This window comes from Bacillus sp. N12A5, assembly GCF_026790125.1.
Classification (GTDB): domain Bacteria; phylum Bacillota; class Bacilli; order Bacillales; family Bacillaceae; genus Bacillus.
This window is the reverse complement of the sequence record NZ_JALAMR010000020.1, coordinates 1-52,534: the sequence shown is the minus strand read 5'-3', so window position 1 is coordinate 52,534 and position 52,534 is coordinate 1. Positions and strand designations below refer to the sequence as shown.

Below are 52,534 nucleotides of genomic sequence, written 5' to 3'. Positions count from 1 at the left end.
GGAAGCGGAGAATACAAAGCGCCGGCAACGGATATGGAAGAGCTGCTTGCCGGCATCTGGCAGGACGTGCTCGGCATTTCAGAGGTCGGTGTCAGCGACAATTTCTTCTCGCTTGGCGGAGATTCGATCAAAGGAATCCAAATGGCGAGCCGCTTGAACCAGCACGGCTGGAAGCTGGAGATGAAAGATCTCTTCCAGCACCCGACGATCGAAGAACTGACCCAATACGTGGAGCGTGCCGAAGGCAAGCAGGCAGACCAAGGCCCGGTGGAGGGCGAAGTCATCCTAACGCCGATTCAGCGCTGGTTCTTTGAAAAGAACTTCGCGAATAAGCACCATTGGAACCAATCAGTGATGCTTCACGCCAAGAAGGGCTTTGATCCTGAACGGGTGGAGAGAACGTTGCAGGCGCTGATCGAGCATCATGACGCACTCCGCATGGTTTACCGTGAGGAAAACGGGGACATCATTCAGGCGTATAAACCGATCGGTGAGAGCAAGGTCAGCTTCGAAATCGTGGATCTGTACGGCTCCGATGAAGACATGCTGAAAAGCCAGATCAGGATTCTCGCGAACAGGCTGCAGAGCAGTCTCGATCTGCAAAACGGGCCGCTTCTGAAGGCGGAGCAATACCGTACGGAAGCTGGGGATCACCTGCTCATCGCAGTACACCATCTCGTGGTCGACGGTGTATCTTGGCGGATTTTGCTTGAAGATTTTGCTTCAGGCTACATGCAGGCTGAGAAAGAAGAGAACGTGGTCTTCCCGCAAAAAACAAACTCCTTTAAGGACTGGGCGGAAGAACTTGAGAAATTCAGCCAATCAGCACATCTATTACAGCAGGCTGAATACTGGGCGCAAATTGATGCCGAACAGGTTTCTCCTGTGCCGAAGGATTATGAAACAGTGCAGCGGATGGTCAAACATACATCATCTGTCCTCTATGAATTAACGGAAGAAGACACCAAACATCTCTTAACGGATGTCCATCAGCCATACGGAACTGAAATGAACGATATTCTTCTCTGCGCACTCGGTTTGACAATGAAGGAATGGACAGACGGTGCCAAAATCGGCATAAACCTTGAGGGACACGGACGGGAGGACATCATCCCGAATGTCAATATCTCCAGAACGGTCGGCTGGTTTACAGCGCAATATCCTGTTGTGCTTGACATGTCTGAAGCAGATGCCTCAGCCGTGATCAAGTCAGTCAAAGAAAACCTGCGCCGCATTCCGGACAAAGGTGTTGGCTACGGCATTCTCCGTTATTTCACAGAAAAAACGGAAACAAAGGGCTTCACGCCAGAGATCAGCTTCAACTATTTGGGCCAATTCGACAGTGAGGTAAAAACCGAATTCTTTGAGCCATCCGCTTTCGATATGGGGCGCCAAGTAAGCGAGGAATCAGAAGCACTGTACGCTTTAAGCTTTAGCGGCATGATCAGAAACGGCCGATTTGTGCTTTCCTGCTCCTACAATGAGAAGGAGTTTGAAAGAGCTACGATCGAGGAGCAAATGGAACGGTTTAAAGAAAACCTCCTGATGCTGATCCGCCATTGCACGGAAAAAGAGGACAAGGAGTTTACCCCAAGCGACTTTAGTGCCGAAGACCTTGGAATGGACGAGATGGGCGATATCTTTGACATGCTTGAGGAGAATTTAAAATAAAACGCAAGGGAATTACAGAAGGCGGGAGCGACATATGAGTCAATTTAGCAAGGACCAGGTTCAAGATATGTATTACCTATCGCCGATGCAGGAAGGGATGCTGTTTCATACCATCCTGAATCCCGGCCAGAGCTTTTACCTTGAACAAATCACGATGAAAGTAAAAGGCAGCTTGAATATCAAATGCCTTGAAGAGAGCATGAATGTGATTATGGACCGGTACGATGTATTTCGTACCGTGTTCATTCACGAAAAAGTAAAAAGACCTGTCCAAGTCGTATTGAAAAAACGGCAGTTTCATATAGAAGAAATTGATCTGACACATGTAACGGGCAGCGAGCAAACAGCCAAAATCAATGAATATAAAGAACAGGATAAGATCAAGGGCTTTGATTTAACGCGGGATATTCCCATGCGGGCAGCCATTTTCAAAAAAGCCGAAGAAAGCTTTGAATGGGTGTGGAGCTACCATCACATTATTTTGGACGGATGGTGCTTTGGCATCGTCGTGCAGGATCTGTTTACGGTATACAATGCCCTGCGTGAACAAAAGCCGTACAGCCTGCCGCCTGTCAAACCGTATAAAGACTACATCAAGTGGCTTGAAAAGCAGGATAAACAAGCATCACTGCGTTACTGGCGCGAGTACCTGGAGGATGTTGAAGCACAGACGACGTTTGCAGAGCAAAGAAAGAAACAGAAGGACGGCTACGAGCCGAAAGAGCTGCTATTCTCACTGCCTGAGGCGGAAACAAAGGCCTTTACCGAGCTCGCAAAATCGCAGCATACCACTTTAAGTACGGCGCTGCAGGCAGCCTGGAGCGTATTGATCAGCCGCTATCAGCAGTCTGGCGATTTGACCTTCGGAACAGTCGTTTCCGGTCGCCCCGCGGAAATCAGAGGCGTTGAACATATGGTTGGGCTGTTTATCAACGTTGTTCCGCGACGTGTGAAACTGTCTGAGGATATGACATTTAACGGTTTGCTTAAGCAGCTTCAAGAGCAATCGCTTCAGTCTGAGCCGCATCAATATGTGCCGCTTTATGACATCCAAAGCCAGGCCGATCAGCCAAAACTGATTGACCACATCATTGTCTTTGAGAATTATCCGCTTCAGGATGCGAAAAATGAAGAAAACAGTGAAAACGGCTTTGATATGGAGGACGTACATGTTTTTGAGAAGTCAAATTATGATCTCAACCTGATGGCTTCCCCGGGGGATGAGCTGCTGATTAAGCTTGCCTATAATGAGAATGTGTTTGATGAGGCGTTTATTCTGCGTTTGAAATCTCAGCTTCTCACAGCAATTCAGCAGCTCATTGAGACGCCGGATCAGCCTGTAAACACAATCAACCTCATTGACGACAAGGAGAGAGCGTTTCTGCTTGCCGGCTTAAACCCGCCGGCTCAAACTCATGAGGCAAAGCCTCTGACGCATTGGTTCAAGGAAGCGTTGGACGTTAATCCTGATGCGCCGGCGCTTACGTATTCCGGCCAGACGCTTTCCTATCGCGAATTAGATGAGGAAGCGAACCGTCTTGCACGCCGTTTGCAAAAGCAAGGTGCGGGCAAAGGCTCCGTAGTAGCGTTGTACACGAAGCGCTCGCTTGAACTGGTGATCGGCATTATCGGTGTGTTAAAAGCGGGAGCGGCCTATCTGCCGGTTGATCCGAAGCTGCCGGAGGACCGAATCTCGTACATGCTGAGTGACAGCGGGGCGGTTTGTCTGCTGACACATCAGGAGATGAAAGAAAAAGCGGCTCAGCTGCCGTATACAGGCACAACGCTCTTCATCGATGACCAAATAAGGTTTGAAGAACAGGCAAGCGATCCTGTGACAGCAATTGATCCCGATGACCCGGCATATATCATGTATACGTCCGGCACAACTGGTAAGCCGAAGGCTAATATTACCACTCATGCCAATATTCAAGGATTGGTCAAGCATGTAGATTACATGGCATTTTCTGAAAAAGATACGTTCTTATCTGTTTCGAATTACGCCTTTGACGCATTTACCTTTGATCTCTACGCTTCCATGCTGAATGCGGCACGGCTCATTATCGCGGATGAACATACGCTGCTTGATACAGAGCGGCTCACAGATCTGATCCGGCAAGAGAACGTCAATGTCATGTTTGCGACAACTGCACTATTTAATCTTCTGACTGATGCGGGAGAGGATTGGATGAAGGGGCTTCGCTGCGTGTTATTCGGCGGAGAGCGCGCGTCAGTGCCTCACGTCAGAAAAGCGCTGCGTGTCATGGGACCGGGCAAGCTGATTAACTGCTACGGACCGACTGAGGGAACGGTGTTTGCGACAGCTCACGTCGTACATGATATTCCGGATTCCATCTCCTCATTGCCGATTGGAAAGCCGATCAGCAACGCCAGCGTTTATATTCTCAACGAGCAAAACCAGCTTCAGCCATTTGGAGCGATCGGTGAACTGTGCATCAGCGGAATGGGCGTGTCAAAAGGATATGTAAACCGCCACGACCTGACGAAGAAAAAGTTTATCACCAACCCGTTCAAACCGGGAGAAACACTTTACCGCACAGGGGATTTGGCACGCTGGCTGCCGGACGGAACGCTTGAATACGCTGGCCGTATTGACGACCAGGTCAAAATACGCGGGCACCGGATTGAGCTTGAAGAAATCGAAAAGCAGCTGCAGGAATACCCGGGCGTGAATGATGCGGTCGTTGTGGCAGACCGCCATGAGTCTGGCGATGCATCAATCAATGCCTACCTCGTGAACCGGACGCAGCTATCAGTTAAAGACGTGAAGGCGCACCTGAAAAAACAGCTTCCTGCTTATATGGTGCCGCAAACCTTTACGTTCTTGGAGGAGCTTCCTTTAACGACAAATGGAAAAGTCAATAAACGGCTGCTGCCAAAACCTGATCAGGATCAGCTGGCGGAGGAATGGATCGGGCCACGCGACGAGACGGAAGAAACGATCGCAAAAATCTGGTCTGAGATTCTCGGCAGACAGCAGGTCGGCATTCATGACGATTTCTTTGCGCTTGGCGGGCACTCCTTAAAGGCAATGACCGCCGCTTCTCGCATCAAGAAAGAGCTTGCGATTGATCTCCCGGTAAAACTTTTGTTTGAAGCACCGACGATCGCCGGCATTTCAGCGTATCTGAAAAACGGGGGCTCATATGGATTGCAGGATGTAACGATAATGAATCCCGATCAGGAGCAGATCATTTTTGCATTCCCGCCAGTCTTAGGCTATGGCATCATGTACCAAAACCTGGCCAGCCGCCTATCGTCATACAAGCTGTGCGCCTTTGATTTCATTGAGGAGGAAAGCCGGCTTGACCGCTATGCGGATTTGATCCAGGAGCTTCAGCCGGAAGGGCCTTTGACACTGTTCGGGTATTCGGCGGGTTGCAGTCTGGCGTTTGAAGCAGCCAAAAAGCTTGAGGAACAAGGACGTACTGTTCAGCGGATCATCATGGTGGATTCCTATAAAAAACAAGGTGTCAGTGATCTCGACGGACGCACGGTTGAGAATGATGTCGAAGCGTTGATGAATGTCAATCGGGACAATGAAGCGCTCAACAGCGAAGCCGTCAAACAAGGCCTCAAGCAAAAAACACACGCCTTTTACTCTTACTATGTCAACCTGATCAGCACAGGACAGGTGAAAGCTGATATTGATCTGCTGACATCTGGCGCTGATTTTGACATGCCGGAATGGCTTGCGACGTGGGAAGAGGCAACAACAGGTGCTTACCGTGTGAAAAGAGGCTTCGGAACACACGCTGAAATGCTGCAGGGCGAAACACTAGATAGGAATGCAGGGATTTTACTCGAATTTCTTAATACACAAACCGAAACGGTTTCTTAAATGAAGTGTGAAAGGAGGAGACAGCCAATGAGCCAACTCTTCAAATCCTTTGATGCGTCGGAAAAAACGCAGCTCATCTGTTTTCCATTTGCCGGCGGCTACTCAGCATCGTTTCGCCCTCTCCATGCTTTTTTGCAGGGAGAGTGTGAGATGCTCGCTGCCGAGCCTCCAGGACACGGCACGAACCAAACGTCAGCCATTGAGGATCTCGAAGAGCTGACCGATTTGTACAAACAAGATTTGAACCTTCGTCCTGATCGGCCGTTTGTGCTGTTCGGACACAGTATGGGCGGCATGATCACCTTCAGGCTGGCGCAAAAGCTGGAGCGTGAAGGCATATTTCCGCAGGCGGTTATCATTTCTGCGATACAGCCGCCGCATATTCAGCGGAAGAAAGTATCCCATCTGCCTGATGATCAGTTTCTTGATCATATTATTCAATTAGGCGGGATGCCCGCTGAGCTCGTTGAAAATAAGGAGGTCATGTCCTTTTTCCTGCCTTCCTTCCGATCAGATTACCGGGCTCTTGAACAATTTGAGCTTCACGATATGGCCTCGATCCAATCGCCTGTTCATGTCTTTAACGGGCTTGATGATGAGAAATGTATACGGGATGCGGAAGGCTGGAAGAAGTGGGCGCAAGACATTACATTCCATGAATTTGCTGGTGGGCACATGTTTCTGCTGTCACATACGGAAGAAGTGGCAGAACGGATTTTTGCGATATTGAACCAGCATCCAATCATTCAGTCGTGATCAAAAGCGGACAGCGCCTGCTGTTCCGCTTTTTTTGTGGAGTGGCAATTTTCACATGATATAATAGTCGAAATACTCAAAAAAGGAAGGTCGAAACATGCGCACGTCCTCTAAGATGAAATGGTTTGTATTGCTGTTTACGTTTGTTTTCGCCATCGGAATGAACTCATTCAGAAATTCCTTTCAATTTTTTATGCTGCCAATGGCGGATACCTTTCATGCCGACAGGTCATTGATCTCTGTTTCTGTCAGCGTTTTTATGGTCACAACTGGCATTGTTCAGTTTTTTGTCGGGTTTTTTATCGACCGGTTCAGCGTGAGAAAGATTATGGCGCTTGGCGCTGTTTGTATCAGCGCAAGCTTTTTGGTGCTTCCGTATTCGCCGAGCGTTCATGTGTTTTCCGCCATTTACGGTGTGCTCGGCGGAATCGGCTATTCCTGCGCGGTCGGCGTGACGACCCAGTATTTCATCAGCCGCTGGTTTGACACCCACAAAGGTCTGGCGCTCGCTATTTTGACCAATGCCAACTCTGCGGGCCTGCTGCTGCTTTCGCCCATTTGGGCCGCGGCTCCGTATCATGCCGGCTGGCAAAACACCTATACGATATTAGGCATCGTCATGGCGGCTGTTCTGCTGCCGCTTCTCGCCTTCGGGATGAAGCACCCTCCGCATGCACAAGCGCACCCTGTGAAAAAATCTTATGACTGGCGGGGATTTTGGAACGTGATGAAGCAGTCCCGGCTTATTCATATCCTGTACTTCGGCGTGTTTACATGCGGATTTTCAATGGGGATCATTGATGCTCATCTCGTTCCGATGCTCAATGATGCGCATGTCTCTCACGTCAATGGAATGATGGCCGCGTTCGGGGCGTTTATCATCATGGGCGGATTATTGGCGGGCTGGCTGTCAGATTTCTTCGGCAGCAGAAGCGTGATGCTATCCATCTTATTTTTCATTCGGCTGCTTAGCCTGATTTGCCTGCTCATTCCCATTCTCGGAATCCATCATAACGAACTTTGGTACTTCGGTTTTATCCTCCTGTTCGGGCTCAGTTATACAGGCGTGATCCCGCTGACCGCCGCGTCTATTTCAGAAAGCTATCAAACAGGATTGATCGGTTCGCTTCTAGGCATCAATTTTTTTATCCATCAAATTGCCGGTGCGCTCAGTGTGTACGCGGGCGGTTTGTTTTTTGACATGACTCATGGTTATTTGCTGATTATTGTTGTGTGCATCGTGTTTGTGGGTTTATCGGCTGTAATAGAGCTGGTGCCGTTTTTAGATAAACAGAAGGCAAAAGAAACCCACCATTCCATATAAAAGGATCAGCACTGTCAATGCTGATCCTTTTTAAATTTGAGTTTTTTTGTTCCGGTATTTCTAAGGATAATCTCCTTGAATCTGTTCATTTCCTCTTTGGAATGAAAAAAACGTTTTGGGATCGCAATATATTGGCCACTTGATGTATTGACCCTGAAGATATTTTTATATTCGAAAACAGCTGTGATTTCATTCCAATTGAAAATGAGGTCATATTTTTTAGAACATATACGAATTCCTTCTTGGTTCAGAGTATATGTTCTTTTAGATTTCATCCGTTCGTTCTTCTTGTATGCTCTGGAAAACTTCACATATAGAAGAAGGAGGAGCAGCAGTGTAAACAGAACTGACATCACGATAATCAAAATACTGTTCATAAACAAGTTAAGCGCGTCACTGCCATAAACGATACGGGGCCATCCGTTAATGAAGTTAACTGCAGCAAATATGGCGCAAAACAACAGAAAGTAAAAGCATGATATTTTTGCGATTTGATAAAAAAAGATTTCTCTTACATCCTTAAAAGCGATTTCTCCTGGAAGATTGATACTTTCACTAGCATATTGAACCATACAGTACATTCACACCTCAAACCAAGTATTTCCTATCAGTCTAGCACGGTTTCTCATTTTTTTACAGAGGTGCGATGGCGGCTTGTTTTTTTCTCCAGGTTGATATTGCTCCCCAGCACGCCAATAATTATACAAACGGCGCCGGCGAGATGATACCACGCTAGGCTTTCGTTGAGAATCATGACTCCCGCAATCATCGTCACGATGGTGGACACATGATTAAAAGCGCTCATTTTAAACGCCTCAATCCGTGACAGCGTATAGTTAGACAAAAACGAAGTGACGAGTGAAGATAGCACACCCAAATACACAATCGCGAGAACAAAGCCGGGCTCCCGGAATGTCTGAAAATAAGTGCCGACAGTCCCAGCCGCTCCGTGGCGCACAAGGGCGATCGCGTTAAAAACGACAAAACCGATCGCTGACATAATGTAGGTGAGCTCGGTCAGCTTGAAGCGCTGCGTCATTTTTCTGGCAGCGGTATTGTACATCGCGGAGGACAAAGCGGACAGCAGGATCAGCAAAGAGCCTTTTAAGCTGGCTGATTCCACGTCAACGCCTTTCATCACAAAAATAAACATGACGCCGGCAACGGATAAAACGGTGAACCCCTTCTGCGCCCACGTCGAGCGTTCCTTTAAAACATAAGCGGCAAAGATCATCGTGAAAATCGGAATGGCTGCCTGAATAATTCCCGCTTCAGAAGAGGTCGAGTACACAAGGCCAAATGCCTGAAAGCTGAAAAACAACGCCGGATACAGCAGGGCGAGCGGCAAAATGGCAATGACGTCCTTTACACGGATTGATAGTTTTACCCCGCCGAATAAGACCGGTACAGTGGCCACAGCAAACGCAATGGTGAACCGATGCGCCAGAATATCAAACGGTTCGGCTGTTTGCAGTGCGATTTTTACGAATAGAAAGGATAAACCGATAATGAATGAATATAAGATAGCCGCCATATAAGCGGAGGCTTGCTGATGTTTAACCATAATGGGAGGTGCTCCTTTACCTGAATTGCAGCGCCGGTCGCTCTATTATATTGTATGGCTGTGACCAGAACGGTACAATGAGAAAAACGATGAACTGTACCGGTACAAAACAGGGGGTGTACGCATGGAGAAGTATATGAGTCTTTTGACGAGAATAGAGGAGATGATCCAAAGCAGCGCCTATCAAGAAGGAGACAGGCTTCCGTCCATCCGCCAGATGTCCGCCCGCTATCACGTCAGCAAAAGCACAGTCATCCGCGCATTGCAGGAGCTGGAAAAGCGCCACCTTATCTATTCTGTTCCGAAAAGCGGCTATTATATAGTGAAAAAAACGGGGAAATCAAAAAGCGGGCAGCCTGGCCCCATCGACTTTGCCACATCTGCGCCGGACCCCGATGTATTTCCGTATCTAGATTTTCAGCACTGCCTCAACAAAGCGATTGATACATACAAAAACGATTTATTTATATATGGAACGCCAAAGGGGCTTCCATCGCTGATCCGCGTACTCCGAAAGCTGCTGGCCAATCAGCAGGTATTTGCGGATGAAGGGCATATTTTTATTACATCGGGTGTCCAGCAGGCGTTATCCCTGCTTTGTGCCATGCCATTCCCAAATGGGAAAGAAAAGATCGCCATTGAACAGCCGGGCTATCATTTGATGGTTGAACAGCTTGAGACGCTGGGGATACCCGCCGTCGGAGTGAGACGAACGGAAGAGGGGCTCGATTTGGCCGCGGTTGAGCGGCTGTTTCGGACAGAACCGATCAAATTTTTCTATACGATGCCGCGTTTCCATAACCCGCTTGGCTGCTCCTTGTCAGAGCGTGATAAACAAGAGCTTGTGAGACTGGCACAAACGTATGATGTCTATCTCGTTGAGGATGATTATCTCGGTGATCTGGAGGAAAATAAAAAGGCAGATCCGCTGTACGCATATGATCTGTCCTCGCATGTCATCTATCTGAAAAGCTTTTCAAAAATGATGTTTCCCGGCCTTCGCGTGGGGGCCGCTGTTTTGCCGGATGCGCTGACTGACACGTTTCACTCGTACAAAAAGCTGAACGACATCGACTGCTCGATGATTTCTCAAGCTGCGTTAGAAATTTATCTGAAAAGCGGTATGTATAGCAGGCATAAGGAGAAAATCCGCGCTTCCTATAAGGAACGGTCACTGAAGCTTCATCAAGCCATCCACACACATAGTCAGCTGGGAAGGGGGCGCTTCACGTTTTCCAGTGAACAAGCACCCTGCATGCACACCCACCTGGTGCTTCCTCAGGATCTGCCAGCCTCATGGGTGATTCAAAGGCTGAAAAAACAAGGGGTACTCCTTGAGGCGATAGACCGTCATTATTTATCAGATTATCCGAAAGATAATCTATTAAAAATCAATATTTCCAATGTGAAGACGGAAGATATTGAGCGCGGCGTCAAGCTGCTGATGAGCCATTTATAAAAGCGCTTCGCACGAAACCATTATGATATCCTCGGGGAAATCAGGGTGCGCGGCGCATACAGCCATTTTGTAGCTGGGATCCACGTCATAGGTTTTGATATAGCAAGGTGTATGGCTGTCCGGAAGCTCAATGGATACTTGTCCGTCCTGATGCAGACGCACCGAAAAAGAATCAAGCGGAAGCGATAAGCCTTTGCCTTCCTGTTTGATAAAGCTTTCTTTCATTGACCATAGATGATAAAAATAGTCTGTCTGTTCGTCCTTGTCCTTTGCTATAAGGTCGCTGTACTCTGTTTTTGAAAAGAAACGTTTGGCGATCTCAAGGCTGATCGGTTTCGTTTTTTCGATATCTATGCCGATCGGCTGTGAATCAAACGCGCAAATGACCCAGCGGCCAGAGTGAGAAATATTGAAATGGGCGTCGGGAAGATCGGGGATGCAGGGCTTTCCGTATTCCTGTGCGCTGAAGCGGATATCAGCTTTGTCCAGCTGATACTGCTTGCTGATGACTGAGCGAACGAGCACATCTCCCAGCAGGGTGCGGTGAGCATCTTCTTTATGATAAAACCTCCGGCATTTCTCCCGTTTTTCAGGCGATATGAAAGACATGAACCGTTCAGTCTCTTCCTGCGTAAGCGGGCGGTCCATATAAATTCCGTAAATCTTCATTCTAGATCCTCCGTCTGCAAAAGTTTGTCAAAACCATCCTATCATACTTCAATTAGACTCATATAGAGGAGAAAATAAAAAAACAAAGCCAGGGGCTTTGTTTTTAATGTAAGGGCGGAGTTGCTTTCACAGCGGCGGTCCGCCTTGCTACAGCATAGTTCAGCAGCTGGATTGACTGCGGCAATGAAAAACGCAAAATGAGTCCGGTAAAGATGGCGGTCAAAATGGTGCCAAAACCAATCGGGCCGCCCATGCCCCATGCCGCAAACAAAATGGTTATTTCCATGCCGTTCCGCACCCATTGCACATTCCAGCCGGTTTTTTCTGTAATCAGCATCATCAGTGAATCACGCGGCCCCGCGCCAAGGCCTGCTGATACATAAACACCGACGCCGTAACCGATCAGCACTACGCCGAGAGAGAAGACGATGACGGAGCCCGTATAGGTCGAGGGGGCGGGCAGAATGAAATTGAAAAAATCTATAAATACACCTATGAGCACCATATTCAGTATGGCGCCAATTTTCGGCCAAGCCCTCGTGAACAATGACGTTAATCCGACGATGAGCGCTCCAATAATGATGGACCACTGGCCGACGGTGAGCCCGAAGTGCTGAAACAGGCTGTAATGAAATGCATCCCACGGACTAATGCCGAGTGCTTTTGCTTCTATCGTCAGGGATACACCAAAAGCCAAAATGATCAAACCGGCAAAATAAAATGTCCAGCGCAGAACAAGTTCTTGCTTCACGTGAGGTCCCTTCTTTCGTAAAAATCAGTCGATTGTCATTGTAGCATATCTGACAGAAGGGCGGAATAGGCGAAAGGGGCTCAACAAAAAAACAGGGCGCCTGCGAACGCCCTGTTTTTCTGATTATAGCGGGTTTAAAATCCGGTTCAAGAACCGCTGTGTCCGTTCTTCTTTTGGTGCGGAAAAAATTTGCTCCGGCGGTCCCTGTTCCACGATGACACCGCCGTCTATGAAGACGACTTCGTCCGCCACATCCTGTGCGAATTTGATTTCATGCGTCACGACGACCATGGTCCAGCCTTCATTGGCCAAATCCTTGATTACCTTCAGCACCTCTCCGACAAGCTCGGGATCAAGCGCTGAGGTCGGTTCGTCAAACAGCATGAGCTCTGGCTGAATCGCCAGGGCGCGGGCAATGCCGACGCGCTGCTGCTGGCCGCCGGAAAGCTGGAACGGATATAAATCCATTTTGTCCTTCAATCCGACTTTATCAAGAAGCTGGATCGCTTCTTTTCTGACTTCCTCTTTGTTCCGTTTTTGCACCTGAACAGGGCCCTCCATCACGTTTTCGAGGGCTGTGCGGTGCGGAAACAGGTGATACGCCTGAAATACCATCCCGGATTTTCGGCGAAGCTTTAGGATATCCGCCTGTTTCACCTTTTTGGAAAAATCGATGGAGAAATCATCAAATGCAAGCTCTCCGCGATTCGGGATCTCCAGTGCATTCAGGCAGCGGAGCAGCGTCGTTTTCCCTGAACCTGAAGGCCCAAGTATGGCGATGACTTTTCCTTTTTCAATCTTCATATCTATCTTTTTTAAAATTTCATTTTCACCGAATGATTTGTTTAATCCTTTAACGGTAAGCATACCCGGAACCTCCTTATTTGGCCACGTAGCGGTCAAGACGCCGTTCGATGACATGCTGGACGAGTGAAAGCAGGAAGCAGATTATCCAATAAATAAAGGCTGCTTCAATATAGATCACTAAAATCTGATCAAGATTCCGCGCGCCGATTTCCTGGGCTTTTCTGAATAGCTCAGCGACCAGAATTTGAGAGGCGAGGGATGTATCTTTTATCAGGCTGATAAAGGTATTGGATAATGGCGGGATCGACACACGAAATGCCTGCGGCAAAATCACGCGGAACAGCGTTTTCTGATGTGTCATGCCGATTGTGTAGCCGGCTTCCCATTGCCCTTTCGGCACGGATAAAATAGATGCCCGTATGATTTCAGATGCATAGGCGCCGACGTTTAATGAAAAGGCGATAACTGCGCTTGGAAATGGATCTAATGTAACATTAAATGTCGGGAACAGATAGAAAATGATGAACAATTGAACGAGAAGAGGAGTGCCGCGTATCGCGGATACATATACGCTGAACACCCATCTCAAAGGTCTCACTTTCGACATTCTGGCAAGCGCCGTAATCAGCGCCAGGATCATTCCAAATATAAAGGAAAGAATGGTAAGGGGAATCGTATAGTAGATTCCCCCTGAAAGTATCGGCCAGAATGACTGCTGCACCAGATCCCACGGGATCGCCGTGCCAAGCGTCAATGCCGGCAGATTATTTAGAAACATCTTCGCCGAACCATTTTTTAGAAATTTTAGAAAGAGTCCCGTCCTCTTTCATTTCTTTTAATGCTTTGTTGACTTGGTCAACGACCTCGCCGCTTCCTTTGCGGAACGTGAAATATGTTGATTGCGGATCGCCTGTTTCAAACGCGATTTTTACATTTTTGTTGCCTGATGTTTTTAAGTAGTTCAACACGGCAAGCTTATCGTTGTACGTCATATCGACGCGGCCCTGCTGGATCAATTGAAGGGATTGTGCCAAGCCTTCAACGCCTTCCACTTTCGCACCCGCATCTGTAGCTAATTTGTTGTAATTGCTTGTCAGTGATTGAGCTGACGTTTTTCCTTTTACATCTGCTTCAGACTTAATATCGTTGTTGTCTTTTTTCGTCACGACAACCGCTCTTGATGTTGTGTATTTATCTGAGAAATCGTATTTGTCTTCGCGATCTGTTTTTCCGACTTGGTTGGCAATGACGTCAAACCGTTTAGAATTCAGGCCGGCAAACATGCTGTCCCATTGTGTTTCTTTAAAATCGACTTTCAGCCCAAGGCGTTTTGCGACTTCTGTGATGACTTCCACATCATAGCCAGTCAGCTTATCAGTGTCTTTGTCGTGGTAAGTGAACGGTTCGTATGTACCTTCCGTACCGACTGTCAGGACACCTTTTTTCTTAATTGAAGCCCAAAGATCGCCGTCTTTTGCGTTATCTTTTGACTGATTGCCATTTCCTGCTCCGCAAGCTGCAAGAGCTGCAATGCTTACGACCATGAATAAAGCCAATAATGCTTTTTTCATCTTATTCCCCACTTTTCTGGTTGATTTTATTGAAATAAAAAAATAGCTTACAAATCTAAAGGATAACTTTTTTTTAGTATGAGTCAAGTAATTGGTTTTCATAAGGCCATTCTTTTAAAATAAATTCAAAAATTGCTGTACCGGTTTTGGCAAATAACTGTCCGTTCTCCACATGACAGCCGGTGTCATGATGAAGGGATTGTTTTCAATATGGACGGTGTGAACGTGGTTTCTCATATGAATGGGAATCATCGTGACGGGCAGAATGGACGCGCCGAATCCGGATGAGACGAGACTGAGCAAAGTTGCGGAATCGTGGCATTCGCAAACAATGCGCGGCTCAAGATTCAAACGATGAAATTCATTCATCACCTGATTATAGACGCCCTTTCCGTTGACAGGCCGCAGCAGAATCAGCGGAAATGAAGGAATGTCCTCCATTTTAATGGTGTCTCCGCACGGATATCCGGATTCTTCTGAAAGCACGAGCACACATGGAATATCATCAAGCTGTTTGAATTGGACGGTGTCGCTTTTGATTAGCGTTGTCGTGACCGCGGCATCGATTTGACGGCTTTCCAGCAGCTCTAACAGCGTCGCGGGCTCATTTTCCCAAATATTAAAGGTGAGGTGCGGGTATCTCTCTTTGATTTGTGTTACTTTTTCGAGCATCAAAGCGGCGCAATAAATCGTTGAACCTACGGCCAGCGTGCCGGCTACCTCCTCCTTCAGCTCTTGTACCTCAATGACGGCATCCTCAAACCTGTGCAGAATCTCCTTGGCTCTTTTCAAAAAAACAGTTCCTTCATATGTAAGGGTCATTTGCTTTTTTTTATTTCGGTCAAACAAAACGACACCAAGCTCGTCCTCCAGCTGTTTGAGCTGCCTGCTTAAAGGCGGCTGCGCCATGTGAAGCTTTTTGGCAGCGGACGTGATCTTCTGTTCTTGGGCGATGGTAATGAAATATCGAAGCTGTCGAATATCCAAAAGAAAGGCCTCCTTTATATACCTTTTAGGTATTAAATATAGATTTAACAGATATTTTTCATATGGATATATCAGGAGTATGATGGAAATGAAAGCAGAATTCAAGCGTAAAGGAGGGGACAAAGTGAAACTCGTTGTCGGAATGACAGGGGCAACAGGGGCCATTTTTGGGGTCAGGATGCTGGAGTGGCTGAAGGCCGCCGAAGTGGAAACCCATCTCGTTGTGTCTCCTTGGGCGAACGTCACGATCAAACACGAAACAGGCTATACCTTAAAAGAAGTAGAACAACTGGCCACATACACATATTCGCATAAGGACCAGGCGGCAGCCATTTCAAGCGGTTCGTTTGATACCGATGGAATGATTGTGGCGCCGTGCAGCATGAAATCTCTCGCGAGCATTCGCACCGGGATGGCGGATAATCTGCTGACACGTGCGGCGGATGTCATGCTCAAGGAAAGAAAAAAACTCGTCCTCTTAACGAGAGAGACGCCTTTGAACCAGATTCATCTCGAAAATATGCTAGCGCTTACGAAGATGGGCACCATCATTCTTCCACCGATGCCGGCATTTTATAATCAGCCGCGCAGCTTAGAGGAAATGGTTGACCATATTGTATTCAGAACGTTGGACCAATTCGGCATTCGCCTTCCTGAAGCGAAACGCTGGAATGGGATTGAGAAATAAAAAGGAGGAGCTTGATTATGGCTTATCAAGATTTCAGAGAATTTCTCGCTGCCCTTGAAAAAGAAGGACAGCTGCTAACAGTGAATGAAGAGGTAAAGCCCGAGCCGGATTTAGGAGCCGCAGCGCGCGCAGCCAGCAATCTTGGCGATAAAAGCCCCGCGCTCTTATTTAACAACATTTACGGCTATACCAACGCACAAATTGCGTTGAATGTGATCGGCTCTTGGCCGAACCATGCGATGATGCTGGGCATGCCAAAAGACACGCCGGTTAAAGAACAGTTCTTTGAATTTGCGAAGCGTTATGACCAGTTTCCAATGCCAGTGAAACGTGAGGAAACAGCACCGTTTCATGAAAATGAAATCACAGAAGACATCAACTTGTTCGATATACTGCCTCTTTTCAGAATTAACCAAGGAGATGGCGGCTACTATTTAGACAAAGCGTGCGTCATTTCACGTGATCTTGAAGATCCTGACAACTTCGGCAAACAAAACGTCGGCATTTACAGAATGCAGGTGAAAGGAAAAGACCGCCTCGGCATTCAGCCTGTGCCGCAACACGATATTGCGATCCATCTGCGTCAAGCTGAAGAACGCGGCATCAATCTTCCGGTCACGATTGCGCTTGGCTGTGAGCCGGTCATTACAACGGCGGCATCGACTCCGCTTCTATACGATCAATCAGAATACGAAATGGCAGGCGCCATTCAAGGCGAACCATATCGCATCGTCAAATCAAAGCTGTCCGATCTTGATGTTCCGTGGGGCGCTGAGGTGGTGCTTGAAGGTGAGATCATCGCCGGAGAGCGTGAATATGAAGGACCGTTTGGTGAATTCACAGGCCATTATTCCGGCGGACGCAGCATGCCGATCATCAAAATTAAACGCGTGTATCACAGAAACAATCCGATTTTTGAACATCTATACTTAGGCATGCCTTGGACAGAATGTGATTACATGATCGGCATTAACACTTGTGTGCCGCTTTATCAGCAGTTAAAAGAAGCGTATCCGAATGAAATTGTCGCTGTGAACGCCATGTATACTCACGGGTTAATCGCAATTGTATCAACAAAAAACCGCTACGGCGGATTTGCGAAAGCAGTCGGCATGCGCGCGCTCACAACACCGCACGGACTCGGCTACTGCAAAATGGTCATTGTCGTTGACGAGGATGTCGATCCGTTCAACCTTCCGCAGGTCATGTGGGCGCTTTCGACCAAAATGCATCCGAAGCACGATGCAGTCATCATTCCGGACTTATCGGTCCTACCGCTTGACCCTGGATCTAATCCATCAGGAATTACTCACAAAATGATTCTTGACGCTACGACACCAGTTGCGCCGGAAACAAGAGGCCATTATTCACAGCCGCTTGATTCTCCGCTAACAACGAAAGAATGGGAACAAAAACTAATGGATTTAATGAATAAATAAGGAAAGGATGATTCGATATGCATACATGTCCTCGATGCGACTCAAAAAAGGGAGAAGTCATGAGCAAATCGCCTGTAGAAGGCGCATGGGAAGTTTATCAGTGCCAAACATGTTTTTTCACATGGAGATCCTGTGAGCCGGAAAGCATTACAAATCCGGCGAAATACAATCCTGCGTTTAAAATTGATCCCAAGGAAACAGAAACAGCAATTGAAGTTCCGGCTGTGCCGGAGCGAAAGGCTTGATCAGCGTGAACTGTATGTCAGACCGCCTCTTTGAGCTGCTTGACGGGAATCGCTTGAATGAGAAGCAGCATGAGGCTTTCGTTCTGCAAACGGTAGCGGAGGACGGCTGGCCGCACGCCGCTATGATCAGTGCGGGAGAAATCATTGCTCTGAGCCGAACTGAAATCCGAATCGCTCTGTGGAAAAACACAATGACTGCGGCCAACATCCTTCGCACAGGAAAAGCACAGTTCACGGCATGGTGGAAGGGAGCGGCTCATTACGTAAAGCTTGAATGCGCCCCTTTGCCGCCTTTAGAAGATGCCGAATATGAAAGAGAACGTTTTTCCTGCCGGATCGTTTCAGCGAAGGAGGACGTTGCGAAATACGCTGATTTAACTTCCGGTGTCCATATCCAGCTTCACAGCCCTGAAGAGGTGCTGAGCAGATGGGAAAAGACGCTGGAGGAATTAAAAAGGTAATAACGATAGCCTGACGCCATGCGTCAGGCTTTTTTTATATAATGAAAACAAAGGGGGCGTGAGAAATGGAACGTACAGGGATCTGTCACTCGGACGGTTTTGATTTAGCTTATCGAATCGAGGGAGAGGGCGCACCCATCCTTGTGATCGGGAGTGCGGTTTACTATCCGCGACTTTTTTCTTCAGACATCAAACAGAATTATCAATGGGTGTTTGCAGACCACAGGGGATTTGCCAAGCCAAACCGGGAATTGCGGGCAGAGGATGCGAGGCTTGATGCCGTTTTGGAGGATATAGAAAGGGTTAGAATGTCTCTTCAGCTTGAGGATGTCGTCATCTTGGGCCATTCCGGGCACGCTTTTATGGCTTTAGAATATGCCAGAGCATATCCTGAACATGTTCGGAAGGTTGCGCTTTTCAATACTGCACCTGATAACAGTGAAGAAAGACAGCGAAAAAGCGAAGCGTTTTTCATGGAAACAGCCAGCCTTGAGAGAAAGAAACGGTTTGAAAAAGACATCGCGAAGCTGCCGCAGGACATCGAACAAGATCCCGAAAGACGGTTCGTGCATATGTGTATCCGCGCTGAAGCAAAAAGCTTTTATCTAGAGCGGCCGCACGCTGCGGCTTTATGGGACGGCGTATTCACGAATATGCCGATCATTGATGAATTATGGGGCAATACATTTGCCCAGCTTGGTCTTGTTGAGCGGTTAGCCGATGTTCAAGTGCCGGTGTTTATCGGCTTAGGCAGATACGATTATCTGGTTGCGCCTGTTACGCTGTGGGATGGTGTTGAGGGGGTATATCCCCATGTAGAGAAGATTATTTTTGAGAAGAGCGGCCATCAGCCGATGCTGGAAGAACCGCAAGCCTTTGATCAAAGCTTCAGCAAATGGATGGACAAATAAAAAACAGCCCGCAGATCAAAATCCGCGGGCTGTTTTTTATTATAAGACCCCTTTCATCGCGCGTTTGATAATCGGCGAGAGCAGCAGGAGAATGCCGCCAAGTACGATAGAAATCAAACCGATGGTGCCGAAGTAAGTTGTTTCAGGAATTTTATCAAACAATCCGGCTACTTGGGCATTGATCGCTTGGGCTGCTGCGTTAGTCAGAAACCACATACTCATTGTCTGTGCAGAGAATGCAGCTGGCGCCAGTTTCGTTGTCACGGATAAACCGACTGGAGACAGGCACAGCTCTCCAAGCACGACAAGCAGGAAGCTGAGAACGAGCCACATCGGGCTTACGAGTGCTTCTTTCCCTTGCATAGCCGGGAATACCATAATGATAAATGACAATCCGGCTAAAATAATTCCAATTGAGAATTTAACTGGTGTAGACGGCTGGCGTTTGCCAAGCTTCATCCAGAGCCATGCGAATATTGGCGCAAAAATGACGACAAACAATGGATTTAATGATTGGAACCAAGATGATTGAAGTTCTAATCCGCCCAATGAAAGTCTTATGCGTTCATCAGCGTATACCGCAAGAATGGTCGCTCCCTGTTCCTGAATGGCCCAGAACATGACAGCACCGATAAACAAAGGAATGTAAGCGGCAAGACGAGATTTTTCTGTTTTGTCCGCTTTTTTGCTTGTAAACATGATGATGAAATAAATAACAGGAATCAAAATACCGAGAATACTTACAAGGTCGATGAAACGATTGATCGTCAGCACGCCTGTTTGTACAGAGATAATCACTGCGATCGCCACAATGATAACACCAATTCCGGTGCCAATTGCAGATTTTTTAGACAGCGGATTCGGCACATTGGAACCTGCAAGCCCGAGGTTTTTCTTTCTTGTCAAAGCAAATACGATAAGTCCAAGAAGCATTCCAACCGCGGCGGTTCCGAAGCCGAGATGATAGTTGTACTTCTGTCCGAGTGTTCCGACAATTAACGGCGCGAGTAAACCACCGAGGTTAATCCCCATGTAGAAAATACTGAAACCTGAGTCGCGGCGCGGGTCTTCTTTCGTGTAAAGATCTCCAACGACGCTCGAAACGTTTGGTTTTAATAAGCCTGTTCCGATAATAATAAGCACCATGCTGATATAGAATGCTATCGCGCTGCCCGGATAGGCGAGTGCAATGTGGCCGAACATAATGAATATGCCGCCGTAAAACACGGTGTTTGCGGTACCGAATACCCGATCAGCGAGCCATCCGCCAATAATAGTGGACATGTATACAAGTGATCCGTAAATCGACATAATGGCAACCGCAGTGCCTTTGTCAAAGCCAAGCCCTCCGTTTACCGTCTCTGTATACAAATAGTAAAGCAAGATTGCTCTCATTCCATAGTAAGAGAAACGCTCCCAAAATTCAGTGAAAAATAGTGTAAATAGTCCTCGCGGGTGACCAAAGAACCCTTTTTGCGGGACGCTTTTAATGATACTTTCGTTATCAATCGAAGCCATGTCAGCCAAACCCTTTCTTAAAAAAGTGTATTATAAAAATCATATTCTTATATAATACTTGTGTCAATATAATTTATACTCATTTCAAGAAGTTCCAGAATAGAAAAAATATAAACGTATAAAAATAGTGAATATATACTGGTTCTTAGGTCTTTTTTCGTAAGGTTTTCTTACAAAACTATTCCTTTATATTTTTTTAATAAAATTTTAGAGAAATGTACAAGCAGATCGGGCCTTTGTGAGTATCATGATAGTAATCATGGAGAAGGAGGCTGGCAATTGGCTGAATTCATATTAAATGCGGCGGATTTCGGTATTTCAGGAGATGGTAAAACGGATTCAACAGAATTGATTAATCAATGCCTCAGTACGGCTGTTTCGAAAGGATATCACACTGTCTGGTTCCCAAAAGGGACATATCTAATAGACGGAACGCTCGGAGGACATCCCAATCAAAAATTTCGCAACGCTGGCATCATTGTTCCCGGAAACCTTGAGATTATAATGGACCCAGAGTGTATCATCAAAGTAATTCCGAACAGTTCGTGGGGGTATTCCGCATTTTATGTAGGCAAGCAAGAGAATATAACCATTACCGGAGGACAAATTATCGGCGAGCGCGATGAGCATACGTATGTGTCCGCAGGGATAAGATCAACCCATGAATGGGGCTTCGGCATTTGCATTGAAGGATGTTCGAATGTTGTCATTGATGATGTCAAAGTTTCTGATTTCACCGGGGACGGGATCATTGTCAGTCCGTTGGGGTTAAAGACAGCTAATAATTATCGAACGTCAGAGCATATAACCATTCGCCGTTGTGAGGTTCGGCGGTCGAGGAGAAATAACATTTCCATAACCGGTTGTGACATGGTCACGGTGGAGGAGTGCGTAATTGAAGATGCCGGAACGGGAAATGGGACAGCGCCGAAATTCGGAATTGACATAGAAGGCTATGGCGAAGGTGATATTGACTACGAAGAACCAATCAATGTATCCATTCGCAATAACCATTTTATCGGAAATGTTTCAAGTTCTGTGACCAATTTTAACGGATACGGCGTTTTAATAGAAGGAAACCACTCAGACAATACGATCAGCTATGGGTATGGAACCCAAACGGTGATTAAAGGGAATATTCTCAGACCGGCAAAAAACGTAGCTGCTGTGCCTAGAGTCGGGATTACCGGACTTGGTGTGTCACAAGGAAAAGAGAGCAGTGATGCGGTGATCGCCGGCAATCTTATCACCGGGTTTTCAACCGGGATTGATGTCAGAGGAAAGAGCGTTCTTGTCACGAACAACAAAATCAGTAACTTTGAAAACACAGGGATATTTGTTTATCAGTCTTCCGATGTAAAGGTAGACGGCAACCAGATTCAAAACGGACTGTCTGACACAAGGAGGAGTACCGGACTGCGTGCAGTGCTGTCAGATGATATCGCTTTTCTGAATAACTGCCTCATTGAAGTCATCGACGGTGTGAACAGTTCCGGCGGCGATATGATTATCAAAGATAATGTGCTGAGAAAATTCAGCCGGGGAATTTGGATCGCTCAAGGAAATGCGGTGATTGAAGGAAATACAATGATCCCCGATGCGTTTGAGGGAGCCTTGGAATCGTATACTGTTTCCGTCACGAACAATGCTGGCGCCGTCATCAAAAACAATACATTTAAAGAATTTAAAAATTATCCGATTTACTGCTCCACAAGTGCGAAAACCTCTATTATCAGCAACCACTTTGAGAGATCCCCGCTTTTGGTCACCATCTACATCAGCACCGGTGTACATGAGATTTTTGATAACACCATTTCAGTCAACAGAACAGCCGGAAATCCGATTGTCATTTATGTCAACGGTTCTGCAGGCTCTATCATCTCTGGAAACACCATCAATAACCTCTCAGCTGGCACGGCGACAGCCATTCAAACAAACACCTCAACCAATTCCAAAATCATCGGCAATCGCATCTTCAAAGGAACAATCAGCAAACATACAAGCGATACAGCAGACGGCAATATTATCGCCTGAAAAAAGCACCCCGCTCTAGGGGTTCTTTTTTTTCGATTGATAGATCATGTACATTTCTCTGACCAGTACCAAAACAAAAAATAAAAGGATGACCCATTCTGCAAACGTCGTCATTTTGAAGCTGGACATATTGTTATAAGCGGCTTTTGTCAAACTGAAACCTTGCAGCATGTCCATGAGAACAGAAATGGTTAATAAACAAATTAATATGATCCCTGTCACGCCTAATATTTTCATGCTTCATCACCCTCCTCCTATAGTGTCTATCTTTATCAGCGAAGTTATACCGCAGTCATGCATGCATAATCTCACCTTCAGAAGGAAGAATATGAGAAAACGACAAGGAAAGGTATTTTGTGTATGCCTTTATTTTCTAAGCGAAAGAACCATTCAATAGACAAACAAAAAACAGAAGAAGAGAATCACGAACAGCAGCATGAAAAAGATAGTCCGGTTCTTGTATCCCCAAGTTTGGCAAAAAACATAGCGGAAACGAAGAAGAAGGTCGGAAGCAGCTCCGACGTCATCATTCGCGAGATCAAAATTGGGGAACAGGACCGCGTTCATTTGGCGATTATATATATCGCAGGTTTGGTTGATAACACGACAATTTACGAATCATTAATCGATCCTTTGGTTCAGGATCAGTCCATCCAAAATTCTCATGCCATCCAGCAGATTCTTGAAAAAACGCTCCCTCTGGGCGGAGTGAAAGCTGAAAAGAGCTGGGTTAAGCTGTTTACTGAATTGATGCTTGGAAATGCGCTGGTTTTTGCCGACGGTTCCGATGAGGCGCTTATCTGCAGCACACAGGGCGGGGAGCAGCGTTCCATCCAAGAGCCGAGTACCCAGGTGTCCTTCCGCGGCCCGCGCCAAGGATTTACAGAGTCTCTGCAAACGAATACTTCAATGATCCGGCGCTACATTAAAAATCCGAATCTGTGGGTTGAAAAAATGAAAATCGGCTCTGTCACAAATACCGATATCGCTCTTATGTACATTAAAGGAGTATGTGATGAAAAGGTGCTGAAGGAAGTGAAACAGCGCCTGAAAAAAATAGACATTGACAGTATTTTAGAATCCGGATATATCGAGCAGCTGATTGAAGATGAAACCTTTACGACATTTCCGACCATGTATCACACAGAACGCCCTGATGTTGTAGCGGGAAACCTGTTAGAAGGAAGATTCGCGATTGTTGTGGACGGAACGCCGTTTGTGCTCATTGCACCGGCCTTATTTATTCAATTCTTTCAGTCAGTCGAAGACTATTATTCACGTTTTGATATTGCGACGAGCATTCGGATTCTGCGGATTTTAATTTTTTTTATTTCACTTATCGCACCAGCTGTTTATGTGGCAGCCACAACGTTTCACCAGGAAATGATTCCGACACAGCTGTTAGTCGTGATTGCAGCCCAGCGGGAAATCGTGCCGTTTCCCGCTGTTGTTGAGGCGCTTACGATGGAGGTTGCTTTTGAGATCCTCAGGGAAGCCGGCGTCAGGCTGCCGCGGGTTGTCGGCTCGGCGGTGTCAATCGTAGGTGCGCTTGTGATCGGGCAAGCTGCTGTCCAAGCTGGCATCGTCTCTCCGGCCATGGTCATTATCGTTGCCATCACCGCGATTGCCAGTTTTGCGACACCGGCTTTCGCCATGGCGATTTCAGCCCGTCTCATTCGATTTATCTTTATCATTGCGTCCTCTATTATGGGGTTTTACGGGCTGGTTTTAGGCATCATTATGATGTTTGTCCATTTATGCAGCCTGCGCTCTTTCGGTGTTCCTTACATGTCGCCGCTTGCACCTTTTTCCTCTCAAGGGGTAAAAGACACACTGTTCAGGGTTCCGTGGTGGGCTGATGAAAAAAGGCCGGAGTCGATCAGCAAGGAAGATAAGGTGCGGCAGGGGAAAGATCAGCGCCCAGAACCTGACGCTTCACGCGGAATGGTAAACAAGGACTTGGAAGAAGGGGATCAGAATGGTACGTAAACGTGTATTAGCCGTTCTCATGCTTTTGAGCGTCATTGTGATGCCCGGCTGCTGGGATAAACGGGAACTGACAGACCTTGCGATTATCTCGGCGATTGGCATCGATCGGACGAACGAAGGCAATTACGTGCTGCATTTTCAAATTATCAATCCCGGAAATGTTGCCGGCGGGCTTCAGGGGGGCGGTGCTGGAGACAGGCCGCCTATATCGGTCTATTCCGTTGAAGGCGACAATATGACGGAAGCACTCAGAAAAGCCTCCATGAAGGTATCACGGCGGCTTTACTTTGCCCATACCAATCTGGTTGTGATCAGTGAAAAGCTCGCGAAAGAGGAAGGCTTGGATTTTGTGTTGGATAACCTTGACCGCGATACAGAATTCAGGTCAACGGCGACAATGGTCATCGCCCATAAAACAAAAGCTGAAAATATCGTAAAAATCCTGACGCCGATTGATAAAATCCCGTCAAATAAAGTGAATAAAACACTCGACTTTACGGAGGCACAATATGGCCGGGTGGTCAAAACCAATATTCAGGACGTCGTGAAAACACTTGCCATCACTACAAAAGCGCCGGTTATTCCGGGATATATGATGATTGGTGACGATAAAAAAGGAATCAGCATGGAAAACACGCAGGCGACCGATCCGAAAGCCATTCTTCAGGCAGACGGCTTGGCGGTTTTTAATAAGTCAGGCCATTTAAAGTACTGGATTGAGGATAAGGAAAGCGTTGGAGCGGTTTGGCTAATGAATAAGGTTCAGCATACGTTTATTAATGCTGATTGGGGCAAGACAAAGGATGCGGTCAGCTTGCAGGTCACCCATCAAACCACAAATCTCGTACCAGAGATTAAGAACGGACGTCCGCGTATCCACGTGCATGTGGCAGTTGAAGGAATTATAGATGCTGTCAAATACCCTTTCCAATTGTCTGATCCAAAGGTGCTTGCTGCCATTGAAAAAGCTCTCAACAAAGAGCTGGAGAAAGAAATCACCAACACTGTGAAAATGATCAAGAAGAATAAAATTGACTTTGTCGGTTTTGGAGACAGGATATACAGAAAGTATCCGAAGCAGTGGAAAAAAATGAAAGACACTTGGGATAAAGAATATTTGCCGGACCTGCCAGTCGATGTGAAGGCGGAGACGTATATCAGAAGAACGGGCTTGCGAAACAATCCGATCAAACACCAGCTTGAAGATGAATAGGTCTGGAGAAAGGGGGCATGCCAGGTGGAAAAAGCCAAAATCAGCATACGGCAGCTGTTTGTCATGCTTATCATTTTTGAGCTGGGCAGCTCTTTATTGATTACACCGGGTTCAATGGCGGGCAGAGATGCTTGGATTGCAGTTCTATTAGGCTGTGCTGTCGGTTTGTTTCTTTACTATTTGTATCAAGGCATTTATCAATGTTACCCCGAATCTTCACCGAAAGAATATATGGATGATATGCTGGGAACCAAGCTGAGCTGGCTGTTTTCATTTCTGTATATCCTGTACTTTGCCTATATTGCCGCACGGGTGCTGCGGGACTTCGGGGAAATGCTGCTGACGTTTGCTTATCATGATACGCCGATTCTGATTGTGAATGCTTTATTAATGATTGTCAGCATATATGCCGTCAGAAAAGGAATTGAAGTGCTTGCGCGGTCGGCTGAACTTCTTTTCGGAGCCATGTATATACTGGGCGCCCTCGGTCTCGTGCTGATTATTGTCTCGGGTTCTATGGAGCCGCAGAATTTAAAGCCAATTTTAGCAGACGGCATTTTTCCTGTCATTCACTCAGTTTTCACGCAGACCATGTATGTTCCGTTTGGTGAAGTTGTTTTATTTGTCATGATCTTCCCTAATCTTAATGATCGAAAAGATGTGAAGAAAATAGGAATGGCCGCCATAGCCATCAGCGGATTGGTTGTTGCGCTTACCGTGGCGATGAATATTAGCGTGCTTGATGTTGATCTTACATTTAGATCCCAGTTTCCGCTTTTAAGTACGATCCAGACGATCAAGGTGGAAGAATTTCTAGACCGGCTCGATGTCTTTTTTATGCTGGCGCTGATCATCGGCGGCTTTTTTAAGGTCAGCCTTTACTTATACGCAGTGGTGGTGGGCACGTCCACGCTCTTTAAGGAAAAAAATCCTTCACAATTGGCTTATCCAATGGGATTGGGCATCTTAATCCTATCTATTACGATTGCGACTAACTTTTCAGAGCATTTGAACGAAGGCCTGAAAGTGGTGCCGCTATATATTCATTTGCCTTTTCAGGTCTTGTTTCCGCTCTTTCTGTTTATTCTAGCCGTTTGGAAAAAGAAGCGAAGGGAGAAATCAAAGGGAGCGGGAAGAAAAAAACAATAAAAAGAGCGGGGGGATGCAGCCGCCGCTCTTTTTATGTTCACTTCTATATAAAAGGGGGGATATAGGTTGCGCCCCTGTCTGCACTAACAGAGGCGCGCTTTTTTATACAGCTGCGACGTTTTCCTTTACAGCAAAGCTTCCTCTTGAAAGTCTGATGTTGATGTCCGAAACTTTTGCAATTTGCTCATCGTGCGTCACCATGATGACGCATTTATTCTCCTTGTGCGCCAGATCTTGAAAGAGCCGCACGATTTCTTTTGATGTATCCTCATCAAGGTTTCCGGTCGGTTCATCGGCTGCGATTAAATCCGTGTCACAGCAAAATGCTCTTGTAATGGAAACACGCTGCTGCTGTCCGCCGCTCAGTGTCAGCACTTTTTGCCGGGCTTGTTTTTCGCTGATTCCGACCTTCTGCAGCATTTCCAGCGCATACGCTTCTTTGTTCTTTTCTTTAGAACCAGTGATTTCCATGGCGGTTGTCACGTTCTGCAGAGCCGTCATATACGGAAGCAAGTTGTACGCCTGAAAAACAATTGATACATATTGATTTCTGAAATTTGTTAAGCCGATTTTGGAAACAGCTTTTCCATCATAAAGAATCGTTCCTTCTTTTGGTGCGTCAAGTCCGCCTGCCAGAGACAGGAAAGTGGTTTTCCCTGTCCCTGATGTGCCGACGATTGTATAGAACTTTCCTTTTTGAAAGCTGATGTTGATATCCTGAAACAATGGCTGGCTTTTGTCTTTATACCAGTACCCGACTTGTTGAAATTCTAATAAGCTCATAAATTTTCGCCTCTTTCTATTCCTGTTTTGTCAATATCGTTTTTGGATGGAGCCGCAGTACTGAAATAGACGGCAGCAATGTTGCGATGATTGCGATGATGATGCCGATTCCCCCAAGAACAAGCATGTCGTTTATAGAAACCGCGACGTTCAGCGAATCAATGACATCCACGTTTGCTGAGTTGTGGCCGAACATTCCGCCGCCCATGCCGCCACCGCCGCCAGGCATTTGTCCGCTTTGCCCGCTAGCGGTTTGCGTTGAATCAGATGACGAACTGATCTGCTGGGACAACAGCTGATTTCCGAGCTGGTTCGCGACTAGATTTCCTGTCAATGAAGCGATGCCAATTGCAATAATGGCCACGATCAGAATTTCAGTTAAGAACTGTCCGATCAATTTCCAGCGTTTTTCGCCGATCGCCATTAATACGCCCATCTCATATTTGCGTTCTCTGATTGACATCATGACAATCAGACCGAGAATGACAGCGCCTGCCACTGACACAAGATACACGACGTTTTTAGAAAAAGAAGCTACATTTTCAATCGGGCCGACCATTTGCTGATAAAGCTGATCGTTTGTATTCAATGTGAATGTATCAAAATCAATCGATGTTTTCTTGGCTGCTTTTACGAAAGCATCAATATTTTTGGCATCATCCATATAGTAAACAGCTGAGTCAATCGTATTTTTGTAGTCGTCACTTTTCAGTGCTGCTGTCGCTGTGTAAGGTGTGTAAAGTTTATTGTAAGGATTTAAGAAAGAGAAATTCTGGGCTTGGTCATCGCCTGACGACGTAGTTTTATAAATACCGACAACCTTCAGCTTCAGCGTTTTATCTTCATCCGTTGCTGATTCAATCGTGATCGAATCGCCGACGCCTACATCATTTTCTTCCGCTAATGTTTCATTCATCACTGTTACGTTTTTGCCGACATCTGATTTTGTAATCGCGCGTCCGTCAGTGATTTTTGAATCCCCGTCAGAGAATTCATCAACTAACGCTGTGCTGGTGACACCTTCAATAGAAAGATCGGCCTGAATCCTTTGCGGTCCGCCTTGTCCGTTTTTAGTATTTGAGCTTGAACTGGAATCACTGGAACTAGAGCTTTCAATGGCATCAAAGTTTCCTGCGTTAGCTGAAGCTGAAGTAATGTAGTTGTAGCTCTTCACATGATCAAGTGCTGCAAGCTTATTTGCATCAGACACTTTGATCGGTGTTGATTCAAAGCTGCGTTTTTCTCCGCTGTCTTGCTGTTTTTCCATTTGCTTCTGGCGGTCAACCTGGAGCGTCACGCTTCCGCCAAGCTCCTGTCTGGCCAGTTCGCTTGATTTTTGTGCTGCCGACTGGATGGTAAGGCCCGACAGAACAAAGACACATATGACAGTAAACACAAATAATTGCAATAATGTTTTTCCCTTTTTAGCCTTCATATTCCAAAAGGCCCGTTTGATAAAGTTCATTTATGTTCCTCCGTGTGGGTATTTTTATTGTGAAGACCGCCTGTGGGGCGGGCCCGCTTGTTGATAAATTAATAGTAGTCCAAAGGTATGAAAAAAATATGAATAATCTATTTCTAGTTGATGAAATAAAAACTAACAATTGTGAAACACAAATTCTTCTGTATAAAATGGTGCTATTATATAGAAAAGCATCAATACAACCGGAGGAAACGATGAAAATATTAATGATAGAAGATAATGTTAGTGTATGTACGATGACGGAGATGTTCTTTTTTAAGGAAGGTTTTGAAGCAGAATTCGTTCATGACGGGCTTGAGGGATACCAGCGTTTTACGGAAGAAAATTGGGACCTGATCATTTTGGATATTATGCTTCCATCCATGGACGGTGTGACCATCTGCAGAAAAATCAGAGAGACAAGCACAGTGCCGATTATCATGCTGACAGCCAAAGACACGGAATCAGATCAGGTCATCGGTTTTGAGATGGGAGCGGACGATTATGTCACGAAGCCGTTCAGTCCGCTGACATTGGTTGCCCGCATCAAAGCCGTCATCAGAAGATACCAGGCGACAGGCAAGGCAGTTATTGATGAAGATATGATCGAATCGGAATGCTTTACCATTAATAAGAAGACGAGAGAGGTGTTTTTAAACGGTCAGCCTGTAGAAAACCTCACGCCGAAGGAATTTGATCTGCTCTATTACCTTGTCCAAAATCCGCGGCAGGTGTTCTCCAGAGAACAGCTGCTAGAGCAGGTATGGGGCTATCAATTCTACGGAGATGAGCGAACGGTTGACGTTCATATTAAACGGCTGCGGAAAAAGCTTGCAAGTGAAGACAAGCCTTTCCTATATACGGTGTGGGGAGTAGGGTATAAATTTGATGAAGATTAAATATTTATATCAGCTGCTGCTTAGCCATATCAGCATATTGATTTTAGCGTTTGTCATTATCATTTCTCTGTTTTCCCACTTTGTGAAGGAATTTGCCTATCAAAACAAGGTAGAGGAATTGACGTCATATGCGGTGCAGATCGCAAACGAATTCCAAGCGGGCCAGGTTGACATGCGCAGGCTCTACCCTTATCAGGACATTTTAAGCACAAGAAAAACGCAGTTTATCATCTTTAATGAAGAGCAGCAGCCTTATTTCCTTCCTGAAGGCTTTCATCACCAACCGAGGGAACAGCTGAAGAAATCAGAATGGAATAAGCTGAAAAAAGGGCAGACTGTCATGATCAGGGCAGATGGCCGTTTTGATGATGAAGTGTCCCTTGTCGCGCAGCCTATATTTGTTCAGAACGAATTTAAAGGCGCCGTTCTGCTGATTTCTCCGATCAGCGGTGTTGAACAGATGGTCAATCAGGTCAACCTCTATATGTTTTACGCTGTGATCAGCACGCTCGTCATTACCATTCTCGTCAGCTGGCTGCTATCGAAATTCCATGTCAAACGGATCCAAAAGCTGAGAGAAGCGACGGATAAAGTGGCTTCTGGCGATTATGATATCCACTTGGAAAACAGCTACGGAGACGAAATCGGTGTGCTTGCGTCCGATTTTAATATCATGGCGAAAAAATTAAAGCAATCAAGGGATGAAATCGATCGCCTTGAGAAGCGGAGAAGGCAGTTTATCGCTGACGTGTCACACGAATTAAAAACACCGCTGACAACGATCAACGGCTTGGTTGAAGGGCTGAACAGCCATACGATTCCTGAGGATAAGAAGGATAAATGCTTCTCGCTCATTAGTGAGGAAACGAAGCGCATGCTGCGGCTCGTAAAAGAAAATCTGGATTATGAAAAAATCAGATCTCAGCAAATCACCTTGAACAAGCTTGATGTTCCGCTGATCGAGGTGTTTGAAATTGTGAAAGAGCACTTACAGCAGCAGGCGGAAGAAAAACAAAACAAGCTGATCATCCAGGTAGAGGATCACGTCATGGTTCATGCCGATTACGACCGTCTCATTCAAATTCTCGTCAACATTACGAAGAACAGCATCCAATTTACGCAAAACGGCACCATTTGGCTGCGCGGTATAGAGGGCTATAAAGAGACGATTATCGAAATTGAAGACACGGGAATCGGAATTTCAAAAGAGGATATTGAGCATATTTGGGAGCGGTTCTACAAAGCTGATATTTCTAGAACGAACACGGCCTACGGTGAATATGGACTCGGCCTCTCCATCGTCAAGCAGCTCGTTGAAATGCATCAGGGGACAGTAGAAATCAAGAGTGAAGAAGGAAAAGGCACAACATTCATCATCCGCCTTCCTTTAACAGCAAAACAGCCATAACATATAGGGCGGCGGCATCGTCAAATGCAGCCGCCTTTTTGCACATCGCTTCGGTTTATTGCGTGCTCCCGAAATAAAGATTGCGTGTTTTTCGGGTCGGGACGGACTGCAAACATGATAAAATATGACATAAACAGTTTTTGATGGGAGAGGGTGAAGGAATGAAGAGCGGGGTAATTCCTTCTTCAGCGGTCGGTCAAAAAATTAACGAGTGGTACAAATATATCCGGACCTTCAGTGTGCCGGATGCCGAAGTGCTAAAAGCTGAAATCCAGCAGGAACTGAAACACATGCAGCACGATTCCAACTTGCTGCTTTATTATTCACTAATGGAATTCCGCCACCAGCTAATGCTTGATTATCTCGAGCCGTTAGAGAAATTAAATATCGAGGACCAGCCAAGCCTGTCTGAATTATCAAGAAACATCGACAGCAACCAGGCAGATCTCAAAGGGCTGCTCGACTATTATGTGAATTTTTTCCGCGGGATGTATGAGTTTGATAAGCGGGAATTTATTTCTGCCATTACATATTATAAACAGGCGGAGAAAAAACTTTCCTTTGTCGCAGACCATATTGAACGGGCTGAATTCTATTTTAAAATCGCGGAAGCCTATTATTATATGAAGCAAACGTACTTTTCGCTGATCAATATAAAAAACGCCTATGAAATATACGTGGAGCAGGAAACCTATAATGTGAGAATCATTCAATGTCATTTCGTGTTCGGGGTCAATCTGATGGATGAAAGGAATTTCGAACAAGCCGCCCGCCATTTCAAATTGGCGCTCGAAATGGCCGAAGCAGAACAAAAAGCCCAGCTTGTCGGAAGAGCGTATTACAATCTCGGATTATGTTATTACAATCAAGAACTTCTCGACCCTGCCATTGACTACTTCGAAAAAGCGGTTTCCACGTTTGAAAGCAGCAGGATCATCAATTCGCTGCCGCAGGCCTATTTTTTAATCACCCTGATTTATTATAAGCGGGGAAAACATGAGAAAGCTTCGGAATATCACAAGCGGGGCTATGAATATGCTAAAGAAACAGACGATGCAGACTACGCCGTAAAATTCGAGTTTTTGAAATTCCTATATCAGGATCAGCCCAATGTCGAAGGAATCGAACGATGTTTCCAATACTTAAAAAATAAAAATATGTACGCTGATATAGAGGATTTAGCCCTAGAAGTAGCAAAATACTACTATGAACAAAAATGGTTTAAGCTGTCTGCTTCCTACTTTCTACAAGTTGAAGAGGCAAGAAAACAAATACAAAGGAGTGAAGGTTTGTATGAAATTGAAATCTAAGTTGTTTGTTATTTGTTTGGCCGCAGCTGCGATTTTTACAGCAGCTGGCGTTTCTGCTAACGCGGAAGCACTCGACTTTCATGTGACGGAAAGAGGAATGACGTAAGAACCAGCCCCTTCTCATTGAGAAGGGGTTTTCCTTTTCAAAAAACACCGCAAGACATAGTCTTGCGGTGCCCGCAGAGACAGTCAGCAGCTTAGTAGCTTCCAAAAAACGCAGCCCCTACGATAATTAAAAGAATAAACAATACAACGATTAAAGCGAAAGAATTGATGCCGTAACCGCCGCCGTTAGAGTATCCTGACATAAGGTTTCACCTCCCTATGAAGGATACTATAAGATATGCAGAAGGCATCAGCTTGTCAGGGATAATAGTGGACAAGAAAAAAAATGAACAATTCGGCTATAAAAAATAGCGGGCGCTGCCGCCCGCTATTTTATGTATGACTAAGAGATCAGCACGGCCGCGAAAAATTCTTGGTACAACGCTTGAACGGCTTTTCTTTCTTCGGCTTCCTTCACCCCGAACATCATGCTCACTTCAGAAGACCCTTGGTTAATCATTTCGATATTCACCTTCGCCTCTGATAAAGCTTTGGCTGCTCTTGCCGTTGTGCCGACATTGTGGCGCATCGCTTCTCCAACAACCATGATCAGTGCAAGGTGGTGCTCGACAATCACCTCGTCGGCGTGCAGATCCTCTTTGATCCGTTTGATGACGCTGCGCTCAGTGGCTGCATCCATTTGCCCCTGCCGCAAGATGATGGTCATGTCATCGATCCCCGATGGAACATGCTCATATGTCAAACCGTGCTCCTCCAGAATTTGAAGGGCTCTGCGGCCAAATCCGATTTCTCTGTTCATTAAATACTTGCTGATATAAATGCTGCAAAAGCCGGTATCACTGGCAATGCCGACGACAGGCCCGTTTGTGTTATCCCGTTTGCTGACGACGCGAGTGCCTTGTGCTGACGGGTTGTTCGTATTTTTGATTTGGACGGGAATCCCCGCTCTGAATGCCGGGATGAGCGCTTCATCATGAAACACTGAAAAGCCCGCGTAGGACAGCTCCCGCATCTCTCTGTATGTCAGCTCGCTGATTTCCTTTGGATGCTCAACGAAGGATGGATTGACAGAGTACACAGCATCCACGTCTGTAAAGTTTTCGTACAAATCAGCATGAAGTCCGTTAGCAAGAATGGATCCGGTAATATCAGAGCCGCTCCGTGAGAATGTGATCACATCGCCTTCCTTGCTGAATCCGAAAAAGCCGGGAAAAATGATGAGGCCGTCGCGTTCCCGAAGGCGATAAAGGTTTTGATAGGATTCAGGGAGAACTTGCGCGTTGCCGGGTTCATCTGTCACAAAAAGGCCGGCATCCTTCGGGTTCACATATTCCGCTCTGACGCCTTTATGGCGGAAATAAGCGGCGATCAGTTTGGCGTTGTTATCCTCACCGCTGGCTTTGACTGCGTCAAGATACTGCTCGGGATTGCTTTTCTCTCCTTCTAAAAGCGTAAACAGATCATCCCGGATTTTGTCGATAATGCCATACTCCAGCTGAAGCTCATTTGCGATGAGGGCATACCGTTCCACTACAGCTTCCGCCAGTTCAGGGGCACTCCCTGCTGCCAAATATTGTTCTGCACATGCGATTAAGAGATCAGTCACTTTCGTATCCTCAGCGTAGCGTTTTCCGGGAGCCGAAACGACTACAGCTTTCCGTGCCGGGTCTGAGGTTACGATGTGAAACACTTTTTCAAGCTGGGCGCCTGAAGCGAGTGAGCTGCCTCCGAATTTAACGACCTTCATGTTTACATCTCCTAATGTTTAAAATTTTCACACAAATTTAGTATTTATTATCTCTCTTTCAGTTCTGTAAATCAAGGGGGAATTTCTTTCTGGAACGAACATTTGTATTTTCCACGAGGAATATTGTCAGGTATGCTAACCGTATAAATGCGCCATAATGATAAATATGGTAAGCAATCTACGATTTGGGATGGAAAATGGTTAGAATTATTAGTAAAATTGATAAATGACTAGGTTAATATTTTTAAAGAATATTGACTAACTCTAGAAAAATGGTAATATGTAAATGATAATGATAATCAATTACTATATGGCCATATTGTTTTGAGTCCTTGCGGAGTAGGAGATACGTTCTTTTTGCTGTAAGGATGTAAGGAGGCAGCATGAAGCTACGTTACTTATTCATTCTACTTATCATATTAGCAGTCACATCTGTATTTATCGGCGTAGAAGATCTGACGCCGCTTGATCTCTTTGATTTGAGCAAACAAGAGGCATCAACGCTGTTTGCAAGCCGTTTGCCGCGATTGATCAGCATTATCATAGCGGGCTTAAGCATGAGCATCTGCGGTTTGATTATGCAGCAGATCAGCAGAAACAAATTTGTGTCACCGACAACGGCGGGCACGATGGATTGGGCCCGGCTCGGCATTTTAATTTCCTTGCTGCTGTTTACATCCGCCAGCCCTTTAATCAAAATGCTGGTTGCGTTTGTCTTTGCTCTGGCAGGAAATTTTCTGTTTATGAAAATCCTTGAAAGAATCAAGTTTAACGACACCATCTTTATTCCGCTCGTCGGTTTAATGCTCGGGAATATCGTCAGTTCAATCGCGACATTTATCGCATATAAATATGACTTGATCCAGAATGTGTCATCATGGCTTCAGGGAGACTTCTCTTTAGTCGTGCAAGGAAGATACGAGCTTCTTTATCTGAGTATTCCGCTCGTCATCATTGCCTATGTATATGCGGATAAATTCACATTGGCCGGTATGGGAGAAAGCTTTTCTGTCAACCTCGGCCTGAAGTACAAGCGGGTAGTGAACATCGGGCTCATTATCGTGTCCCTGATCACGTCTCTTGTCATTTTGACTGTCGGTATGCTGCCGTTTCTCGGTCTAATCATCCCGAATATTGTATCGATTTACAGAGGAGACAATCTGAAGAGCAGCCTTCCGCATACTGCGCTGTTGGGAGCGGTTTTTGTGCTGTTTTGCGATATTTTGGGCAGAGTCATTATCTTCCCTTATGAAATCTCGATTGGCCTGATGGTCGGAATCATCGGCAGCGGCATTTTCCTGTTTATGCTGTTAAGGAGAAAAGCGTATGCGTAACCAGATGAAAATTGCGTTGCTCGTTGGTTTAGCCTTGATATGTATTGGCTTGTTTCTGTTTTACGACTTAGGCAATTGGGATTACACCCTGCCGAGACGAATCAAAAAGGTCGCTGCCATTGTGCTGACAGGGGGAGCGATTGCGTTTTCGACCATGATCTTTCAAACGATTACGAACAACCGCATCCTGACGCCGAGCATCTTGGGCCTTGATTCTCTCTACATGCTGATTCAGACCGGCATTATCTTTTTGTTCGGGTCTGCAAATATTGTCATCATGAATAAAAACATCAACTTTATCATCTCTGTTCTGCTGATGATTCTGTTTTCCCTTGTTCTGTATCAGATCATGTTCAAGGGAGAGGGGAGAAATATCTTTTTCCTTCTGCTCGTCGGAATCGTGTTTGGCACGCTGTTCAGCAGCCTGTCTTCCTTTATGCAGATGCTGATTGATCCGAATGAGTTCCAAGTGGTGCAGGACAAGATGTTTGCCAGCTTTAACAACGTCAATACGGATTTGTTATGGCTCGCGTTCATCATTTTCCTGCTGACAGGCATTTATGTCTGGCGTTTTACAAAGTTTTTTGACGTGCTGTCGCTCGGGCGAGAGCACGCCGTGAATTTGGGCATTGACTACGACAAAGTGGTGAAGCAGATGCTGGTCGTGGTTGCGATCCTTGTTTCTGTTTCAACCGCGCTAGTCGGGCCGATTATGTTCTTAGGCCTTCTAGTCGTCAACCTGGCGAGAGAATTCCTGAAGACATATAAGCATTCATACTTAATCGCAGGCTCCGTCTTCATCAGTATCATTGCGCTTGTCGGAGGGCAGTTTGTGGTTGAGAGAGTGTTTACCTTCTCAACGACGCTGAGCGTCATTATTAATTTTGCCGGCGGGATTTATTTTATCTACTTGCTGTTAAAGGAGAATAAATCATGGTAGAGGTCAAAAATGTAAGCAAACAATACGGCGGGAAAGTTGTCCTTGAAGAGACGTCAGTCACCATACAAAAAGGCAAGATTACCTCGTTTATCGGTCCTAACGGCGCCGGCAAAAGCACGCTGCTGTCTATTATGAGCCGCCTGATCAAAAAGGATTCCGGCGAGATTTTTATAGACGGGCAAGAGATTGGCTCCTGCGACAGCAAAGAGCTTGCCAAAAAAATGAGCATTTTGAAGCAGGCGAATCAAATCAATATCAGGCTCACCATCAAAGACCTCGTCAGTTTCGGCAGATTTCCGTACTCACAGGGCCGGCTGACAGAGGAAGACTGGGTTCATATCAACCAGGCGATCGGCTATATGAAGCTGGAAGACATTCAGGACAAATATCTGGATCAGCTGAGTGGCGGACAGTGCCAGAGGGCATTTATCGCCATGGTCATTGCCCAGGACACCGATTATATCTTTCTGGATGAGCCGCTGAACAACCTGGATATGAAACATTCAGTTGAAATTATGAAACTGCTGAAACGGCTGGTAGAGGAGCTTGGAAAAACAATCGTGATCGTCATTCATGATATCAATTTCGCATCCGTCTACTCCGATCATATCGTGGCTTTGAAAAACGGCCGAATCGTAAAAGAGGGCCCGCCTGAGGAGATTATAGAAACCTCTGTGCTTGAGGAAATCTATGATATGACAATCCCGATTCAGACGATTGATAATCAAAGAATAGGTGTTTATTTTTCTTAAAATATAGAAGAGGTGAAAAGCATGAAAAAGTTTGCATTATTATTCATCGCTTTGGTGACGGCTGTTGTCATTTCTGCATGCGGAAACCAAAGTACAAGCAGCAGCAAAGGTTCTGATTCTAAAGATGAACAAATCACAGTGAAACACCAATTAGATAAAAACGGCACAAAAGTGCCAAAGAATCCCAAAAAAGTCGTTGTATTTGATTTTGGCAGCTTAGATACGTTAGATAAACTTGGTCTTGATGATAAAGTAGCGGGCCTGCCGAAACAAGCCCTTCCTAAATATCTGTCCAAATTCAAAGATGACAAATATGCTGATGTCGGAAGCTTAAAAGAGCCAGACTTTGAAAAAGTAGCGGAGTTAGACCCTGACTTGATCATTATCTCAGGCAGACAATCTGAGTCTTACAAAGAATTCTCTGGAATTGCGCCGACGATTTACCTTGGCGTAGACACAGCGAAATACATGGAATCATTTAAATCAGATGCACAAACAATCGGAAAAATCTTTGATAAAGAAGATGAAGTAAAAGACGAACTTGCAACAATTGATAACTCAATTGAAGATCTTAAGAAAAAAGCTGAAAAGCTGAACAAAAACGGTCTTGTGATTATGGCGAACGACGGCAAAATCAGCGCCTTTGGTTCTAAATCAAGATACGGCCTGATCCACGACGTATTCGGCGTGACTCCGGCTGATAAAAACATCAAAGCATCTACTCACGGACAAAGTGTTTCTTATGAGTACATCTCAAAAACAAACCCTGATTACTTGTTTGTTATTGACCGCGGTACAGCAATCGGAGAAACATCATCTACAAAACAAGTTGTTGAAAATGATTATGTCAAAAACGTAAACGCAGTGAAAAATGATCATGTCGTTTACCTTGATTCTGCTACTTGGTACTTATCAGGAGGCGGACTTGAGTCGATGACGCAAATGATTAAAGAAGTAAAAGACGGTTTAGAGAAGTAAAACCAAAAAGAGCCTCCGCTTAATAGCGGGGCTCTTTTTTATGGATCAGCGTGCCGGCTGCTGTTCGGCAGGCCGCTGAGGTTTCTTTAATGTGAATGAGAGAAGGAAGCCGGCAAGTGCAATGCAGGCTGCCACGATAAAAGCGGCGTTCATGCCGTGCAGGGCGGCGTGCTTCACATTTGTCGTGCCTGCGTGAGCCGCCTGGTTGCTCATCACGGATACCAATAGTGCGGTTCCGATCGAGCCGCCGACTTGGCGAATCGTGTTGTTCATCGCTGTTCCGTGCGGAATCAGATGGCGCGGCAGCGCATTGATTCCGGCTGTCGTCACCGGCATCATGATCATGGCGGTGCCTAAGAGACGAACGGTATACAACACTACAATCCAAGCTAGTGATGTATGTTCGGTCAGCTGCATAAATGGCAGCGATGTCAGGAAGATGATGCAGAAACCGGCAATCGCCAGCCCTCTTCCGCCGACACGGTCAAAGATTCTGCCGATAATCGGTGACATGAAGCCCATCACGACGGCTCCCGGAAGAAGCATAAGCCCTGTATCAAAAGCTGTGACGTCTCTGACGTTTTGTGTATAAAGCGGCAGGATGGTTTCCGTACCGATTAATAATGCAAAGACAAGCGTTCCAAGCAGTGTTGTTAAGCTGAACACGCCAAACGTAAAGACACGGAATTCGAGCATCGGTTTTTCAAGCTTCATTTGTCTTGTAATAAACAAGAGCAGTGCGATGATACCCACCAGCAATGATATCAAGACGGTTGAACTGGTCCAGCCGTAAGAGCCGACGCTTGAGAAGCCGTACAGAAGGCCGCCGAATCCAAAAGTTGAAAGGATGACTGATAAAATATCAATCTTTGTTTTTCTTAAAGTCGTCACGTTCTTCATCAGAATGCTGGCAAGAATTAAATCAATCACAGCAAACGGAAGAATGATATAAAACAGTGATCTCCAAGAGAAAGCTTCGACTGCCCATCCGGAAAGAGTCGGTCCGATCGCAGGCGCGAACGAGATGACCAATCCGACCATACCCATGGCCTGGCCGCGCTTTTCAATCGGAAAGATCGTCAGGAATACGGTTTGCATGAGCGGCATCATAATCCCGGCTCCGGCCGCTTGAATAATGCGGGCTGCCAGCAGAACCGGGAAGTTCGGCGCGAACGCTCCGACGACTGTTCCGGCAGTGAAAATACTCATCGCTGTAATGAGCAGCGCCCGGCTCGTGAATTTCTCAATTAAAAAGGCGGTAATCGGAATTAAAATCCCATTGGTTAACATAAACGAAGTGGTCAGCCATTGCGCTTGGTTGGCATCGACATTGAAATCCCTCATGATATGGGGAAGTGCGGTAATTAACAGCGTCTGATTCAAAATCGCGACAAACGCCCCTGCTAACAAAATGCCGACAATGACAGAACGGTTAAAAGGTTTTTGTTCAATACTTGTGTCCAATACATATCCCTTCTTTTCTCTAAGTAATTAACAGTGTTTTTAACATCGAAACGGGCTGTGTTAAAACACCGGTTTGTTCCAGATAGCCAATCAGTGATTTGAGTAAAAAAGTGCGGGGTTCTTCCTTCTTCGCTTCTTCCTCCAGCATGGCGGCTGCGGATGCCAGTTCATCTACGTCATAGTCCGCGGCTGGCAGGGAAGAAATGCTTTTATGTAATTCCTTCAGGCTTTCCGACAATAGGGCTGATTTATCCTTTGGCTTGCAGGAGGATGCTGAATGAATATAAAGCTCGATGGCTTCATGCGGAAGAAGAGACTGCCGGGTTTCCTTGTTTTTGACAATCTGATTGAGGGTGCTGATGATAAACTCCGCGATCGGGTCAAGCTCAAGCGGTTTTTCCTCTATTTTGATCAGCATTAAAAACTCACGCATCATGCCGTGAAGAATGATCACCAAATCCCACACAAACGGGAGAATGGCTTCTCCATACGCCTGGATCAGCGAATCGCGGTGCCAGCAGATAATCGTTGATCTGGTCTGATAAATATGCTGTTTGACCCGGTCATTATGCAGCTTGGGATTTCCGTAGGTCAGCATATTGAAAAACTGCTGATTCCGCCTGAAGCCTTCCAGCTCCATTTTGACCTTTTGCGTCAAACGCTCCTCCGGTGTCAGTGAAGTATTTTCCTGCAGTCTTGAGGCCGCGGCCACCATTTGTTTCTGGTTAAATGACAGCAGCTCCAAAAGCAGATCTTCCTTAGATTGAAACAGCTTATATATCGAAGCTTTTGACATCTTGCATTCTTCTGCGATCGCCTGCATGGAAACAGACGTAAAATCCTTTTCCGAAAAAAGCTTTCGCGCAGCTAGCAAGATATCTGTTTTTTTATCAAGCATCTCATGGCTTCCTTCTTTCTTGAACATTAGAAAACCCATTGGTTCACAGAAAACCAATGAGTAACAATGAAAAAATTTTACCAAATAAACTAAATAGAAGTCAATGGATTTTAACCGGACAATTGAAAGGCCTGCCGGAAAATCCGACAGGCCGGGTGATACTTATTTTTCAACTTTAAATCCTTGTTTCTCAAGCATTTCACGGATATGCGGATAGTACAGGCGCTCATAGTAGGAAGCGATGCTCTGTGACCAGTTTCTCGTTTCTTTTCCGTTTGTCCGTTTATTCATGTATTCAGACATCTGCTCATCATATGCCTGAATGTGAGACGTCAGCTCATCTTGATTCAAATATGTTTCCTGATGATTGACTGCTTCCTGCGGAAGGCGCGGTTTTTTCGCTGAACGGTCGGCAGGATGGCCAATAACAAGGCCGGATAAAGGAAACACGTATTTCGGAAGCTCAAGAAGTTCGATCAGCTCTTGAGGGTTTCCGCGAACCGCGCCGATCGGAACTGTGCCAAGTCCGAGTGACTCAGCCGCTGCAGTGGCTGTGCCGAGGGCGATGCCAGCGTCTACTGCGCCGACAAGGACAGATTCTAAGCCATTTGTGATTTCCATTTTGAAATCATTCAGATCCTCAAGCGCGATTTTGGCCCGGTTGAAGTCTGCGCAGAACAGCAGGAAAACAGGAGCCTGGTCAATCCAAGGCTGCCCGCCTGCAAGCTCGGAGATTTTCTTTTTGCGCTCTTTATCCTGCACTGTGATCACAGTCACTTGCTGCCCGTTGATAGAAGATGGCGCTGATTGCACTGCTTGAATGATTTGGTCCAATTGTTCCTGGGCTACAGGCTCGTCTGTATAGCTGCGAATCGAGCGGTGGTCTGTTAATGATTTGATGACTTCATTCATATGGGACACCCTTTCCTTATTCGCTAAGCTCTGTGCGGACAACATCAAGAGGAGCGCTCAGCAGTTCTTTTCCTTTTGCGACAAATCCTTGGAAATGCGCAGTTTCATTGTGGAATTTCATCGCTGCTTCATCTTTCCATTGTTCAAGCATCACAAATGTATTTTCTTCTCCTACTTTTTCAAACAGGTCGTATTGCGCGTTGCCTTCCTCAGCTCTTGAATGCTGAACAAGCGATTGCGCCTCGTTCAAAAATTCCTCGCGTTTTTCTGGTTTTACTTTGATATAAGCCTGTAATACGATCATCTCAATCTCCTCCATCGTTATGCTGAATTTATTGTTCGAATTTAATCGAACTAACTGTAACATGTAATCAAAATGAGGTAAAGAAAAAACCCTTAAATAGTAAAATTGTCATTCTAATAGTTGTGTGATACATTTGTGTCATGAACATTCCAAACCATCCAGAAACAGAAACGTTGCAGCTGACAAAGGTCCTTCACGCACTGAGTGATCCGCTTCGTTTAGAGCTCGTCAAGCAATTGGCTGAAGCGAAAGAAAAAACGTGCAGCACATGTGCGGATGTACAGGTTGCCAAATCGACCTTGTCGCATCATTTTAAAGTGTTAAGAGAATCAGGCATCGCTCAAGTTCGCATAGAAGGAAAGCGCCGATATTATTCGCTTCGGGCTGAAGACCTTGAAAAGGCATTTCCGGGCCTGCTTGAAGCTGTGCTGAATGTGGACCAGGACCGCTGGTGAATCAATCCCCTTTACCGGGGATTTTTTTATGGCCGTAAACCGCTTTGAAAAGCCTCTGGACACCCTCCTGAATGTCTTCTTCCTTCAGCCGTGCAAAGCCGATGATGAGAGCGGGCCTGCCCGAATGCAGCTTGTTTTCCTCCAAGTCAAATCGGCTCATTCCAAAGATTTCAAGCTGCTGGCCGGCAGCGTCTGCCAGGATGTCTTGTTCGGTACGGCTGGTTGCAAATTCGGTTACAAAATGCAGTCCCGCATTTGCCCCTTTTACGGTAACCTCTCCGCTGAACTTTGTTTCTAAAGCGGTGATCAGGCGTTCTCTCTTTTCTTTATAATGCTGCTTCATTTTTTTTATATGCTTCTGGTATTCTCCGGACTCGATAAATTCCTGCAGGGTGAGCTGTGTAAGAGACGAGCATGTCTGCAAATCATAGCCCCGCTGTTTGTATGTACGCAGTAGCTCAGGCGGCAGCACCATATAGCTGATCCGCAAGCCGGGGAGAAGGGACTTTGAAAAGGTTCCCATATAGATGACATTTTGAAAACGGTCGAGGCTTTGCAGCGCCGGAATACTGTCTACATCATATGTGAATTCACTATCATAATCGTCCTCAATGATATATCGGCGCGGCTCCTCGGCTGCCCAGTTCAGCAGCTGAATTCTTCTGGATACAGGCATAATTGTTCCGGTCGGAAATTGATGCGACGGGGTCGTCACCAGCACATCAAGCTGCTGCTTGCTGATTTCAGCAATTGACATGCCTTTTTCATCCAGCATGATCGTCTTCACCTCTTTTCCGGCGTGTTTTAATAGCTGGTACATACGCCTGTAACCGGGCTCCTCCATCGCATACACTGCTTCTTTAGGCAAAAGCTCAGCCAATAGCTGCATGAGCACCTGTGTGCCTGCCCCTATGACGATTTGTTCCGGCCGGCATTTTACGCCCCGCGTCAGGGAAATGAGCCTGCTGATGGCCGCTCTCACTTCATATATCCCTTGCGGATGCGACATATCACCGAGCGTACGGTATGAGCGAGAGGCCGCTTTTTGCTCGCAGCGAAACCAGCTTTTGATCGGAAAATGGTCTGTATCGGCACTCATGTGTGAAAACGAAATCCAATCGCTCTGATCCATGTGGGCCTCTTTCAGGTCATCCGGCAGTGTAAACGGGGGGTGCTCCTCGGCAGAAAACATGTCCAGCTTCTCCACGAAAAACCCCTTTCGCTCAATGGCGTACAAATATCCCTCGGCCAATAGCTGCTGATAGGCTGAATTCACTGAGTTTACACTGACCTTCAGCTTTTCAGCCAGCTCCCGCTTGGAAGGAACCTTCGAGTGGGGCAGCAAATTGCGGCTGAGAATTTCTTTTTTCAGCTTTTGATAAATTTGCTGATAGATGTAATCGGCTTGTTCTGAGTGGTCGAGTGTGATTGTGATGTCCATATGCAGCTTCTCCTTCTGATACCATCAAAAAGTTATAATTGGTACTTTTCATCATACCAAAAAGAAATCAGAATGATAAGAAAATAACGACAGGGGGACATTTACATGAGTCAAACAACAGCAAGCGTCACAACTGCCCAGTGGCAGCAAAAACGGGATCAATTTGTGTCAAAAGGTGTGAGCAACGGCAACCGCAGTCTGGCGGTTAAAGGAGAAGGGGCTGAGCTGTACGATCTGGACGGCCGGAGATTTATTGATTTTGCAGGCGCCATTGGAACGTTAAACGTCGGACACTCGCATCCGAAGGTGGTAGAAGCAGTGAAGCGGCAGGCAGAGGAGTTGATTCACCCGGGCTTCAATGTCATGATGTACCCGTCTTATATTGAATTAGCCGAAAAACTGTGCGGCATTGCTCCAGGCAGCCACGAGAAAAAAGCGATCTTCCTGAACTCAGGGGCGGAAGCGGTCGAAAACGCTGTGAAAATCGCCAGAAAGTATACGAAGCGCCAAGGGGTTGTCTCGTTTACGCGCGGATTTCACGGGCGCACGAATATGACGATGAGCATGACGAGCAAGGTAAAACCTTATAAATTCGGCTTCGGGCCTTTTGCGTCAGAGGTTTATCAAGCGCCGTTCCCTTATTATTATCAAAAGCCGGCGGGCATGAGTGATGAAAGCTATGACGACATGGTCATCCAAGCGTTCAATGATTTCTTTATCGCTACAGTCGCGCCTGAAACGGTAGCGTGTGTTGTGATGGAGCCAGTGCAGGGAGAAGGCGGGTTTATCATTCCTTCGAAGCGGTTTGTACAGCATGTCGCCAGATTCTGCAAAGAACATGGCATTGTGTTTGTCGCAGATGAAATTCAAACAGGCTTTGCCAGAACAGGCACTTATTTCGCGATTGAGCACTTTGATGTAGTGCCTGATCTGATTACGGTTTCTAAATCGCTTGCGGCAGGCCTGCCATTAAGCGGTGTGATCGGCCGCGCGGAAATGCTTGATGCAGCGGCGCCCGGAGAGCTGGGCGGCACGTATGCGGGAAGTCCGCTTGGGTGCGCGGCGGCGTTGGCTGTTTTGGGCATTATTGAAGAAGAAGGCCTGAATAAACGTTCTGAGGAAATCGGCAAGATTATTGAAGAAAAAGCGTTTGAATGGAAAACAGAATACCCGTTCATCGGTGACATCCGCAGACTCGGGGCAATGGCGGCAATCGAAATCGTCAAGGATCCAGACACGCGTGAGCCTGATAAAGCGAGAGCGGCAGCCATCGCAGCGTACGCGAATCAAAACGGATTACTGCTGCTGACAGCCGGGATCAACGGCAATATCATCCGCTTTCTGACACCGCTGGTTATTTCAGATGAGCTTTTGAATGAAGGGCTCAGCATCTTAGAGGCGGGCCTGCAAGCTTAATTATTGGAAAGAAAACGGCTGGGTCTGCTATCATTTTAAGTAATCACGACAAGAAAGGAATGTTCAATATGCCAGATCAATTAACGGTCTACAACCCGGCTACGGGCGAGGAGATCAAAACGATTCCTCAGCAATCAGCCAAAGAAGTAGAAGAAGCCATTGAACGTTCACATCAAGCGTTTAAAACGTGGTCTAAAACATCAGCGAACGAAAGAGCGTCTCTTTTGAAAAAATGGTATGAGCTGATTGTAGAACATAAAGAAGAACTTGCAGATTTAATTACAAAGGAAAACGGAAAACCGTACCAGGAAGCAGTCGGCGAAGTGCTTTACGGCGCAGGCTATATCGAATGGTTCGCAGAGGAAGCGAAGCGCGTGTACGGAAGAACGGTGCCTGCTCCGACAACCGGTAAACGAATTGTTGTCACACGCCAGCCGGTCGGCCCTGTTGCTGCCATCACGCCTTGGAATTTCCCGAATGCGATGATAACGCGGAAAGCGGCGCCTGCTCTTGCTGCCGGCTGTACATTTATTATCAAGCCGGCACCGGACACACCGCTGTCTGCCTATGAGCTTGCGCGCCTCGCATATGAAGCGGGCATTCCGAAGGATGTTCTTCAGGTTGTCATCGGTGATGGAGAAGAAATCGGAAATGTGTTCACAAGCAGTCCGAAAATCCGCAAAATCACGTTCACAGGATCAACACCAGTAGGAAAAATCCTCATGAAAAACAGCGCGGACACCGTGAAACACATCTCCATGGAGCTCGGCGGACATGCACCGCTGATCGTGGATGAGGATGCAAATATTGATCTTGCCGTTGAACAAGCGATGGTGTCTAAATACCGCAACGCGGGTCAAACCTGCGTATGTGCCAACCGCCTGATCGTTCATGAATCCATCAAAGATGAATTTGCTGCGAAACTGAGCGAGCAAGTGTCTAAGCTGAAAGTCGGAAATGGACTTGAAGAAGGCGTCAATGTCGGCCCGATCATCAACAAAAGAGGCTTCGAAAAAATCGTCAGCCAAATTGATGATGCGGTTGAAAAAGGCGCGAAAGTGATTGCTGGGGGCACATATGACCGAAACGATGACAAAGGGTGCTACTTTGTGAATCCGACAGTGCTCACCGATGTTGATACGTCCATGAATATCATGCACGAGGAAACATTCGGCCCGGTTGCGCCGATCGTCACGTTTTCTGATATTGATGAAGCGATTCAGCTTGCCAACGATACACCGTACGGTTTGGCTGCTTACTTCTTCACAGAAAACTACCGCCGCGGCATCTATATTTCCGAGAATCTTGAGTATGGCATTATCGGCTGGAATGACGGCGGACCGTCAGCGGTTCAAGCGCCATTTGGCGGGATGAAAGAAAGCGGCATCGGCCGTGAAGGCGGTTCAGAAGGCATTGAGCCGTACCTTGAAACAAAATATATGTCCATTGGTTTGTAAAAGAATGCAAGCTCCTGAGAGCTGCCGGATCTTCCGGCAGCTCTTTTTGTGTTCCGGCGAATAATCACAACAATTCCAGCCAAAATAACAGCAAATACATTTTGAAAGAAGGTTCCCCAACAATGGATTTATTATTGGCTCTTCTCCCGGCTTTGTTTTGGGGGAGCATTGTTCTCTTCAATGTGAAATTAGGCGGCGGGCCGTACAGCCAGACCCTGGGAACGACGATCGGGGCGCTCATTGTTTCGATCGTGATTTACTTTTTTGTTCAGCCCGTTCTGTCACTGCGCATTTTTATTGTTGGAATCGTATCCGGCTTATTTTGGTCACTTGGGCAAGCCAACCAGCTGAAAAGCATTGAATTGATGGGTGTATCTAAAACAATGCCGATTTCCACAGGAATGCAGCTCGTTTCCACCTCGCTGTTCGGTGTGATCGTGTTCCGCGAATGGTCAACACCGATTGCAATTACGCTTGGCATTCTCGCTCTGATCTTTATCATTGTGGGAATCATTCTCACATCTTTGGAAGATAAGAAGGATAAAAAAGAAGGCGAGCCAAGCAACTTGAAAAAGGGCATTTTGATTCTCCTTGTCTCGACTCTTGGTTATTTGGTTTATGTCGTCGTGGCTAGGTTGTTCAATGTGTCCGGCTGGTCGGCACTGCTGCCGCAGGCGATTGGCATGGTGGTTGGAGGGTTGGTTTTAACCTATAGGCACAAACCCTTTAACAAGTATGCGATCCGAAATATTCTCCCAGGCTTAATCTGGGCAGGCGGAAATATGTTTTTGTTTATTTCTCAGCCGAAAGTTGGCGTTGCAACAAGCTTTTCCCTGTCACAAATGGGAATTGTCATTTCTACGCTCGGCGGCATATTCATCCTGCGTGAAAAGAAAACGAAACGCCAGCTGATTGCTATCGCGATCGGGATCATCTTAATTATTGCTGCCGCTGTATTTTTAGGGATTGCCAAAACAAATTCATAACAATTGAGGAGGATGTATATGTATCCGGATTTAAAAGGAAAAGTCGTCGCTATTACAGGAGCTGCATCAGGTCTCGGGAAAGCCATGGCCATTCGCTTCGGAAAGGAGCAGGCAAAAGTGGTCATCAACTATTATAGTAATAAACAGGATCCGAACGAGGTAAAAGAAGAGGTCATTAAGGCGGGCGGTGAAGCCGTTGTCGTCCAAGGTGATGTCACGAAAGAGGAAGATGTACAAAATATCGTGCAAACTGCCATTAAAGAATTCGGCACACTCGATATCATGATTAATAATGCCGGACTTGAGAATCCTGTGCCATCTCACGAAATGCCGCTCAAGGATTGGGATAAAGTCATCAGCACGAACTTAACGGGTGCCTTTTTAGGAAGCCGTGAAGCGATTAAATATTTCGTAGAAAATGATATCAAGGGAAATGTCATCAACATGTCCAGCGTGCATGAAAGAATTCCATGGCCGCTATTTGTCCACTACGCGGCAAGTAAAGGCGGAATTAAGCTGATGTCAGAAACATTGGCTTTGGAATACGCGCCGAAGGGCATTCGCGTGAACAATATCGGGCCAGGTGCGATCAATACGCCAATCAATGCTGAAAAATTTGCTGACCCTAAACAGAAAGCAGATGTAGAAAGCATGATTCCGATGGGCTATATCGGTGAACCGGAGGAAATTGCCGCAGTGGCAGCATGGCTTGCTTCGAAGGAATCCAGCTACGTTACAGGCATCACATTGTTTGCGGACGGCGGAATGACGAAATATCCTTCTTTCCAGGCAGGACGCGGTTAAATAAAAAAGCGACCCAGACATGACATCTGGATCGCTTTTTTTATTATGCACGCTTTTTCTTTACAAGAGCCGCTACAGATAAAATTATGGCAGCCGCAGATAGCACAATCGCTGTGATGTCTAGAGCAGAAGAGCCTGAGTTGTCGGAATCGTCTTCCGTTTTCGTTGCGCCGTGCTCATCTGTCACTTGCTTTGCAGCGGTAATGTTTGTAATGGAATGAGGTGTATCCGCATCCTCGTCACCTGTCCACTCAACTATGCTGCCGTCTTTGTAGTATTGGTAGGCGTCCCAGGCGGCTTCCTCGGCTTTTCCAGGGTTTTTGGCAACAAAGGTAAACTGCTGGAACTGTCCTTCCTGAATGCCGCCGCCAGTTGCTTCCCACGTCACGGATACTGATTTGTCATCATGTTTCTGAGTGGATACCTTCCAGCCCGGGATTGGCTCGTATTGCTGGAATTCAACATCCTTTGGCATCTTGAGGACAACCTTTGTTGTCGGCAGATTTTTCTCAGAAGGAACCTTCATTGTATAAGTCTCCCAAGAGCCTGCAGCGGATTCAGCAGGCTTTACAGTAACGTGCGCGCTGGCTGGGGCCGTAAAGAATAAGAGGGAGCCAACAATAGCGGGACATAGTGTGAATGCGATTTTTTTCAACAACTTAAACACTCCTTTAATTGGTCTTTGTAAAGATGATATTGATTTCGTTAAAGTCTCCGGTCAGCCCGTGGACTTTGACCTTCCAGTTGCCCTTTTCATTAATGGACAGGTTTTCATCCTGGAAAACGCCTTCTGATGTCTCTTTTAATTGAAACGTGCTTTTGTTTTCACTTCCTGACAGGCCTGTTTTATAAACGGTTAGCGTAATTTGCTGGATGTTTTTCACCGGGTTGCCGTTATGGTCGGTGATTCGCAGCTCAAATACGTTTTTGCCTGGCTGGTTCGGGCTGATGCTGAGAGACACGCTTTGCCCGTTTTCAATGGCTTTTGTTTGGTAGAACGGTGTTGGCGCAGGCTCAGGCGGGCTTGGCAGACTTGTAAACACGGCCGCTGTGATCAATACGGCGATGCCGATTGCCCATTCCGCTTTCAGCGTTCGGCTGATTCCTGTGCGGCGCTGCTTTCTGGTCAGCAGAAAATGAACCGCGCCTAAGACCAGCATCAAAACAAACAATCCGCTTTTCACTAAAAGAGCTTGCCCGTACGCAGTATGAAACAGTGAATCCATCGAACGAATGATAAAAAAGCCATTAAGCAAGCCTGAAAACAAAATGACGCCGACGGCAGTAAGCGCCCACGGGGAGAACCGTCTGACCGTTTCCCATGCGAACGTTTTATCAGGCTGCTTCCATTCTTTTGCGAGCAGCAACACGAGTGCCGCTACCCCGCCGACCCAAATGGTAGCGGAAGATAAATGAAGGAAATCCATCAAAATGCCGACCGCTTTTTCTTCAACGACAGCTGCATGCCCGGTAAATGCTTTGGCAAGCAGGAGAGCGAAATAGAAAATGAGCGGCGCTGTCCAATAGCTGAAGGACGAAAAGCGGTTTTTTCGTATCGCAGGGATTACAGACAGTGCAAGCAGCACATACAGCACGGTCTGTATGATCCAGATGGTGCCGCCGGCAGTCTCAAACAGTGTTTCTCTGATGTAGCCCGGCTGGAAGGCGCTGCCCCAGCCGCCGCCCGCGTTTGCTTTTGTCTGAATCGGAAGCTGAAGCAAAAGCGCCAGACCCAGTGCGGTGATGGAGACTATCAGGATGCGCCTTGTCCGTTTGGTGAGCTGTTCTGAGTTCCCTTTATACCAGAAGAGATGGAAGAAAACCGTCCCGATAAACAGAGATAAGGCTGTATACAGAATGGCACGGTCCGTGGCTGTTCCCAGATTCAGCGCGGAACCGGCTGCTTTTTGGCCGCTGAATCCGCCATCCGCTTTTCCGATGCTGAATGGAATGACGCCGGAAACAGGATGCCCGTCTGCGGACACGGCGTTCCATTCGGCCCTGTACACATCATGCGGCAGATTCTTTTTCAGCTTCACCGTCATGATGTGATTGTTATCTTTTTTAATTTCAGTCTTGTCCAAATCCACCCGATCGCCGTTTGAATTATAAACTTTAATGTAATGAAACCCTTCTTCAACCGGTTCATTAAATTCGATTTCCACCTGTGCTGGGGCGCTTTTTAATTCGCTGTTTTCCCCAGGTGAAGATTTGACAATATAGGCGTGAGCAAAGCTTGTTTTCGGCAGGAAAACAAGAAAAAGCAGAAGGATGATCCACCATCTGTTTTGCTTCATCACTCAAACACCACCTTCCGCTGTATATGTTGTGTTATGTCTTGGTGCAGGTGCAGCGCTTTTTTCTGTCTTGAAGCATGTCCTCCAGCGCCTGGTCGAAGGTGCGGACGGCTCCGCCGAATCCTTTTTGAAACCGTTCGGCATGGTCGAGTGTCGCAAACGGAATCGCCTGCGGCTGGCAGCAGTGCAGGTTTAATTCAGCGTTGACGACGAAATAAGCCGAACCGGCACTGACCGTTGTGTGTAACAGAAAATCTCTGCAAATCAAGTGTGAAACCTCTTCCGTTTTATCTGCGTAACGCAAGAACGCGCAATGTGCGCAGCATAGCTGTTCAATGTCTTGGTTTACCGTAATCAGCTGAACCGAATGGGCCTGATTGACCGGCTTCAGACAGTAGCTGCACATATGATCTGCTTGAGGTGTCCGGGCTGGGAGCGTGATGCCGCCGGCCGTTTTAATGACCTGATTTGACTGAACCAGCTGATTGACATCTCTGTATACCGTCATTTCCGAAACGCCAAACCGTGCGCTGATATCAGAAATTCTGAGCGCGCCTTCTTCTTTCAGCCACTTCAGTATGTGTTGCTGTCTATTAATCGGAAGCATTCATACATCCCCTCCATTAAGATCTATTTAAGCGTAGAGGATTTTGGAGACAGAGACAAGTAAGCTGATGATAAAAAATGTGAAAATGTGTTGAACAGCAACAAAACGAAACAGAAGGGACTCTGGTATAATAGACATATGGAATGGAAAGTGAGGAATACCCTATGAAAGAAACCCTATGCCCGAACTGCGGCAAACCTTTGACAGGCGACATGGTCAGATCGTCAAATGTACCTTGTCAATTTCGCTGCGGACACTGCCGGGAACGGCTTTATGAATATAAAGTATCAGCACCGATTATGCTGGTGTCATTAGCAGTCATCGTGCTGCTCATTTATCTGCTGCTGCTCCTTCGCAATGCGGCAGGCTCAATGCTGCCGGCCGTACAGCACGTGCCGATGGCCGTGTTTGCGCTCGTATGCGCCTATCCCGTTTTTATTGTGAGTGAGCGTATGATCGCAAAGTACGTGATTCAAAACGGCAATATTATTTATAGAAGAAAGAGAAAAGGCTCCTGATACCGGTCTTATCCCTGTCAAGTAGACAGCCACAAAAAGCCTAAGCAACCAGTGTGTTACGGTATTGTACCGGAGCACACTGGTTTAATTTTTTCTGGAATCGTTCGTGATTATAGAATTGAATGTAATCTTCAATGCTCTTGTGAAGCTCTTCTTCGGTTTGACACGTCGAAAAATATGCATTCTCTGTTTTGAGATGCGAGAAAAACGATTCGATACAGGCATTAT

51 protein-coding genes are annotated in these 52,534 nt (G+C 46.3%); 28 read left to right on the top strand and 23 right to left on the bottom strand.

What is annotated here, in order from left to right:
* The 4 genes from MOC09_RS18335 to MOC09_RS18320 form a co-directional block, all read left to right on the top strand.
* On the top strand, positions 1 to 1,671 hold a 1,671-nt coding region (locus MOC09_RS18335), incomplete at its 5' end, for a condensation domain-containing protein (protein WP_268371424.1).
* A gap of 34 nt (positions 1,672 to 1,705) precedes the next feature.
* Positions 1,706 to 5,533 carry a surfactin non-ribosomal peptide synthetase SrfAC gene (gene srfAC, locus MOC09_RS18330; RefSeq protein ID WP_268371422.1) on the top strand — a complete coding sequence of 1,276 codons (3,828 nt, stop codon included), beginning with the start codon at positions 1,706 to 1,708 and terminating at the stop codon, positions 5,531 to 5,533.
* Between the two features lie 27 nt (positions 5,534 to 5,560).
* Positions 5,561 to 6,289, top strand: a complete 729-nt coding sequence (srfAD, locus tag MOC09_RS18325; protein WP_268360274.1) for a surfactin biosynthesis thioesterase SrfAD — start codon at positions 5,561 to 5,563, stop codon at positions 6,287 to 6,289.
* Between the two features lie 97 nt (positions 6,290 to 6,386).
* Positions 6,387 to 7,613 carry an MFS transporter gene (locus MOC09_RS18320; RefSeq protein ID WP_268360275.1) on the top strand — a complete coding sequence of 409 codons (1,227 nt, stop codon included), beginning with the start codon at positions 6,387 to 6,389 and terminating at the stop codon, positions 7,611 to 7,613.
* Positions 7,614 to 7,627: 14 nt separating this feature from the next.
* Here MOC09_RS18320 and MOC09_RS18315 read toward each other — a convergent pair whose 3' ends face one another.
* Together MOC09_RS18315 and MOC09_RS18310 are read right to left on the bottom strand one after the other, a co-directional pair.
* A complete protein-coding gene (locus MOC09_RS18315) occupies positions 7,628 to 8,185 on the bottom strand; it encodes a YcxB family protein (RefSeq protein ID WP_268371420.1) in 558 nt (185 codons plus the stop codon).
* Positions 8,186 to 8,238: 53 nt separating this feature from the next.
* Positions 8,239 to 9,177, bottom strand: a complete 939-nt coding sequence (locus MOC09_RS18310; RefSeq protein ID WP_268371418.1) for a DMT family transporter — start codon at positions 9,175 to 9,177, stop codon at positions 8,239 to 8,241.
* Positions 9,178 to 9,301: 124 nt separating this feature from the next.
* On the opposite strand from MOC09_RS18310, the gene MOC09_RS18305 reads away from it, so the two are divergent.
* A complete protein-coding gene (locus tag MOC09_RS18305) occupies positions 9,302 to 10,636 on the top strand; it encodes a PLP-dependent aminotransferase family protein (RefSeq protein ID WP_268371416.1) in 1,335 nt (444 codons plus the stop codon).
* Here MOC09_RS18305 and MOC09_RS18300 read toward each other — a convergent pair.
* The 6 genes from MOC09_RS18300 to bsdA all read right to left on the bottom strand — a co-directional run bounded on the left by MOC09_RS18300 (position 10,631) and on the right by bsdA (position 15,421).
* On the bottom strand, positions 10,631 to 11,305 hold the full coding sequence (locus tag MOC09_RS18300) for a 4'-phosphopantetheinyl transferase (RefSeq protein ID WP_268360279.1): 675 nt from the start codon (positions 11,303 to 11,305) through the stop codon (positions 10,631 to 10,633). The genes MOC09_RS18305 and MOC09_RS18300 overlap by 6 nt on opposite strands.
* Positions 11,306 to 11,408: 103 nt before the next feature.
* Positions 11,409 to 12,056, bottom strand: coding sequence for a YczE/YyaS/YitT family protein (locus MOC09_RS18295; protein WP_268360280.1), 648 nt, complete (start codon positions 12,054 to 12,056; stop codon positions 11,409 to 11,411).
* 123 nt (positions 12,057 to 12,179) lie between these two features.
* The gene (tcyC, locus tag MOC09_RS18290) at positions 12,180 to 12,923 is read right to left on the bottom strand and encodes a cystine ABC transporter ATP-binding protein TcyC (RefSeq protein ID WP_064814560.1); all 744 of its coding nucleotides are present in this window, start codon (positions 12,921 to 12,923) and stop codon (positions 12,180 to 12,182) included.
* Between the two features lie 13 nt (positions 12,924 to 12,936).
* Positions 12,937 to 13,641 (bottom strand): cystine ABC transporter permease TcyB, encoded by a 705-nt coding sequence (tcyB, locus tag MOC09_RS18285; RefSeq protein ID WP_268360281.1) that lies wholly within the window; start codon positions 13,639 to 13,641, stop codon positions 12,937 to 12,939.
* On the bottom strand, positions 13,628 to 14,434 hold the full coding sequence (gene tcyA / locus MOC09_RS18280) for a cystine ABC transporter substrate-binding lipoprotein TcyA (protein ID WP_268360282.1): 807 nt from the start codon (positions 14,432 to 14,434) through the stop codon (positions 13,628 to 13,630). Before tcyA ends, tcyB begins: the two co-directional genes overlap by 14 nt.
* Before the next feature lie 114 nt (positions 14,435 to 14,548).
* Positions 14,549 to 15,421 (bottom strand): transcriptional regulator BsdA, encoded by an 873-nt coding sequence (gene bsdA, locus MOC09_RS18275; RefSeq protein ID WP_268360842.1) that lies wholly within the window; start codon positions 15,419 to 15,421, stop codon positions 14,549 to 14,551.
* Between the two features lie 88 nt (positions 15,422 to 15,509).
* Between bsdA and MOC09_RS18270 the strand changes: the two genes are divergently transcribed.
* The 5 genes from MOC09_RS18270 to MOC09_RS18250 all read left to right on the top strand — a co-directional run bounded on the left by MOC09_RS18270 (position 15,510) and on the right by MOC09_RS18250 (position 19,165).
* On the top strand, positions 15,510 to 16,109 hold the full coding sequence (locus tag MOC09_RS18270) for a non-oxidative hydroxyarylic acid decarboxylases subunit B (protein WP_268360844.1): 600 nt from the start codon (positions 15,510 to 15,512) through the stop codon (positions 16,107 to 16,109).
* 17 nt (positions 16,110 to 16,126) lie between these two features.
* The gene (gene bsdC, locus MOC09_RS18265; RefSeq protein ID WP_268360846.1) at positions 16,127 to 17,548 is read left to right on the top strand and encodes a phenolic acid decarboxylase BsdC; all 1,422 of its coding nucleotides are present in this window, start codon (positions 16,127 to 16,129) and stop codon (positions 17,546 to 17,548) included.
* Between the two features lie 17 nt (positions 17,549 to 17,565).
* Positions 17,566 to 17,793, top strand: coding sequence for a phenolic acid decarboxylase subunit BsdD (bsdD, locus tag MOC09_RS18260; protein WP_019257455.1), 228 nt, complete (start codon positions 17,566 to 17,568; stop codon positions 17,791 to 17,793).
* A complete protein-coding gene (locus tag MOC09_RS18255; RefSeq protein WP_268360848.1) occupies positions 17,790 to 18,254 on the top strand; it encodes a pyridoxamine 5'-phosphate oxidase family protein in 465 nt (154 codons plus the stop codon). Before bsdD ends, MOC09_RS18255 begins: the two co-directional genes overlap by 4 nt.
* Positions 18,255 to 18,319: 65 nt before the next feature.
* Positions 18,320 to 19,165, top strand: a complete 846-nt coding sequence (locus MOC09_RS18250; RefSeq protein WP_268371413.1) for an alpha/beta fold hydrolase — start codon at positions 18,320 to 18,322, stop codon at positions 19,163 to 19,165.
* A 39-nt stretch (positions 19,166 to 19,204) separates the two neighbouring features.
* Here the strand turns inward: MOC09_RS18250 and MOC09_RS18245 are convergent, their stop codons facing one another.
* Positions 19,205 to 20,683 (bottom strand): peptide MFS transporter, encoded by a 1,479-nt coding sequence (locus MOC09_RS18245; protein ID WP_268360851.1) that lies wholly within the window; start codon positions 20,681 to 20,683, stop codon positions 19,205 to 19,207.
* Positions 20,684 to 20,962: 279 nt separating this feature from the next.
* Here MOC09_RS18245 and MOC09_RS18240 point away from each other — a divergent pair, with 279 nt between their 5' ends.
* Positions 20,963 to 22,717 carry a right-handed parallel beta-helix repeat-containing protein gene (locus MOC09_RS18240; RefSeq protein ID WP_268371407.1) on the top strand — a complete coding sequence of 585 codons (1,755 nt, stop codon included), beginning with the start codon at positions 20,963 to 20,965 and terminating at the stop codon, positions 22,715 to 22,717.
* Between the two features lie 15 nt (positions 22,718 to 22,732).
* Here MOC09_RS18240 and MOC09_RS18235 read toward each other — a convergent pair whose 3' ends face one another.
* Positions 22,733 to 22,954, bottom strand: coding sequence for a hypothetical protein (locus MOC09_RS18235; protein WP_268360853.1), 222 nt, complete (start codon positions 22,952 to 22,954; stop codon positions 22,733 to 22,735).
* A 123-nt stretch (positions 22,955 to 23,077) separates the two neighbouring features.
* Here MOC09_RS18235 and gerKA point away from each other — a divergent pair, with 123 nt between their 5' ends.
* From gerKA to MOC09_RS18220, 3 genes are read left to right on the top strand one after another with little or no spacing between them, the layout of a single operon-like run.
* A complete protein-coding gene (gene gerKA / locus MOC09_RS18230; protein WP_268360854.1) occupies positions 23,078 to 24,706 on the top strand; it encodes a spore germination protein GerKA in 1,629 nt (542 codons plus the stop codon).
* Positions 24,696 to 25,919, top strand: coding sequence for a Ger(x)C family spore germination protein (locus MOC09_RS18225; RefSeq protein ID WP_268360855.1), 1,224 nt, complete (start codon positions 24,696 to 24,698; stop codon positions 25,917 to 25,919). Before gerKA ends, MOC09_RS18225 begins: the two co-directional genes overlap by 11 nt.
* 24 nt (positions 25,920 to 25,943) lie before the next feature.
* Positions 25,944 to 27,068, top strand: a complete 1,125-nt coding sequence (locus MOC09_RS18220; protein WP_268360856.1) for a GerAB/ArcD/ProY family transporter — start codon at positions 25,944 to 25,946, stop codon at positions 27,066 to 27,068.
* 102 nt (positions 27,069 to 27,170) lie between these two features.
* On the opposite strand, the gene MOC09_RS18215 is transcribed toward MOC09_RS18220, so the two are convergent.
* Complete coding sequence (locus tag MOC09_RS18215) at positions 27,171 to 27,851, bottom strand: ABC transporter ATP-binding protein (protein WP_268371405.1); 681 nt, start codon at positions 27,849 to 27,851, stop codon at positions 27,171 to 27,173.
* 16 nt (positions 27,852 to 27,867) lie between these two features.
* On the bottom strand, positions 27,868 to 29,316 hold the full coding sequence (locus MOC09_RS18210) for an ABC transporter permease (protein WP_268371402.1): 1,449 nt from the start codon (positions 29,314 to 29,316) through the stop codon (positions 27,868 to 27,870).
* Between the two features lie 212 nt (positions 29,317 to 29,528).
* Between MOC09_RS18210 and yclJ the strand changes: the two genes are divergently transcribed.
* The 4 genes from yclJ to phrC all read left to right on the top strand — a co-directional run bounded on the left by yclJ (position 29,529) and on the right by phrC (position 33,036).
* Positions 29,529 to 30,212: a two-component system response regulator YclJ gene (gene yclJ, locus MOC09_RS18205; protein WP_268360860.1), complete on the top strand. Its 684-nt coding sequence runs from the start codon at positions 29,529 to 29,531 to the stop codon at positions 30,210 to 30,212.
* Positions 30,199 to 31,620 (top strand): two-component system sensor histidine kinase YclK, encoded by a 1,422-nt coding sequence (gene yclK, locus MOC09_RS18200; protein ID WP_187954636.1) that lies wholly within the window; start codon positions 30,199 to 30,201, stop codon positions 31,618 to 31,620. The genes yclJ and yclK overlap by 14 nt, the downstream gene beginning before the upstream one ends.
* A 161-nt stretch (positions 31,621 to 31,781) precedes the next feature.
* Positions 31,782 to 32,930, top strand: coding sequence for a response regulator aspartate phosphatase RapC (gene rapC / locus MOC09_RS18195; RefSeq protein ID WP_268360862.1), 1,149 nt, complete (start codon positions 31,782 to 31,784; stop codon positions 32,928 to 32,930).
* Complete coding sequence (gene phrC, locus MOC09_RS18190) at positions 32,914 to 33,036, top strand: phosphatase RapC inhibitor PhrC (protein ID WP_003224994.1); 123 nt, start codon at positions 32,914 to 32,916, stop codon at positions 33,034 to 33,036. The genes rapC and phrC overlap by 17 nt, the downstream gene beginning before the upstream one ends.
* Positions 33,037 to 33,127: 91 nt before the next feature.
* On the opposite strand, the gene MOC09_RS18185 is transcribed toward phrC, so the two are convergent.
* Positions 33,128 to 33,238, bottom strand: coding sequence for a YjcZ family sporulation protein (locus MOC09_RS18185; protein ID WP_268360864.1), 111 nt, complete (start codon positions 33,236 to 33,238; stop codon positions 33,128 to 33,130).
* A gap of 140 nt (positions 33,239 to 33,378) precedes the next feature.
* Positions 33,379 to 34,743: an aspartate kinase gene (locus MOC09_RS18180; RefSeq protein WP_268360865.1), complete on the bottom strand. Its 1,365-nt coding sequence runs from the start codon at positions 34,741 to 34,743 to the stop codon at positions 33,379 to 33,381.
* A gap of 383 nt (positions 34,744 to 35,126) precedes the next feature.
* On the opposite strand from MOC09_RS18180, the gene yclN reads away from it, so the two are divergent.
* Genes yclN through MOC09_RS18160 form a run of 4 tightly spaced genes read left to right on the top strand, consistent with a single transcriptional unit; the run spans position 35,127 to position 38,747 of the window.
* Complete coding sequence (gene yclN, locus MOC09_RS18175; RefSeq protein ID WP_268371397.1) at positions 35,127 to 36,077, top strand: petrobactin ABC transporter permease YclN; 951 nt, start codon at positions 35,127 to 35,129, stop codon at positions 36,075 to 36,077.
* Positions 36,070 to 37,017, top strand: coding sequence for a petrobactin ABC transporter permease YclO (gene yclO, locus MOC09_RS18170; protein ID WP_268360867.1), 948 nt, complete (start codon positions 36,070 to 36,072; stop codon positions 37,015 to 37,017). Before yclN ends, yclO begins: the two co-directional genes overlap by 8 nt.
* On the top strand, positions 37,011 to 37,769 hold the full coding sequence (yclP, locus tag MOC09_RS18165; RefSeq protein WP_268360869.1) for a petrobactin ABC transporter ATP-binding protein YclP: 759 nt from the start codon (positions 37,011 to 37,013) through the stop codon (positions 37,767 to 37,769). Before yclO ends, yclP begins: the two co-directional genes overlap by 7 nt.
* A 21-nt stretch (positions 37,770 to 37,790) precedes the next feature.
* A complete protein-coding gene (locus MOC09_RS18160) occupies positions 37,791 to 38,747 on the top strand; it encodes a siderophore ABC transporter substrate-binding protein (RefSeq protein ID WP_268360870.1) in 957 nt (318 codons plus the stop codon).
* Positions 38,748 to 38,792: 45 nt separating this feature from the next.
* On the opposite strand, the gene MOC09_RS18155 is transcribed toward MOC09_RS18160, so the two are convergent.
* The 4 genes from MOC09_RS18155 to MOC09_RS18140 all read right to left on the bottom strand — a co-directional run bounded on the left by MOC09_RS18155 (position 38,793) and on the right by MOC09_RS18140 (position 42,325).
* Positions 38,793 to 40,211 (bottom strand): MDR family MFS transporter, encoded by a 1,419-nt coding sequence (locus tag MOC09_RS18155; protein ID WP_268360872.1) that lies wholly within the window; start codon positions 40,209 to 40,211, stop codon positions 38,793 to 38,795.
* A gap of 19 nt (positions 40,212 to 40,230) precedes the next feature.
* A complete protein-coding gene (locus MOC09_RS18150) occupies positions 40,231 to 41,109 on the bottom strand; it encodes a TetR/AcrR family transcriptional regulator (RefSeq protein ID WP_268360873.1) in 879 nt (292 codons plus the stop codon).
* Between the two features lie 162 nt (positions 41,110 to 41,271).
* A complete protein-coding gene (gene nfsA, locus MOC09_RS18145) occupies positions 41,272 to 42,021 on the bottom strand; it encodes an oxygen-insensitive NADPH nitroreductase (protein ID WP_268360874.1) in 750 nt (249 codons plus the stop codon).
* Between the two features lie 16 nt (positions 42,022 to 42,037).
* Complete coding sequence (locus tag MOC09_RS18140; RefSeq protein WP_019713321.1) at positions 42,038 to 42,325, bottom strand: putative quinol monooxygenase; 288 nt, start codon at positions 42,323 to 42,325, stop codon at positions 42,038 to 42,040.
* A gap of 140 nt (positions 42,326 to 42,465) precedes the next feature.
* On the opposite strand from MOC09_RS18140, the gene MOC09_RS18135 reads away from it, so the two are divergent.
* Entirely contained in the window at positions 42,466 to 42,780 is a 315-nt protein-coding gene (locus MOC09_RS18135; protein WP_003234476.1) for an ArsR/SmtB family transcription factor, read from the top strand.
* Position 42,781: 1 nt separating this feature from the next.
* Here the strand turns inward: MOC09_RS18135 and MOC09_RS18130 are convergent, their stop codons facing one another.
* On the bottom strand, positions 42,782 to 44,221 hold the full coding sequence (locus MOC09_RS18130) for a PLP-dependent aminotransferase family protein (RefSeq protein ID WP_268371395.1): 1,440 nt from the start codon (positions 44,219 to 44,221) through the stop codon (positions 42,782 to 42,784).
* 105 nt (positions 44,222 to 44,326) lie between these two features.
* Here MOC09_RS18130 and gabT point away from each other — a divergent pair, with 105 nt between their 5' ends.
* From gabT to gdh, 4 genes are all read left to right on the top strand, one after another.
* Positions 44,327 to 45,637 carry a 4-aminobutyrate--2-oxoglutarate transaminase gene (gene gabT, locus MOC09_RS18125; protein ID WP_268360877.1) on the top strand — a complete coding sequence of 437 codons (1,311 nt, stop codon included), beginning with the start codon at positions 44,327 to 44,329 and terminating at the stop codon, positions 45,635 to 45,637.
* Positions 45,638 to 45,705: 68 nt separating this feature from the next.
* Positions 45,706 to 47,094: a succinate-semialdehyde dehydrogenase gene (gabD, locus tag MOC09_RS18120; protein WP_268360878.1), complete on the top strand. Its 1,389-nt coding sequence runs from the start codon at positions 45,706 to 45,708 to the stop codon at positions 47,092 to 47,094.
* Positions 47,095 to 47,216: 122 nt separating this feature from the next.
* Positions 47,217 to 48,080 (top strand): glucose uptake protein GlcU, encoded by an 864-nt coding sequence (gene glcU / locus MOC09_RS18115; RefSeq protein WP_268371393.1) that lies wholly within the window; start codon positions 47,217 to 47,219, stop codon positions 48,078 to 48,080.
* 18 nt (positions 48,081 to 48,098) lie between these two features.
* Complete coding sequence (gdh, locus tag MOC09_RS18110) at positions 48,099 to 48,884, top strand: glucose 1-dehydrogenase (RefSeq protein WP_268360881.1); 786 nt, start codon at positions 48,099 to 48,101, stop codon at positions 48,882 to 48,884.
* Between the two features lie 43 nt (positions 48,885 to 48,927).
* On the opposite strand, the gene MOC09_RS18105 is transcribed toward gdh, so the two are convergent.
* From MOC09_RS18105 to ycnK, 3 genes are read right to left on the bottom strand one after another with little or no spacing between them, the layout of a single operon-like run.
* Entirely contained in the window at positions 48,928 to 49,542 is a 615-nt protein-coding gene (locus MOC09_RS18105; protein ID WP_268371391.1) for a YcnI family protein, read from the bottom strand.
* A gap of 13 nt (positions 49,543 to 49,555) precedes the next feature.
* Positions 49,556 to 51,181: a copper resistance CopC/CopD family protein gene (locus tag MOC09_RS18100; RefSeq protein ID WP_268360884.1), complete on the bottom strand. Its 1,626-nt coding sequence runs from the start codon at positions 51,179 to 51,181 to the stop codon at positions 49,556 to 49,558.
* A 34-nt stretch (positions 51,182 to 51,215) separates the two neighbouring features.
* Positions 51,216 to 51,788, bottom strand: coding sequence for a copper uptake transcriptional regulator YcnK (gene ycnK, locus MOC09_RS18095; RefSeq protein ID WP_088111542.1), 573 nt, complete (start codon positions 51,786 to 51,788; stop codon positions 51,216 to 51,218).
* Between the two features lie 164 nt (positions 51,789 to 51,952).
* Between ycnK and MOC09_RS18090 the strand changes: the two genes are divergently transcribed.
* Positions 51,953 to 52,306, top strand: a complete 354-nt coding sequence (locus tag MOC09_RS18090) for a hypothetical protein (RefSeq protein WP_268360885.1) — start codon at positions 51,953 to 51,955, stop codon at positions 52,304 to 52,306.
* Between the two features lie 40 nt (positions 52,307 to 52,346).
* Here MOC09_RS18090 and MOC09_RS18085 read toward each other — a convergent pair.
* Positions 52,347 to 52,534: IS3 family transposase (locus MOC09_RS18085; RefSeq protein ID WP_268371389.1), on the bottom strand; the 188-nt coding region annotated here is incomplete at its 5' end.

What these genes read in the sequence shown, in the direction of transcription:
- srfAC (WP_268371422.1), top strand. Translation starts at nt 1,706, where the DNA reads ATGAGTCAATTTAGCAAGGACCAGGTTCAAGATATGTATTACCTATCG.
- srfAD (WP_268360274.1), top strand. Translation starts at nt 5,561, where the DNA reads ATGAGCCAACTCTTCAAATCCTTTGATGCGTCGGAAAAAACGCAGCTC.
- MOC09_RS18320 (WP_268360275.1), top strand. Translation starts at nt 6,387, where the DNA reads ATGCGCACGTCCTCTAAGATGAAATGGTTTGTATTGCTGTTTACGTTT.
- MOC09_RS18315 (WP_268371420.1), bottom strand. Translation starts at nt 8,185, where the DNA reads ATGGTTCAATATGCTAGTGAAAGTATCAATCTTCCAGGAGAAATCGCT.
- MOC09_RS18310 (WP_268371418.1), bottom strand. Translation starts at nt 9,177, where the DNA reads ATGGTTAAACATCAGCAAGCCTCCGCTTATATGGCGGCTATCTTATAT.
- MOC09_RS18305 (WP_268371416.1), top strand. Translation starts at nt 9,302, where the DNA reads ATGGAGAAGTATATGAGTCTTTTGACGAGAATAGAGGAGATGATCCAA.
- MOC09_RS18300 (WP_268360279.1), bottom strand. Translation starts at nt 11,305, where the DNA reads ATGAAGATTTACGGAATTTATATGGACCGCCCGCTTACGCAGGAAGAG.
- tcyC (WP_064814560.1), bottom strand. Translation starts at nt 12,923, where the DNA reads ATGCTTACCGTTAAAGGATTAAACAAATCATTCGGTGAAAATGAAATT.
- tcyB (WP_268360281.1), bottom strand. Translation starts at nt 13,641, where the DNA reads ATGTTTCTAAATAATCTGCCGGCATTGACGCTTGGCACGGCGATCCCG.
- tcyA (WP_268360282.1), bottom strand. Translation starts at nt 14,434, where the DNA reads ATGAAAAAAGCATTATTGGCTTTATTCATGGTCGTAAGCATTGCAGCT.
- MOC09_RS18270 (WP_268360844.1), top strand. Translation starts at nt 15,510, where the DNA reads ATGAAAGCAGAATTCAAGCGTAAAGGAGGGGACAAAGTGAAACTCGTT.
- bsdC (WP_268360846.1), top strand. Translation starts at nt 16,127, where the DNA reads ATGGCTTATCAAGATTTCAGAGAATTTCTCGCTGCCCTTGAAAAAGAA.
- bsdD (WP_019257455.1), top strand. Translation starts at nt 17,566, where the DNA reads ATGCATACATGTCCTCGATGCGACTCAAAAAAGGGAGAAGTCATGAGC.
- MOC09_RS18250 (WP_268371413.1), top strand. Translation starts at nt 18,320, where the DNA reads ATGGAACGTACAGGGATCTGTCACTCGGACGGTTTTGATTTAGCTTAT.
- MOC09_RS18245 (WP_268360851.1), bottom strand. Translation starts at nt 20,683, where the DNA reads ATGGCTTCGATTGATAACGAAAGTATCATTAAAAGCGTCCCGCAAAAA.
- MOC09_RS18235 (WP_268360853.1), bottom strand. Translation starts at nt 22,954, where the DNA reads ATGAAAATATTAGGCGTGACAGGGATCATATTAATTTGTTTATTAACC.
- gerKA (WP_268360854.1), top strand. Translation starts at nt 23,078, where the DNA reads ATGCCTTTATTTTCTAAGCGAAAGAACCATTCAATAGACAAACAAAAA.
- MOC09_RS18225 (WP_268360855.1), top strand. Translation starts at nt 24,696, where the DNA reads ATGGTACGTAAACGTGTATTAGCCGTTCTCATGCTTTTGAGCGTCATT.
- MOC09_RS18215 (WP_268371405.1), bottom strand. Translation starts at nt 27,851, where the DNA reads ATGAGCTTATTAGAATTTCAACAAGTCGGGTACTGGTATAAAGACAAA.
- MOC09_RS18210 (WP_268371402.1), bottom strand. Translation starts at nt 29,316, where the DNA reads ATGAACTTTATCAAACGGGCCTTTTGGAATATGAAGGCTAAAAAGGGA.
- yclJ (WP_268360860.1), top strand. Translation starts at nt 29,529, where the DNA reads ATGAAAATATTAATGATAGAAGATAATGTTAGTGTATGTACGATGACG.
- rapC (WP_268360862.1), top strand. Translation starts at nt 31,782, where the DNA reads ATGAAGAGCGGGGTAATTCCTTCTTCAGCGGTCGGTCAAAAAATTAAC.
- phrC (WP_003224994.1), top strand. Translation starts at nt 32,914, where the DNA reads ATGAAATTGAAATCTAAGTTGTTTGTTATTTGTTTGGCCGCAGCTGCG.
- MOC09_RS18185 (WP_268360864.1), bottom strand. Translation starts at nt 33,238, where the DNA reads ATGTCAGGATACTCTAACGGCGGCGGTTACGGCATCAATTCTTTCGCT.
- MOC09_RS18180 (WP_268360865.1), bottom strand. Translation starts at nt 34,743, where the DNA reads ATGAAGGTCGTTAAATTCGGAGGCAGCTCACTCGCTTCAGGCGCCCAG.
- yclN (WP_268371397.1), top strand. Translation starts at nt 35,127, where the DNA reads ATGAAGCTACGTTACTTATTCATTCTACTTATCATATTAGCAGTCACA.
- yclO (WP_268360867.1), top strand. Translation starts at nt 36,070, where the DNA reads ATGCGTAACCAGATGAAAATTGCGTTGCTCGTTGGTTTAGCCTTGATA.
- yclP (WP_268360869.1), top strand. Translation starts at nt 37,011, where the DNA reads ATGGTAGAGGTCAAAAATGTAAGCAAACAATACGGCGGGAAAGTTGTC.
- MOC09_RS18160 (WP_268360870.1), top strand. Translation starts at nt 37,791, where the DNA reads ATGAAAAAGTTTGCATTATTATTCATCGCTTTGGTGACGGCTGTTGTC.
- MOC09_RS18150 (WP_268360873.1), bottom strand. Translation starts at nt 41,109, where the DNA reads ATGCTTGATAAAAAAACAGATATCTTGCTAGCTGCGCGAAAGCTTTTT.
- nfsA (WP_268360874.1), bottom strand. Translation starts at nt 42,021, where the DNA reads ATGAATGAAGTCATCAAATCATTAACAGACCACCGCTCGATTCGCAGC.
- MOC09_RS18140 (WP_019713321.1), bottom strand. Translation starts at nt 42,325, where the DNA reads ATGATCGTATTACAGGCTTATATCAAAGTAAAACCAGAAAAACGCGAG.
- MOC09_RS18135 (WP_003234476.1), top strand. Translation starts at nt 42,466, where the DNA reads ATGAACATTCCAAACCATCCAGAAACAGAAACGTTGCAGCTGACAAAG.
- MOC09_RS18130 (WP_268371395.1), bottom strand. Translation starts at nt 44,221, where the DNA reads ATGGACATCACAATCACACTCGACCACTCAGAACAAGCCGATTACATC.
- gabT (WP_268360877.1), top strand. Translation starts at nt 44,327, where the DNA reads ATGAGTCAAACAACAGCAAGCGTCACAACTGCCCAGTGGCAGCAAAAA.
- gabD (WP_268360878.1), top strand. Translation starts at nt 45,706, where the DNA reads ATGCCAGATCAATTAACGGTCTACAACCCGGCTACGGGCGAGGAGATC.
- glcU (WP_268371393.1), top strand. Translation starts at nt 47,217, where the DNA reads ATGGATTTATTATTGGCTCTTCTCCCGGCTTTGTTTTGGGGGAGCATT.
- gdh (WP_268360881.1), top strand. Translation starts at nt 48,099, where the DNA reads ATGTATCCGGATTTAAAAGGAAAAGTCGTCGCTATTACAGGAGCTGCA.
- MOC09_RS18100 (WP_268360884.1), bottom strand. Translation starts at nt 51,181, where the DNA reads ATGAAGCAAAACAGATGGTGGATCATCCTTCTGCTTTTTCTTGTTTTC.
- ycnK (WP_088111542.1), bottom strand. Translation starts at nt 51,788, where the DNA reads ATGCTTCCGATTAATAGACAGCAACACATACTGAAGTGGCTGAAAGAA.
- MOC09_RS18090 (WP_268360885.1), top strand. Translation starts at nt 51,953, where the DNA reads ATGAAAGAAACCCTATGCCCGAACTGCGGCAAACCTTTGACAGGCGAC.